The following is a 43,829-nucleotide window of genomic DNA, read 5'->3' on the forward strand; positions in this document are numbered from 1 at the left end:
CGTGCCGGAGTCGGCTCGGCCACCCTGCACCGCCACTTCCCCTCCCGGCAGGCACTCCTGGAGGCCGTCTTCAAGGAACGGGTCGAGGCCCTGTGTGCGAAGGCGGACGACCTCCTCGCCGAACCCGACCCGGGCCAGGCGCTGACCACCTGGCTCCACGCCGTCGGCGCGCACGCCGTGGCCAACCGAGGTCTGGGGTCTTCGCTGATGCGGGACGGAGACCCCGCGCTGGGTGAAACCTGCCACGACCTGATCACCGCTGCCGGAGACGCCCTCCTCGTGCGCGCCCAAGCGGCAGGAGCCGTGCGCGCCGGGATCACCATCGCCCCACTGCTCAAGCTCGTCGGCGCCATCGCGCTGGCCACCGAGCGGGAGACCGACGGCCCGGCCGAGGCCGACCTCCTGCTGTCGATCGCCATCGACGGCGTACGCGCGCACTGACCCCGGCTCTCACCCCCACCGACCGCGGCCCAGGCCGGCCCTTGGCGGCTAGGCACCGCGGCCCCGCTCGCCCTCGCGGCGGACACACGCATCGGTTACGCCAGGTGCTCGACGCACACCCGGGAACTCCAGTCGCAGGTCGATGCCCTCGCGGGGCACGGCATCGACTGCGACGAGGTGTTCTCCGAGAAGGTCAGCACCCGGGTCCGCGTGCGCCCCTGTTCGAGGCCGCGCTTACGCTCGCCTGGACTGATCAGGCTGGCTAGTCAGTCTCCGTGAGCTGACGGACGGACCTGGTCCTGGAGCGCTGCCGGAGCTGGTCGGCAAGGCCACCCGCGCTCGGCCGTCCGGCAGATCGCCGACAAGTCCGGCGTGCCGCGGTCGACGGTGTACGGGCGGCGTCGAACTGGCGGCGGACTAGACCTCGGCGTCCTCTTCTTCCTCTTCTTCCGCGGCGCCCCTGGTGTAGTCGTCCACCCACCGCCACTCATGTGTGCAGTTACCCGTGGCGTGGCCCCGGGGGTTGAGGCACTGCGAGCGCCAGTAGCCGCTCACGTCACCGGTGCGGGGCGGGCGGGACGGGGGACTGGAGAGGCTGGAGCTGTCGTCCTGTTCCGCAGCGGCTTGGTCGAGGATGCGGGCGACCTCGGCAAGGATCCCGCCGGACTCCTCGGCCTCGACCTCGGCCTCGACCTCGTCGTCGTTCGCGGCTGCGGTTGCGCGGGCGTGAGCGACGGCGAAGACGCCTCCGACCACGACAGCAGCCACGCTGCCGATCACCCCCACCTTGGCGGCAGGCCCGAGCCTGTTCCAGGCGTCAGTGACGCGCCGCCGCAGTGGCTTTCGCTCGACGTCGTCTTCCGGCGGTGGGCCGGACGGCGGTTCGGGCGATCGTGGCCCCTCGGTCATGTGTCCCCCCTCGGCGGCGAGTTGCTCCGGCCGTCCCTTCTGGCCGCCGGAAATTCCACCGGCACGCACCGGACTGTATCCGTCCCCCACCCGTGATCGACGACCTTCCGCGGAAGTCCAGCGCGGCAACGGATCACTGTGCTGACCTGAAGCCGGACGGCTCCGCCCGAGCGGGCCGAGAGACCGCCCGCGGGGCCAGCGACCAGAACGCCTGTCTCCGAGTCGAGGCCCACGGGCGGAATACGGGGGCGGAATACGGCCGGACGGCTCAGGCGGACGGTACCCAGCGCTCCGGCACCGTGTCGGCCTCCCGCACCGCCCACCGCCGTCGGGCGGCTGCCAGGCGGGCACCCTGCTCGGCGACCGGCAGCAGGTCGGTGGGAGTGAGGCCCGACTCCGGAGGCGTGGCACGCTGCCCCATCCGTTCCACCCGACGGGCCTCCTCCGCCGGGAAAACGTCGGCGGGCAGGAACCACGAGGCGGCGCCGGTGACGTCCACCTGGCGCAGCAAGCCCTCGGCGGCGAAGTGCAGCCGGTAGCCGAGGTACTGCAGGTCGGTGTCGAAGAGCAGGGTGCCGGTGACCCGACCACCGGCCTGTCGTGCCCAGCGCGCCAGCTTGTCCACGGCGCGCGGCAGCATGCGGGCCCGGCCGATCGACGCCGCGTATCCGTCGGCCTCCACCCCGCCCTCGGTGAAGCGGCCCGTGCCGGTGAGGGTGATCGGGCCGGGCTCGGCGCCCGTACGGAACTGCAGGCGTCCGTCACCACCGCCGTCCGCGGTATGGCGGCTCCGCAGGTCGGAGTACCGCGCCGTGTTGAGCGCCGCCGTTTCGATGGCGGCGGCGACCACGGTGACCCGGGCGGCCGGGTTCCCGGTGAGGAGGGCCTCGGCCGTGGCCAGTGCGTGGTCGCCACCGCCGGCCACGATCCAGCTGTCGGCGGTGGTCACCGCGAGCCGCCCGTACACCAGAGCGTCCCCGAAGCACAGCCGTCCGGCGGCGTGCTCGCCGGCCCGCAGGAAGGCGGCGAATGCTCGTATGGCCTCGATCGGCGCCGTGACCGGAGCCAGCACCGCCGGATCGGCGCGGTCCAGCAACGCCAGCACTTCCGCCGGGCCGCCCCTCTGGTTGAGCACGTCGACGAGCGCTGCCGCCGGCCCGCTCGCCGCCGGACCCATCCTGACCAGATCGGCCAGCAGCACACCGGCGGCCCAGTCGAAGGAGTACAGCGCCGGGCTGGTGCCGGGCACGAGCTGTGCGGGCAGGCCCGGGGCGAGCGTCGGTATGCCCTCGACGTCCACGATGATCCGGTCGGTGGCCCCCGCGGGGTGCATGACCGCGACCAGACGGCGGTCCCGGTCCACGGCCAGCTCAGCGGTGCCGTTGAGCACCGGGCCGGAGGCAGCCAGCCGGTCGAGCCACATCCGGACGGCAGTCGTCGGCACACGCTCCACGGACGCCGCGTACGAGGAGGGGTCGAAGCCACACCTGGTCAAGTTCCGGAGCTGATCGGGGGTGTGGCCGAGGCCGGCGAGTACGCCTCGGTGGAACACACCACCGCAATCGTCGACCAGCAAGGCCCCGGCCGGGCGGGCCAGGGCCGCGGGCCCGCCCCCGATCATGATCGGCACAGGCCGTTCTGTGCTTCCGGGCATGGCTGCGTCCTCCGCTTCGGTGATCACGTGGACCACGGTAACCCCGCGCATCGGTCGACGTTCGAGGTATGTCACCCCACCCTCCACCCCTGTTGGCCGCATCGGGAAGCAGCAGCGGGCCAGGGCCGGGGGGTGCGAGGAACGTCGAGCCGGCCTCAACACTGCCTCAGCGACCTCACCCGGAGCCCTACATGACACCCTCCCGGGCGGCTTCCTCGGCTGCCGGGCGGTCCGGACCCTCGGCCGGGGCGGCGGCACGCAGCGCCGCTTCGACCCGGCGATTGTTGGTCATGGTCGAGGTGACGGCGGTCATGGTGAGGAGGAGGCCGGCGGCGGCGTAGAGCGGGGTGCGTACGTCGTAGGCGGTGGCCAGCCAGCCGCCGAGGAAGGCACCGAACGGGGCGGCGCACATGGCGAGCATGCGGGAGGTGGAGGCGACCCGGCCCATGAGGTGGCCCGGGACGATCGACTGCCGGAGGGAGGGCCCGAGCACCATCGTGGCCCCCATGCCGGCCCCGCAGACGGCCAGCGCGAAGCCGGCGACGTACGGGTTCGGGGCGGCGGCCAGGCCCAGGATGGCGAGGCCTTCGACCGCTGCCGTGCAGGTCAGGGCGGTGCCGGTGCCGAGCCGTCGGCCGAGGAAGGAGGCGATGCCCGCGCCGAGCAGACCGCCGGTGGCCTCCGCCGTGAGGAGCAGGCCGAAGCCGAAGGTGTCGATGCCGAGGCGGTCGTGCGCGAAGAGGGCGAGGACGGTCTCCACGGCGAGGAAGGCGACGTTCCCGACCGCCGGGCGGAGCGCGAGCCCGAGCAGCAACCGGTCCCGGAAGACGTACGAGGCCCCGGCCCGCGCCTGCCGAAGCAGCGACTCGCGGACCTCCGGCACGGGCCGGGGCACGGCGGGAAGCGACCGTACGAGCAGTGCGGAGAGCGCGAACGACACCGCGTCGGCGAGCAGCGGAACCGCCCGCCCGAGCGCGAGCAGCGCACTGCCCGCCGGCGGTCCCGCGAAGCCGGACATGGCGGTCTGGGCTCCGCGCAGCCGGGAGTTGGCTCGCTCCAGGAGCGCGGGGTCGCGGCCGAGCAGATCCGGCAGATAGGCCGTGGCGGCCGTGTCGAAGAAGAGCCCGCCGAGGCCGAGCAGGAAGGCGACGGCCGCGAGCAGCGGAATGCTCAGCACGTCGAGCGCGGCCGCGGCCGCCGGTATCGCGAGCAGCACCGCACGCGCCGCGTCCGTGACCCACATCGTGCGCCGGCGGTCCCAACGGTCCACCAGCGCACCGCCGAGCACCCCGAAGAGCAGCCAGGGCAGCGTCCCGGCGGCCGTGACGACGGCGAGCGCCATCGGATCCCGCGTCAACGTCAACGCGAGCAGCGGCAGCGCGGCATGCAACACCCCGTCACCGAGCGAGGAGACCGTCTGCGCGGTCCACAGCCGTCCGAACCCGGTCGGCAGCTTCCGAACGTCTGAGGTCACTTGACGCCTCCCTCGGCCTGGTCGCGCGATCCCGGGTGGAACAGGGCGAAGACGAGTGACGCGTCCGGCAGCGACGGATCGGACAGCTCCCGGTACTCGTCCGCCAGTGCGTGCAGCCGCGCCCCCAGCTCCGCGAACTGCTCCTCGGTGAGCCGCAGGTGCGCCATCCGCACGTGCCGCTCGCCGCCCGCGGGCGACGCCTCCAGGTCCGCCACCGCATGCCGCATCAGCACGTCCGGCCCTCCCTCGCCCGGATCCGGCAGCACGATCGACCGCGCGGCCATCGCGTAGTACCGCTCGGTGACCCCCCGCACCTTCCGGGTCCGCACCACCTTCACCAGGCCGGCTCGCTCCAGCAGTCGCACGTGATAGCTGGAACTCCCCTTCGCCAGGCCGACCCGCTCGGCGATCTGCGTGATCGTCGCCGGCTCGAAGCGGAGCACGGCCATGATCCGGTGGCGCGTGAGATTGGAGACGGCGCGCAGCTGCTCGTCCGTGGTGACGTGAAACGCCTCGGGAAGATCATCAGTAGGCATGGGAGCAATGGTCAACGTTTCTTGACCATTGAGCAAGGGGTTTTCGGAATCGACCCGGCTCGCCGACGCGGTCAGGCCTGGCTTCTCGCCTCACACCGGCCCTCGAACAGGGCGCGCAAGGTTCAAGATCATCCCGTGGCCCTGCTGGCCTTACCCCGGCGAGGTCGAGGGTGCCCAGGGCGCGCCGACTACCTCCGGCTCCCGCCCGGAACTGACGGCGGATCGGTCCCCAGGCCATCCAGGCACAAGAAGGTGCTCGCACCCGGCGACAGCAGGCGCTGAAAGGGCGTGAGTCCTTCGCCGGCGAACCGGCAGGCAGCGCGCCACCGCCCCAATTGCCGCAAGGACCTGTGCAAGAGGCCACTTGGACAGGGAAAACGCAACTTCGACAGGGCGCTCAGAGGCAGCTACCTTCACCTCGTCTTCGGTCATCGCCCACGCCACCCGCGACGGGATGGGTTCGTCCACGCTCCACGAACCCTCGCCCCACGCGCAAACCACCGAACCGGGTCCACACCAGGCACCCCAACCAGGGAGAGACGCATGCCCCATCTTGCTCTGTACACATTCGGCGTCCTGAAGTCACCTCTCGCCGATCCCGGACCTCTCACGCGCGAGTTCTACGACACCGGTGCGGCCATCTACCGGAAGATCAGTCAGCACCCCGGCTACCTCGCTCACGCTGAAGCGGCAGACGCTGACCGGGGCGGGCTCTTCGATGCGGACTGGGGTGCGTGGGGGAAGTTCGCCGTGCCGACCTGGTACGGCAAGGGCCATACGCCGGAAACCACCGCCCTGGCCACGACCCTCTCACTCTGGACCGACCTGCGCCCCGCCTTCGACGCCATCTACACCGGTCTGCACCGCGAGGCGCTGAACAGGCGTTACGACTGGTTCGAGAGGACAGAACACCCGAATTACGCGTTCTGGTGGGTCTCCGACGGCGTGATACCCACCTGGCAGGACGGTGTTTCCAGGCTGGAGCACCTCCACGACCACGGCCCCGCGCCGCACGCCTTCACCTTCCACCACTCGTTCGCCCCGGACGGAACTCCGACCAGGACCACGGGCATCGGGCCGAAGAGCGACGAGGTTCGCTGACAAGGAAGCCCGAACGAGACGCGCTGGTAGGCGCTGAGCAGCGGCGCCAATGGGCTGGTCGTGCGGCTTCGGCGGGCGATGCTGCTGCTGGCCTCGGCCGGCGGTGGCACGGTCCCGGCGATCGCACGGCTGGTCCAGGCGGCCAGGACCCCGCCACACCGACGTCCTGGCCGCCCAACGACGCGAACGCGCCAGGATCCGCTGCGAGAAAGGCATCCGCTGGGGCGGCAGGCCACTGGAAACCGCAGCCTGACCACCCGTCATGGCATCAGATGTCGCCCTGGACGACGGCATGAAGGTGCTCGTCATGCCATCCGTCTTCATGCAGCAGGGCGCTGCGCATCGTGCCTTCGAGGGAGAACCCGGCCTTCGCCGCTACTCGACACGACGCCGTGTTGGCCACCGCGTGGCACAGCCGGAGACGGTGCAGCCCCAGTTCTTCGAACGCCCACGCGGTCACGCGCTTTGTGGCCTCGACCATGGTGCCGCGACCGCGTTCTGTGGACAGAATCCAGTAGAGGATCTCGGCGCTGCCGCCATCGAGGTCGATGTCACCCCAACCGATCAAGCCCACGGCCTGACCGCCGCCAGGCTGGGCGATGGCCCATATCGCACTCTGCTCGTTCTGCCAACGCTCGTGCATGCGCTCGATCCGCTTGCGTGCTTCGGCCTGCGACGTCACGACGAGTCGGTTCCACTGACGAATGGCCGGTTCCCGGGCGGCGGCTACCAGAGCGTCGGCGTCGTTGACGTGCCAGGGACGCAGCTCAAGACCGCTGGGGAGAGCCAACACGGGCTGCTCCATTTGGGCCAGGTGACCAGCGGGAACGACGGGCGGGATCGGCGAGGTGATCATCGCGGCATCGTGCCACAGTTGTGCTGGTTGGAAGCGGCGACCTCCAACCAGCAGGGACAGAAGCTCCAGCGCATCACCCGCGATGGCTTTGGTGCTCCTCGGAGGGCAACGAGTCCCATTCCGTCCACGCGCCGTCGCGCGGCACCATGAACAGCGGACGCGATCGGAGGACCTCTCCGACCAATTGCGCGCGCATGACGATCCCGGGATCATCCGGTGCTGCATAGCCCTCAATCGAATAGCGAAACCGCACGTCATTAGCCTCGGCGTACGCGATTGCGTCGCTCTCCAGTTCCGCCATGTCCCGCCCGACCAGCGGGAGTCCGTCGTACGCGACCTGCGGGCCCTGCACGGCGTCGGCGGCGATGCAGAACAACCCGACTGCTTCGCTCACATAGGCCGTGACGGCGGGCGGAGAAGGAGCGGCCCCACGACGGCGCATTTCGACCTTCCAGGTCGGCGAGAAGACCGCGTACTGCCGAGGACAGTCGCCGACCTGCGTCTGACCGAGCATCCCAGCCGCCTCGACCACCTCGTTGACGGTCATGCCGAACCGGAGCGGTCCGACGCCAACGGCTGGCGAATAGGCCCACTCGCCCCGTTCGGCGGCTCCGAAATCGGCTTGGGTACCGAACACCACCATCGCTCCTCCAGAGGCACCTGAGAACCTGCCGCCCCCCATCGTCGGCGACCTCCTCCCAGCCCTGGCAGCCCGATGCCGCCCGTCCACGACAGCGTCGCACCCTGCACTGACAGCGCCCGATCAGCCCTCTCCACCCCAGCCGTTCCCGCCGTCTGCCCAAGTCCACAGCCCCTGCCTCAGCGAAGCCGTCGCGTGGCGCAGGTAAAGCCATGCGGTCACAGCAGTAGGGAACACGGACGCCGACTTTTGTCCGCGGACAAAGTCGACCTCTCTCCTCAGCGACGCCCGCCGTGAACCTTCTTGATGCGGCGCGGCCTGAAGCCCGCGGAGCCCGCGCCGGGGAGCCTGTGCGTTCCACGCATCACCCGTGGGGAGTTTCGAAGTTCCACATGGCCCGCAGGCACCGGTCACCGGGCGGGCGACCGGCTCCACCACGGCCACTTCGGAGAACTCCCGCAGGAACGTCACGTGCCCGGTGCGGCCGGTGTGCTGGATGCTCAGGCCGGTGCACACGTCCGCGTTCCCAGTCGGGGCGGCCGCCCACTGGCAGTCGGGGTTCAGGCAGCGCGCGGTGGCCGGGGGCAGCCTGGACGGCTGCGGTGCCGTCAGCCACCCCGTGGCCCCGGACCGGGGGGCCGAGGTGCCGGAGGCGGTGTGGGCGCAGGTCGCCGCGCACGTGGTGCTGGAGCATCCGGGCGCTGCTGTGGCCGAGGTGGTGGTGATGGTGGCGGAGTGGTCGGCAGCTGAGTATGCGGGTGCGCCGCCGTTCGATCGGCTCATGGGGATTGCACCTGCGGCGTGGCCGGCTGAGCGGCGCCGTTGCGGGTCGCGCAGTGTGGTGCTGAGGGTGGTCGCAGGACGCGATGTCGGGGTGCGGCCCCCGTCGCGACCCTGATGGCCAGGACCGCACCCCGTACAGGCGAACGTACCCGCCGCTGCCCCGCCCACGCACCGACAGGTCAGCCGGTCATGCCGAACGCGTTCTCAGGGCTGCAGTACGCGCACGGCTCGACACCCTCGGCGAGCGTCCGGCCGGGCCGCCTCGGCGGCCGGCTCCGCCTCCAGCGTGCTGATCGCCTGCTCGGCCGGCTTCTGCTACCAGCCCAGCCGCGCCCGTACAGCCAGCCGGCTCCCCAGGCGAGCCTCCGGCTCGCTCTCGGCCGCGCGGACCACCTCGGTGCGCCCGCCGTGCTCCAGCCGTGCTGCGCCCAGTACGGGTGCGAGGTGATCAGACAGGAGATGCGGATCAGCTCCCGTCGCAGCCCAGCCGCTCCGGCGGCGGGGAAGCGGAAGGACGCCACCCACCTATTCAAGCGCGTGTTCGAATTTCAATCGAGGCGTTCGACATGGAACCCAGGCGTCCACGCCCTTGCGCCGCCCCAACCGGCTGGTACCACCGATGGCCGGTAACTCCAGCGAGGCGGGGTCGAGGACCAGGGGTAAGCCTCGAAGAGACGTTCCCTGTTTGAGAGGGGGTCTATCGCCCGGAGCGGTGGACCGTCCCCTCATCTATGGCAATCCGCACGGGTTGTTCTTAGGGCCTGTCCGGCGGATCTTTCCGGGCCCGGCGCGCCCGGCACGGCTACATTGTCGAATCACCCAAGTGCGCCCACGGCTGACCCCAGGCCCCGCCCCCCCGTGCTGGCCCGCGCCAAGGTTGGGGCGGACAGTCACGCGATCGGCGGCCCACTCCAGCCATCCCGACCACCCAGGAGGCGGACCTCCAACCTCATGTCCATCGAGTTCCGCGGCGTCGGACTCCTCGAACAGCGTGTGCCGTTCGGAAACTCATCGCTGCTGATCGGGGTGGGTGTGGTGCGCCACGACGGCCAGCTGGAACGCTGTCCAGGTGATCGTCTCGCTGGTGTACCAGGTGGCGCGGACGCCGCTCTCGGTCTCGGCGGTGTGACGTCACGGGCGAACAAGCGGGGGAAGTCCTCGGCAAGGAAGCGCACGATCGCCTTCTTGCCGATCATGTGGCTGGGGGCTTCCAGTGCGGCTGCAGTGGCGTTCCCCGGGGGCGCGAGCCACTCGGCATCCTCGGTGAGGGCCGCGGCGATCCGATCAGCGTCATGGCTGGCGAACGCCTTCCACAGGGGAATGCACTGGCGCTTTCCGCCGTCACCCCAGATCCCGGCGCTGACCCCGCTGGCTCGCGCAGTATGCACCGCTCAGCGCAGGTTCACGACTTGTCGTTCGCCTTCGAAGCTCAACCTGCGTTCCGCAACCGACTACCGTCCGTGAACCCGGAACTGGCCAGCTCGCGGACCAGGCCCCGCTCCGTCGCCCACGCTACTTGCGGGTAACCGATGTGCACAGCGCCAAGCGGCGAAGGCCACGCCCTGGGCGGCCCGGCTCGGCGCCACGAGGGTTCCCTCGCGCCCCGGCGCGCGCCCGGCCGATCGGAGCGTCGGCGGCTACCCGATCGGGTCGCGCCCCGGCCGGCACGGTCACGTCGGGCGCATCGGCCGCACGCCCGGGTGGACCCTGGGCAGGCCCGGACGCCCGTCCGAGCCGGACCGACTGAACGGAGCCCCCAATGGCCTCACCTGTCCTCACTGACCACCACGTACCCCATGTGTCGACCATCGCGGCGAACAAGGGCGAGATGATCAAACTCTTCGTCCGGGAGCGCAATGGCACGCCCGACGGGCAGCCGCGCAGACCCGTCCTGATGCTGCACGGCAGGAGCTGCCCGGCCCTGGCGGGTTTCGACCTGCAGTACAAGAAGTACAGCTGGGCCGAGGAACTGGCGAAGGCGAAGTTCGACGTCTTCGTGATGGACCTCCAGGGATCCGGCCGCTCCACTCGCCCGATGATGGCCGACCCGCGCAACGTCAACCCCACCCAGCAGGCCCTCCTCAAGCCCAATCCGAACGCGCAGGTGTACGAGGGCGGCCCGCTCTACGCCTCGCAGCTCAACAACTCCCAGAGTGACTGGGACGAGGTCGAGACGGTCGTCAACTTCATCCTCGACACCACCGGCGCCGCCGAGGTCGACCTGATTGGCTGGTCCGCTGCCTCCCAGCAGCTCGGGCCGTACGCCATCAAGAACCCTGGCAAGGTGCGCAGCCTCTTCCTGCTGGCGCCGATCTTCCCGCCCAACGGCAGGAAGAGCGCGCCCGGGACCGACTTCGACGCGCCGGTGCCGCTGCCGGTGTCCACTCCGGCGGCCGCGTTCGGTTTCCCGATGAGCGTGTCGACCAAGGCCGGCCTCGAGGCTGTGTGGGAGAAGGAACTGCGCTGCACGGACCAGCGCGAGGCTGGCATGGTCGACGTGGTGTGGAAGGCGATCATGGAGAACGACGAGGTCGGCGTCAACTGGGGCGGCAAGGTGGCCGGAGCTCCGGAAGGGCTGGCCCGCGTCCGGAACTCGTACTGGTGGGGCTGGAACTCCACCACCGTGCCGCTGCACGAGAGGCTCGGCAACGACGTACCCCTGTGCATCGTGTACGGAGCCCAGGACTCGACGGTGAACACCTCGCCGGACCTGGGCCTGCTGTACTTCTCGGTGCCGGAGCTCTACAAGGCCATCCCCGGGCCGGACAAGCTGATGTTCCGGCTCGCCTGCGCCGGGCACCAGGTGCCCTGGGAACGCGAGGCGAAGACGGTGCACCGCATGTCCGAGCATTGGCTCAGGTTCGGGAAGGTTGAGGGGGCGAGCAGCGGGAGCTACGACAGGGACGAGGATGGGGTCCTCACTCCGATGGAGTGAGGACCCCATCACGCGTACGCCGGCCGCCGGCTAGAAATCCAGTGAAGATGTTGGAACTGGGTCTTTCCATCGAAGGGCGGGGTGGCCTGTTCCGTCTGGTCAGGGGCTGATCGGTGCCAGGGTCCAGGTGCCGTTGCAGTGAGTGAGTCCGAGGTTGATCAGTCGGCGGAGGTTGAGGGCGGCGGCCCGGTGGTGGATCCAGCGTTCGCTGTTGATGGTGCCGCGGCAGGGCAGTCGGCGGTTGCCCCGGTTCACGAGCCAGGCGATGGTTCGTTCGACGGCGGGACGCCAGCGGCGGTAGTCGGCCTGCCAGGCAGGGTCGGCTGCTTGCCGGCGGGCGGCTTCTTGCAGGTGGTGGTGCGGGCGCCAGGTGACGACGCGGCCGCCTTTGGCGGTGGTGCACCGTGACCTGAGCGGGCAGATGGTGCACCGCTTCGCGGTGAACCATGCCTTGCGCTGGTGGTGTTTGCCGCCTGGCGGCAGCAGGACGGTGGTGTGGCCGGCCGGGCAGGTCACCGTGCCGGCTGCAGCATCGATGCGGAAGTCGTCGAGGGTGAACCCGCCGGTGACGGCCTTCTTCAACGCGGCCGGTTTGATCAGTAGCCGGTGCCCGGCTGCGGCCAGTGCCGCCCGCAGGGCGGCGGTGGAATAGGCGGAGTCGGCCAGAACATCCAAGGCTGCGTTCTCTTGCTCGAGCAGGTCCTGGGCGACGGAGGCTTCGTGGTGTTCGGCTCCGGCGGCGGGCCGCAGGGTGATCGCGGTGATCAGCCCGGTCTCCGGCTCGACGCCAAGGTGGGCCTTGAACCCGTCCTGATAGCGGGAGAGGGTCTTGTGGACGTGCCGGGCATCGGGGTCGACGGTGGAGACCATCCGGTCATAGGTCGTGCGGCGGGCGATGCGCCACCGTCCGTCGGTGCCGTCGGAATCATCCGCCGGTTCGACGTCCTGCCCGGCCACCAGCGCCAGGATGCCCACGGCATCGGCCGCCCGGGGCCCAGGTTCTGCTCGGGCAGGCGGCCCAGCAGGTTGAGGGCGTCGGTGACGAGCGCGTCCACGAGCTGGGTGCGGGCCTCCTCGTCGTTCCAGGCGATCCGGGGTTTGCCCGGATCGGTGTAGTCGTGAGCCCGGCAGTACCCGGCGGCCACCGCACCGGCGCCGGGGACCGAGCGGACGACCCGGCGGATCGCGGCGACGAGCTGGGTGACGGTGTCCTGGGTGGCCACCGCGTCCTCGAGCACCGCCGAGTCCAGGGCCCGCCGGTGTTTGCCTTTGATCACTCCGGTGGCGGCGACCACCTCGCGCACCGCCTCGAAGATCCGGTCCGGCTGCCGTGAGCGGGCCAGGCGGCGCCGGAAGTACGCCAGCAGGGAAGGATCGAAGGCGCGGTCCTTCAATCCGAGGCCGCACGCGGCTTTCCACCGCAGATCGCACCGCAGGTGCTGGACAGTGTCGACGTCCGACAGGCCGTGCAGGGTCTGCAGCACCACCGCGAAGGCCAGCTCACCGGGCGGCACCGACGGGCGGCCGTCCGACGAGGGATACATGTCCGTGAACATCGCCTCCGGGAACAGTGCGTCCCGGTGCTCGGCCAGGAACGCGAAAACGCTCGCAGCAGGGATCAACTCCCGGCACGTGACCCACACATCAGGCCCGACCGGACGACTTGGCGGCCGTCCCATCATGCCTACCACTCTGGACCCGAACCCCAGGATCCAGGGCCAGAACAGCCCAACATCTTCACTGGATTTCTAGTGTCCTGAGTCAGTGATCCGTCGGCAGTACGCGGCGAGGGATTCGAGGATCTGGTCAGCAGTCTTGGTCCACACATAGGGGCGGGGATTGGCATTCCAGCTGGCGATCCAGCCACGTATGTCGCGCTCGAGAGCCTGGACGGAACGGTGGACGCCGCGGCGGAGTTTCTTGTTGGTCAGCTCGGCGAACCACCGCTCGACGAGGTTCAGCCACGACGATCCCGTCGGGGTGAAGTGCAGCTGAAAACGTGGATGGGCCAGCAGCCAACGCCTGACTGACTCAGTCTTGTGAGTCACGTAGTTATCGCAGATCAGGTGCACGTCCAGGCCGGCTGGGATCTCGCGGTCGAGCTTGGCCAGGAACTTCCGGAACTCGGTTGCCCGGTGCCGGCGATGAAGCGAGCCGATGACCTGGCCCGTGGCCGCGTCGAGCGCCGCGAAGAGCGTGGTGGTGCCGGCCCGCAGGTAGTCGTGGCTGGTCCGCTCGGGCACTCCGGGCATCATGGGCAGGACGGGCTGGGACCGGTCCAGGGCCTGGATCTGTGACTTCTCATCGACACATAGGACCAGGGCCCGTTCGGGCGGGTCGAGGTAGAGCCCGACCACGTCGTGGACCTTGTCGATGAAGAACGGGTCGGTGGACAGCTTGAACGTCTCCGCCCGGTGAGGCCGCAGTCCGAAGGCCCGCCAGATCCGGGAGACCGTCGACTGCGACAGTCCCGTCTTCGCCGCCATCGACCGCGTCGACCAGTGCGTCGCATCCTTGGGCTTCGTCTCCAGCGTGGCTTTCACAACGGCGGCGACCTGCTCGTCGCTGACCGTGCGGGCCCGCCCCGGCCGGGGAGCGTCGCCCATCCCGTCGAGCCGGTGCCGCAGGAACCGGGCCCGCCACTTCGAGACCGTCTGCGTCGTGATCCCCAGCTCATGGGTGACCGCACTCGCCGAACGCGGCAGACCACCAACGTCAGCCTCCGCGCAGGCCAGCACGATCCGCGACCGCAGGGCCAGGGCCTGCGGCGTCGAAGATGCCCGCACCCACCCCTGCAGCACCTGCCGCTCGTGATCTGACAACACCAGCATGGCCAGCTTCGGTCCCGGACGCCCCATGCCAAACCAACGACGGATCACTGACTCAGGACACTAAATGATGTCCCGTAAGCCCTGGTCAGGCGTGTGATGATCTTGGTGTGAGTGTTGTGGTCACGGCGTCTGAGCCGGGGTGGATAGGTCTGTTCTCCGGGCTGAGCGAGCGGCAGTTCCGTAAGCTCGTGGGAGTTGTGCGGCGTCGTGGTGGCGGTGCGCCGACCGGCGGTCGACCGTGGTCCCTGCCGCTGGAGGACCGGATCCTGCTGGTGGCCGCGTACTGGCGCACGAACCTGACGATGCGGCAGCTCGGCCCGCTGTTCGGGATCTCGAAGTCGGCCGCGGACAGGGTCATCGATGACATCGCGCCGCTTCTCGCGCTTGCACCGGTACGGCGCCGGCACCCTGCCGGCACGGTACTCATCGTGGACGGCACCCTGGTCCCCACCCGCGACCGGAGTGTGGCCGCGTCGAGCAAGAACTACCGGTACTCCACCAACCATCAAGTCGTCATCGATGCCAACACCCGGCTGGTCGTCGCGGCCGGGCGGCCACTTCCCGGCAACCGGCATGACGCCCGTGCCTACCGGGAATCCGGAGTGGACCGTGCTGTGCGGAACGCGCCGGTCCTCGGTGACGGCGGATATCGAGGCACCCCTGCCCTCATCCCGCACTGGCCGCGGAAGGACCGGCCGCTCACACGGGAACAGGAAGCCGACAACACCGTTCACCGCCGGGCCAGAGCCCGTGTCGAACATGCCTTCTCCCGGATGAAAACCTTCAAGATTCTCCGCGACTGCCGCCTGCGCGGCGACGGTGTCCACCAGGCCATCCTCGGCATCGCCCGACTCCACAACCTCGCCCTCGCGGGATAGCCCGCGAGAGAACGAAAAGCCACCCAACCTGCCCCAACAACCCCTTACGGGACATCATTTAGGGCTTGCAGATGATTAACACGTTGTCTTGATCTTGCTGTCGGGATCTTTGATTTGGGTGAGGACCCGGGCCTGGAGGGGCGCGAGGGCAGCGGGTGGGGTCGTCGCTGGTGGGATGACGATGCCGTGGGCCTTGAACAGTTTCCTGATCTTCAGGAGGGTGCGGTGCATGGCGGTGCGGCTGCTGCCGAAGAGGATGGCGAGGGGTTCCGCGGCCAGGCTGACGCGCAGGTGAAGCACTGCGACCAGGACCTGGTCGGGGAACGCGAGGTGGGGCGGACGGCCTCGCTGGGTGTCTCCGTCGGGCGCCAGAGTCTGGATCAGGTCGTGCAACTGGTCCGGAGACATGCCGGTCAGCGCGGGGTCGGTCAGCAGGGCCTGGTTCCACTCCGGCGCTGGTGTCTGTGGGGCCCGGGCCGCTGGAATGGGTGGGGTCGGATGGGGGTGAAGGACGTAGTTCCAGTCGCCGTGGAAGGCATGCCGGGTCAGTGGCAGAGCCGCCATCTCCGCATCACCGATCGTGACTCCGGTTGGGTAGGTGCTGGTGTCGAGTTCGGCGTGGACGCGCAGTCCGGTGCGGGTGGTCGTCGCGGCGATGGATTGGACGACGACTTCGTGGCTGGTCAGCGGGCGGCCCCGCCAGTTCATGGTGATGTGGGAGAAGAGCCGGTGCTCGATCTTGTTCCACTTTGATGTGCCCGGCGGGAGGTGGCAGACGGTGATCGTCAGTCCTGTTTCAGCGGCGAACCGGGCGAGCTGAAGCTTCCAGGCCCGGGTGCGATAGCCGTTGGAGCCGCCCGCGTCGGTGATCAGCAGCCGTGTCGCCCGCGGGTAGGCGGCCTGGCCTTGGCCGTGCCACCAGCGGCGGATCGATTCCACGGCGAACGCGGCGGTGTCGTGATCGGTGCCGACGTTGACCCAGCCGGTGTTCGCCGCCAGGTCGTAGACCCCGTAAGGGATCGCCCTACCCAGCTTCGGGTCGGCGAAGTCGTGCATGTTCACCAGCACCGGGTGACCGACCGGTCGCCACTGGCGGCCGTTGTTCTTGAACTCGCCGACGAGTTCCTTCTTCTTGGTGTCCACGCTGATGACCGGCTGGCCGGCGCCCCGGTGGCCGCGGGCCTGCTCGTTGAGGTAGCGGAACTGTGCATCCCGGTCCACGTGCTGGCCGCCCTCGAGCGTCTTGGCGTTGGCCTGCAGGCTGAAGCCTTCCGCCCTCAGCAGATCCGCGACGGTGTCCGCGCTGACCCGGTGCCCGGCCTGGGTCAGTTCCCTCGCCAGCGCGCGGGTCGACTTCACCGTCCATCGCAGTGGCGACATCGGGTCACCTCGCACATCCGGCTCGACCAGCGCCAGCAGAGCCGGCCGCAGCCCCGGATCGAGTTCCGTGACCCGCTTGCGGCCCCCGCCCGGACGCCGCACCCGGCCCAGGGGCTCCTCGCCGGCCTCCAGCTCGAACACGCCCTTGCGGACCGTCGTCTCACTCACGGCAGCCGCCAGCGCGACAGCCCGAACCCCGCCGTGCCCCAGGACACGGGCCTCGGCCGCCATCAACAACCGACGCTGCCGCTCGTCCAGATGCGGGAACAACACCGCGAACTTCACTGAGAGCTGGTCACGAGTATCGTCCGGGATGCGCATACCACAACAACGAGCCTCAGAGCGGGAAGCAACACCTTGATTCCCTGCAAGCCCTTAGGAACTACGCAGGTCAGACAGCTCCACGCTCCAGACTCTGCGCAGATTCAGTGAGCCAGCCAGTCGGCAACCCACTCAGCCAAACTGCACAACCCCAGGTCAGAAGCATGACGACTACTCAGTTTCACTGACCGGCGACACTCGCTGTCGCGAATCAGTGAATCTGCGCAGTGCTCAACTGCTATTCGGCGCCTCGCTCACCCGGGCTTCAGCCCCGGCCCTTCAGTACAGAATCGTCACCAGGGCTTCAGCAACACACTCTCCGCGCTCACGAAGTCGCAGATCACAGAGCTCGACACGGGGGAGCGCCCGCCCGTCCGCTCGTACCGCCAGTGCAGGCGGCAGCCGGGCGAGCCGGGACATGGTGCGCTCATGTGAGGTCCGAGCAGGCACGGCCAGCGCTGACTTTAGGGCCGGCCCTGCGATCCGGGCGGGATCGCGCCTGAATGTGTCAGGGGCGGGACGCCGAGTGCAGGAGCGACCGGATGGTGTGGTGGATGAGGAGGTGGCCCCACAGCTCCTGCTCGACGCCCTCGGGCCAGCGCGAGCGCAGGACGTGCGGGGCGCCGCGCCGCAACGCGCCCAGAGTGTCCAGAGAAGCCTCGATCTCCCATCTCCGCCGGTAGAGGGCGGCCAGGCCGTGTGACGGGGCCGCTTCGTGGTCCAGGACGGTGGTGACGAGCCGGTCCGCCAGGCCAGTGGCGTCTCTGGCGGCTTCGATCACCCGGACCACGGGCGGATCCGTGCGGGGGCGGTGCGTGCCGTCCGTGACGAGGTCGCAGAGATAGGAGCCGTCCGGCAGAGCGGCGCGAACCGGCAGCGGCCAGGGGCCGATCCCCCACAGCAGGTCCGCCCCCGAGGCGCAGGCAGCGGGTATCAGCTCGATGCCGGTGAATCTGTGGTCGGCCAGGAGCAGGTCCCCCTGGGCGACGGCACCCAGCAGTTCGCGTGTGAGCGTGTGCCCGGGGTGTGAGGAGCGGCCCAGCGCCGCCCGGGTGATCGCGTGGGTGCCGCACTCGGCCAGCGCCACGACGTGGACCTGAGCAAATGCAGGCCGTCCCGCTGCTGTTGCGGGCGGGGGGCCGTACCGTGCCCGGTTCTCCACGCTGTCCGGGACGCCGACCGAGGTTCCGTCGATCGCCAGCAACCGCCACTGGCGGTAGCGCTCGCCCTCCGTACCTGTGGTCGTTGGTGTGGGGCGTGCACGGCGCGAGGGGCGTGCGGGGCTTGCGGGGCTTGCCACTTCGGCGAACAGGGCCGCCAGCGGTTCCGGACCCAGGCGGGCCCGCGCCCGGCAGATCGCAGCAGTCGTCGGCACCGGCCAAGGACGGCTGCCCTGCCCGGCCCAGGCCAGGCCCTCGGCGACCAACCGGGCCACCTGCGCGTAACTCTGCCGGGAGAACAGACACATCGCGAGGACGAAGTACACCACCGCTCGTGCGGGCAGCAGCCGGCTGCGGCGCTCGGCCCGGCCGCATTCCGCGACCACGTGGTCCACCAAATCCGGCGGGAACGCGTGCACGAGCAGTCCGATTGCAAGGCGATCGGACAATCCTTCGTCCGCTGCCTTGACTTGTCCGGGTCGAGGCAAATCCGCGTACCTCCTGAGAAGTCAACGGCGGGTTCCTTAAGTCACTGGTATCAATCCACTCTCTGTTGCCGACTTCCCGGCGGCGGCAAACCATGAGAGCGAGGGAATTCGGCCGGATCCTTCTTCGTCGATGGACGCGAATAGGGCACTCCTGGTTGCGCTGGCAGATTCCCCGAAGAGGCCGCCTGTCAGAAAAACGATTCCGCACAGCGGTAATCGCCGTGAGGCGGCTGAACAGAAAGGAAGGACGATGACACATCGTGCGCTGCTCGTCGGTATCGACGAGTATCCGGATCCGGCCAACCGCCTCAACAGCTGCATCAAGGACACCGAGGTGTTCAAGGAGATGCTGGGGGACCAGTTCGGCTTCCGGGACTCCGAGATCCTTGTCCTGCACGACGACGCCGCCACCCTGGCGGCCACCAGGGAAGGCCTGGACTGGCTGTTCGACGGCGCCGAGGAGGGCGACCGGCGCGTCTTCTTCCAGTCCTCGCACGGCTATCGCTACCCCGACGGCGACCTGATGACGGAGGTCCTCTGCTCCTACGACGGATTTCTGTCGGACAAGGAGCTCGTCGATCGCAGCAGCGCTCTCCCGCCCGGCGTGCTCACCGTGGTGCTCGACGCCTGCCACTCCGGAGGCATGGAAAAGGAGATCTTTGTCCAGGGGGCGCCGCGCACCGTTCGCAACAAGGTGTTCCTCGCACCCGCGGGGCAGCAGCGGGAGAAGGCAATGGCCCTGAACGAGGTGCGGGGTGTGAAGCTCTTCGGCCGCACCGCACTGTGCGACGAGGCCTCACTGGCCAGGAGCCTGACGAACCTCCCCCACCCGGCTCCACCGGCCAAGGGCCCCCTCACCGGGGGGCTGGAACTGAACGCCGTGCTGTTCACGGCCTGCCGAGCGGACCAGACCGCAGCGGCCGGCAGCGCCGTCACCCACGGGCTCTCGGCGTTCACCGACGCCCTGACCACTGAAATGGATCTGTCGATTTCGGTCGACGCCCTGCGCGACCGAACCGCAGATCGCATCGAGGCGCTCAATATGAGCCAGACGCCCTGCGTATTCGCCCCCTCGGATCACCAGTACCTCCTCTCGGAAACATTTCTTTCCGCGCAACCGGAAACGGACAAGGGGATGGATCTGAAGGTGGAGCAGCTGCTCCAGGGAATCCTTTCTGCGGGAGTCGGAGCGCCATCAAAGTCTTCCGGTGCCACGGGCGCCGGAGCCCAGAGCACAAAGCAGACGAAGGAGAAGGAGAAGGAAATGAGCACTACCTACACCGACGACCAGGTCAAGACCATTCTCGAAGACCTCCTCAAGCCGAGCACGGGGGCGAAGGACGTCGTCTACCCCCCGTTCGACGGAAACTGGTTCGGTGACGTACGCCTGTGCGCCGCGGCACTCGCCCCAGCCGTCGCGGCGGCGTACACCGCGGCAGGGCCGGGCAAGGCCCCATCGGTCGACCGCCCGCTGGCGAACGCCGCCCATGTCGACGACAAGAGCCTCTGGGACCTCGCCGCTGGCCTGGCCCAGGTCGTCGTGCATGAACTGACCAAGGCGGGCGGCCCCGTCAAGGCAGCTCAGCCGACCGCGTCCGAGGTGCGTCGCCAGATCGCCGACTGCGTGCCGGAAGAGATCATGGGGCACCCGAAGTTCTTCGGCCTCCTGGCCGCCCTGGTCGGCACCGTGGGACCGATGATCGTCAATGCGATCACCAAGGACTACAACCCTGCCGACCGCCCTGCCGGCGGCAGCGTCGGTGTGGAACTGCCCGCCGGACTCAGCAGGAACGAACAGAAGGCGTGGTACAATGCGCTGTTCGACGCCGCGCGAGTGACCCTGCCGTACATCGTGCGGGCCCTCGGCTGACGGACCGCGGACCCTGCGGACCCCGCGTACCCGATCAGTACCCGATCACTTCGGGGGGTGACCGCCACACGGTCACCCCCCGAAGCCGTTCCGAGCCGAGGACGACCCCATGACCAGTTCCTCCGACGAAGCGGTCTACCGAAAGGCCGCCGCCGACCTCGCACGGATGACGTTGCCCGACCTGTCGGTGTTCCCCACCCCGCAGACGGAGATCGCCATGGCCAAGGCCTTCCGGATGAACGGACCGAGGGAGGATTGGCTGGACGAATTCCGTTCCCGCATCAGGCACGACAGCGGGGAGCGGGTGGTGATGGAGGACGCCGACCGGGCGACCTTCCCACCGCCCCTGGACAAGAGCCCAGCCGCGTCCTACCAGCGCCTGGTCGATACCCGGACCTCCGCCGTGCAGCTGCTGGTGATGGGCCCGTTCAGCCCGCCCTTCCGCTTCGTCCCCGGCGCGCAGCCCGGGTCCCCCGGAACCCCGGACTGATCGGCGAGACCTGAGCGAGTTCGGCGGGCCGGCGGTGGGCAGCGGCGGCCTCGGGATCACCAGCGCGGGGGAAGGGTTCGAACTCGACCCGCTGCTCACGCTGGCGAGGACGACCGCTTCGTGTCGCTGAGGGGGAGGGCAGTTGCGGTATCGGGGGCTCGGTGAGCTGGGGTTCTGGAGGTCGTGTGAGAACGGCTTTTGCGGCGTCAGTCGCGGCTTGACCTGGGGTTGTTGCAGGTTGGTTGAGAATTGCCTGGGTGTTGCAGGTAGCGCTTCGGTCTAAAGGACCGAGGCGCTTTTTCGTGTTGTGGGATGCGTTTTTGCTGGTCAGCGCGCTGATCGACGGAGGTGGGGGGGTGCCTGGTTTCGGCGTGGTGGTCGAGGCGGATGGCATCCAGGCTGGTTTTGGTGATGCGTTCGGTGCCGTTCTGGATGGCGGTGATGGCGGCTTGCCGGATGAGTCTGGTGAGGCTTCCGACACGGCCGGCGGTGCGTTGGTGGAGGTAGGTCGCGTGGCGGGGGAGCGTTCCGGGTTGGTGTCGTTCGAGGTCGAGGGCGTTTTCGAGGTCGGTGATGAGGTCGGTGAAGGGGTGCCGGTTGCCGTAGCGGGCGGGGAGCGGCCCGCATTCGATGAGGGTGGCGCGTCCGGCGAGTTGCGCGCCGCGGACCCCGGTGAAGAGGGGTATCTGGGTGACGTCGATGCCGGCGTACACGAAGGTGGCGTGGACGCGTTCGGTGAGCTCTTTGATGAGGTCGGCGGTTTCGGCTCCGGTGGTGGTGCGGGGGTTGACGTGGTGGATTTCGTCGATGAGGACGAGGCGGACCCCGACTTTGTTAGGTGTGGCAGACGCTTTCGGTGATCTGGGTCTGGGTCATGCGGGCAGTCGTGGGGATGCCGAGGTAGCGGGCGAATTCGGCGGCGAGCGTTTTCGCGGTTGCTCCGGGCGGGACGAGGACGTACGCGACGGGGACCTGGGCATCCGCTGACCTGCGTAGTGGGGGCGTGGTACGGGTGTGGGCGAGGTGGCAAGTGCGTCCGACGTGGAGGAGGGCTGTGGTTTTTCCCGCGGCGGCGGGCCCGGTGACGATGAGCGAGGGCCGGGCGGTGGTGTGCTGGTGGCGGCCGACGGCCATGAGGGTGCGGACGCTGGTGGCGAGGGTGTCGATGGCGGGGGTGCGGACGGTGACGAACGCGGAGTGGTAGGCCAGACGCTCCTCAACGCTACGGGGCGGGTCGTCGAGTGCCGGCGGTACCGGGGGTGGGGTGTGGACTCGAACCACGCGCCACCGCCGGACATTCCCTCGGGATGAACCTGGTCAACACCCTCCACCACGCCAGCAAAGCGGTCCACGCCCTCGGCGAGACGGACCGGGCCGACGTCGCGGTGAACGCGTTCGCCGCCCTCGTCTGCACCGGAGACACCCCCTCGGCCGCCCTGGACGCCGCCGCATCCGCCGCCCGGCAGGCCCCGCACCTGGAAATCCACGCCATTGCCTGGGCCCGCGTCCCCGGCCCGCGCGAGGGGACAACGGAGTACCAACTCACGCTGACCGTCACCGCACTCGACCCCGAGACCGGCGAACACAGCGGCGCAACGCACCACGCCACCCCACAGCGATAGACAGCGACCGGGGCGGGACCGCAGCCGGCAGGATCAGGTCCGGCAACGCCAGACGCGATAGATCCCGCCGGGTCGGCCGCCGCGAAATCCGTGCACGAAGCGAACCCGGCCCCGCCGGACCGCCTCCACACGCCGCACACGGTGCCCAACGGGCTCGCAGCGCCCTATCGGCCGGCCGACGCCGCCCGGGTACCGGGGCGGACACAGCCGCGCACTGACCAGCCGTCACCAGCCGGGCCAACCGGTCGATGCCCCGAAGGCTGGGCAGACCCTCGGCGGGACAGGCCCCCGCGCCGGTCTGGGGCTCACCGGCCGGCCGGTCGTCGCCCTGCCCAAAACGCTCTGGGCGCCGCTGACCCGAGGCGTCTACTGGACCAACCAGCCCCACCTCCAAGCCCTACAGGCGTGGACGGACCGATGGGGGCCCGGGCCCGCCGCCGGGCGCTGCGCAGCACCGCCCGAGGCCCTCGAAGAACGCGCCCGGCACGCGGTCCACATCGCCACGACCGGCGACGTCGTACGCGCCGCCCTCCACCGGGTGGTTGGGGAGTAGGCGGCCCGGTGGTACTGCCCCCAAGCATGCTGGGCACCGGGCCTCACCCGGGCACGCCATATCGGCACGGGCTACCCGCACCCTAACCGGGCCGATTCCGCGGCCCGGACGGACGACCGGGGACTAGGGCCCGTGTGAGGTTGTGATCAGTCGGCGACCTTCAGGAGGTCGTCGATCCAGATCATTGCGGCGCGGAGGTGAAGGCCGGCGAGGTAGCTCTCGGGCGACTTGTCGTATCGGGTAGCGATCCCTCGCCAGGCCTTCAGCTTGTTGATCAGGCGCTCGACGGTGTTCCGTTCCATACCTTGGTTCTGGGCTGATCCCGGTCATTCGTAAGATCGGGACACCCAGGGTTTCGGGTGTGGCTTGTGTTCCTTCGCCGCTGGTGTGGCTTACAAGGATTGGCCGCCCGGGACCCCGCGACGACTCGACTGCTGATTGGGATGCGCGAACCGAATCGCTCGTATGGACGTGACAGCGAGGTCGTCTGCTGGGACAGCACAAGGACACGATGAAGGAGGTCCGGGTGCCCGAACTGTGGGCTGGGACGGATGCGGGCAAGGCCGAACACCACTGCACTGTGATCGACGAAGACGGCGCTAAGGTGATCTCGCGCCGGGTGGCGAACGACGAGGCCGAGCTGCTGCAACTCCTGGCCGACGTAATGGATTTCGCCGACGGCAGTCCGGTGACCTGGGCGGTGGACCTGAACGCCGGCGGCGCCGCCCTCTGGATCGCCCTGCTGGTCAACCACGGGCAGAAACTGCTCTACATCCCCGGCCGGAACGTGCACCACGCCTCTGGTTCCTACCGGGGCGAGGGGAAGACCGACGCGAAAGACGCGTACGTCATCGCCGACCAGGCCCGAATGCGCCGCGACCTGCAAACCCTCCAGGAGCCCGGCGAGATCGCGGTCGATCTGAAGATCCTCACCGCCCGCCGCCTGGACCTCTCCGCGGACCGCACCCGTGCGATCAACCGGCTTCGTGCCCAGATGCTTGAGTACTTCCCCGCGCTTGAGCGGGCCTTCGACTACAGCACTTCCAAGGCCGCTCTGGTGCTGCTGACGGGCTACCAGGCTCCGGCCGCTTCCTCCGCCGGATCGGCCGGGCCCGCCTCACAGCTTGGCTGAAGAACCGCAAAGTCTATACCCCCTCGAAGGTCGCGGACCTCGCGGTGGCCGCGGCCGAGGCCCAGCTCACCACCGTCCCTGGGGAGAAGACCGCAGCCAGGATGGTCAACACCCTGGCCAGGGAGGTGATGGCCTTGGACGAGGAGATCGCGCAGATCAGCGCCCTCATCGAGGAACGGTTTCGCGCGCATCCCGCCACCGAGGTGATCACCAGCATGCCCGGCATCGGTGACATGCTCGGGGCCGAGTTCATCGCGGCGACGGGCGGCGACATGACGGCCTTCGGCAGCGCCGACCGGCTTGCCGGCGTCGCCGGACTCGCGCCCGTTCCGCGCGACTCCGGGAAGGTCAGCGGCAACCTGCGCAGGCCCCGCCGATACAGCCGAAGACTCCTGCGGATGTGCTACATGTCCGCCCAGGTCGCCGCCCGCTTCTGCCCGGAGTCCAAGGCGTTCTACTTGCGCAAACGCGCCGAGGGGAAGTCCCACAAGCAAGCCGTCCTGGCCTTGGCCAGGCGCCGCCTCAACGTGCTCTGGGCTCTCATACGGGACAACCGAACCTTCGAGCTCAGCACGTCCCGCCCCATTTTCGCAGCGGCATGATCCCGTCACAAGGCGTCACCATCCTGGCTTGACATCATGATTGGGAATCCTTGTAGAGGTCGGCGTCGTGGCTGACGGGCCGGCCGCCTCGGGAGCCCTTCTTCTTTCGGTTGGCGGCCTGGTCCTTCTTCTCCGGGATGACCGCTTTGATGTTGCGTTTGCGCAGGTAGGCGCGGTTGCCGCGGGATGAGTAGGCCTTGTCCGCGGCGACCGCGCCGGGACGGGTGCGGGGGCGGCCGACGGGCAGACGAACCCGTACCTTGCCGAGTACGGGGATGAATTGCGGACTGTCCGCGGCCTGCCCGACGGTCAGGACCAATGCCAGCGGGCGGCATCTGCGATCCGAGGCGAGATGGATTTTACTGGTGAGTCCGCCGCGGGACCTGCCGAGGAGGGCTTGCTTCAGTCGGAGCTTGCGCCGGCGTCGGACGCGTCGACGCTCGGCTTGTCCGTTCTGTTCCTCCGACCCGCCCCCTTTTGGCGGGCCTCCTCCTGTTCGCGCGCGGCTTCCTCCAGGGCGTCCATGAGGTCCTTGCCGATCCGCATCCCAGCGGCGTCGTGATGGGCGCGAGCAGTGGTGGAATCCACGCTGACCAGCGATAAGTCCGTTATCCCCGCGCCAGCGGCCTCGGCGATCATGCCTTCCAGCAGAGCGGAGAAGACACCGGCGTCCCGCCAGATGCGGAAGCGCCCGTAGACGGTGGCCCAGGGGCCGAACTCGGCAGGCATCTCCCGCCACTGAGCACTGGACCGGAACCGCCAGACCACCCCCTCGAACTGCTCCCGCAGCCGTTCGGGGTACGGGCCGTAGTGGCCGATCGGCAGGTACGGCTCGATGAACTTCCACTGGCTGTCGGTGAGTTGTCTACGCGTCACGACCAATTCCTACCGGGTTCCGCCTCACGAAGGAGGCAGAACCCAGCAACTGATCACAACCTCACACAGGCCCTAGTGGGCGGGTGCGAGGCTCTGCGGGTCTGGAGCCTGGGCGCTGTGGGCTGCGGCTTGAGGTGCTGGTGGGGTGAGGGATGTGTTGTGGGTGGGGCGGTGTGTGTTTGGGCCGGAGCCAGCTCCGCAGAGTAGCGAAGTCGGGCCGCGTCAGACGCCACCAACCCACCCGGCGATGCCCTGAGACCTGCGATGATCCACTGCATGGAGGACTGGAAGCAGCAGGAGCAGGCGACCGCTGAGCGGATCCTAGGGCAGACAGCGGCGCTGCTGAGGCAGCGTGAGGACAGTGACGCGGTGGAACTGTTGGTCTTGGTACGCCGCCTTGGGTTCGAGCAGACCAGCGACGGCTTCGTCGACGAGACGAATTGGCACGACTACTACTGGGCGGCGGTCTTCTTCGTCGAGGAACGCGACCGGGAACGTTTTACTGACGCTGCACTGCTGAACCTCCAGCCGCTGCTTACCGAGGTAGCCAGCCAGAACGGCAGACACGATGTGGACCGCATCTACGTCAAGCCGTTCTTGCCGGAAGTCGACAGCGACTGGCGCCACAGCTTCGCAGACACGGCCATAGGCACCGACCGGACGCTTGCGGCAGAGGGTGAGGAGAACCAGGGGCCGAACAGGGTAGCGCCCGAGGCCGTGCAGGCTCGGACGCAGGGGTACCGGACAGCTCACGAAGGCACCGCGGAACCCGACCGCGTCACCGCGGTTACCCGCCAGCGGCTATTCAGCGCGCTTGCCGACTCCGGGGTCGCGTGGTCCGGCAGTCTGGACGAGGTGGCCTTCCTGTCCCGGCTATACGATTTGGACCGAATGGAGAGCAGCGACTCGCGTTTTGCCACGGCCAAGGGCGACATCATCCAGCACCGGTACAACAACCCGGACGACTGGGACGATGACTGGATCTTCAGAGACAGCCGCTTCCAGCTCGACCAGGGGCCGGACGACGTCCTACTCCGTTTCCTCGAGCAGATGGTCCACCCTGAGGTGCGTACCGACGACAACGAAACCGAGCAACTGCTGGACGTGCTCAACTCCGCACTCGCCCCGGACGGGTTCCGGTTCAGCCCGGCCAACACGATCAGCGGCTTTCCGGTCATAAGGCTTGGCGCATACCCCGCCTACAGCGGGGTCTGTCCGCTCGCCCTCGCGAGACTTCTGTTGCGACGGCCGCATCCTTCGTGGGTCAGGACGGATACGACGTGGTGCGAAGTCAGGCGTCCGGCGATCCCAAGGCATACCACCGCAGCACCTACGCCCTGCCCGGAAGCACCCAGGCAGACGTCTTCAAAGCCACCCACAGGAAAACTGGCGTCACGGTGGCGATAAAGCAGCTGCACGTCAAGAGCCCTATAGGCATGAGAGCTGCTCGCATGAAGCGGGAGATCGAAGCCGGGACCGCTCTCGCAGGACATCCGCATGCCATGCCGATCCTGGACCATGCCACCAATCACATCTGGTTCGTCATGCCTTGGGCCGATAGCACAGCCGAGGACCACTGGGAAGCACTCAGGGATCCCGAGCAGCTGCGACCCTTGGTCAACGCCCTCACCTCAGTCCTGGCCAAGGCGCACGGACTTGGCTGGATCCACCGTGACATCAAGCCGCCGAACATACTCTGGCTGAACGGCCAATGGGTTCTTGCCGACTGGGGCACAGTGCGACGTCCTGCTGGCCAGACCACCAAAGTCGGCCGGACCGCGACGGGCATCGGGACCGTGGGCTTCTCTGCCCCCGAACTGTTCACCAACCCTGACGAGCGCCCCCAGCCCTCCGGCGATATCTACAGCGTGGGCAGGGTGATCGCCTGGGCGCTGACCGGCACCGTGCCCATGCCAACAAGGAGCTGCTCCCGGCCCCCGGCCCTTGGCGCAACATCGTCAGAGCGGCCACGCAGGAGGATCCCTCCCGCCGGCCCCAGAACATCAAAGATCTGACGGCGCTCATCGAGCGTGAGCACGCCGAGATCCCTCTGGATCCTCTGGACCGTGCGACAACACTGCTTGCCCAGGCCAACAGCGGCGACACCAATGCCGCGGATGCGTTCCTCACGCTACTTACTGACCACACCGACGACTACGACCTCTATGTCGACACGCTCACTACCTTCACCACACGCCACGCCGCCTCAGCCCTCGCCAGAGACTTCGTCCAGGCCCGCAGCGTTATGCGGGGGCTGACCGCACACGTCGATGGGGACGGCAAACGGCGGGTGCAGTTCGGGGAGGCATCCCGCGTGGCAATCTGGCTGCAAGGCATCGCCGCCCGCGCGGCCAGCCAGCGGCACTGGGAGCTCCTCGAAGAGGCTATGCAGGCGATCTGCACCTGGGATGGCACGTGGAACCAGTGGAGCGCACAAGACAAGATCGGCCCCTGGCTCGCATCACTCACCGGCGATGCCGCAGCCGTCGCGGCAAGCATCCTTCGTGAATACCCCGACTCTGCACGTCACTTCAGCCATCTCGCCGACGACTCCACCAGCGACCCACGCATCCGCCAGGCAGTGCGCCAGCGCTGACCCGACCGATTCCTCCCCAACGTCGCGCCTTCTGTCCCGGGCGTCAGAGGGCACGGGGAAGGCCCCGGGCATCACGCCCGAGGCCCTCGGTTGCCGGTCCGGCTCAGGGAGCGGTCAGGCCCAGTCGATGCCGAGCTCTCGCAGTGCGTTCAGTTGTTCGGTGGTGAGTTTGTGGCGTCGGGTTTTGGTGTTGGTGACCCACACGCCCAGCTTGACGATCACCGGCTCTGCCTCGCCGTCGACCGCGATCTCCTCGCCGTGGGCGCGCGGCACCGGCCGGTGGGCGCCTTCCCGCTCGACCCACTGCGCAAGGGCCGTCAGACCCCGCTGGAATGCCTGCTGTGCCTTGCTCGGTCCCTTCGCCGTGCGCCCGGCTGCCGGGGCTGGAGGCGGCGCCTGGGCGGGCTTGACGCCCAGGGCGGTCAGCCGCTTCTGCTGCTCGGCAGCAGCCGCGCCCAGGTGGCCGGCTGTTTCTGCTGCTGGAGCCACCGTCCGATGTCGTCGCCGTCCATGAGGACGCCGGGGGCGATGTCGGGCAGCTGGCCGTCGGCGTCGACCAGGTCTGCCAGGACGCGGTGGTGGCGTTGCCAGTCGAGTGGCCAGGGGCAGTTCCAGTCCTTGTCGATCGCGGCGAGCTGCGCGCCCCGGGTCGCCGCGGTGTCCTCGTCCTTCCCGAGTCCGTTCTTGGCGCCCTTGCGCCGGAGGTTGGCCATGTACTGCCCGATGGGCACCATCTCGTCGTCTTCGCCCCACCTCTGATGACGCTCTTGAATCTGGCTGTGGCGGATATTTCGTGACGGTCAGTTCTAAACATCCATCATGACCGGCAATGTCCCTTCATCAGCATGGTGTTCGTGGGGGACGAACGGTTCTGGGATCTGGTGTGGCCTGACGTCGAGGGCCTGGTCATCGACGCGGTGGACGTCGTTGGGAACGCAGTGTGGATCGACCTGCATGCTCGGCAGCAGACGGTGACGTGCCCCTCGTGCGGCGTGACCGCTTCACGCGTGCACAGCACGTACATGCGGCGCTTGGCGGACCGCCCGCTGGGCGGGCGGCGGGTGCTGCTGCGGCTGCGGGTCCGCCGGTTCTTCTGCGACAACCGCCTGTGCTCCCGCCGGACGATGGCGGAGCAGGTACCGAGCTTGACCACGCGGCACCGGCGCCGAACCACGGCCCTCGCCCGGATGGTGCAGGCGATCGGGCTGGCCGTCGGCGGCCGGGCTGGTGCCCGGCTCTCCGGCTACCTGCCGGTGCGGACGAGCCGGGACGTGATCCTTGGGGAACTCCGAAAGCTCCCGGACCCAGCGTCCGCCCAGGTCAGGGTGCTGGGGATCGACGAGTTCGCGTTCCGCAGGGGCGCGACCTATGGCACCGTCCTCATCGACGTCGAAACGCGACGGCCCATCGACCTGTTGCCCGACCGCACCGCGGACACCGTGGCCTCCTGGCTCGCCGACCACCCCGAGATCGAGGTCATCTGCCGGGATCGGTGCAGCACCTTCAGCCAGGCCGCCGCCCGGGCGGCACCCGACGCGATCCAGGTCGCAGACAGGTGGCACTTGCTCCGCTCGCTCGCCCGTGCCGTCGAACGAACCGCCCATCAGCACCGCGTCTGCCTGCGCAAGGACGCCGAGACCGGCGAGACGGACCAGCCCCAGGAGCCCTCGGACCCCGCGTCCCTGGCGGCGTTGATCGGGCCGCCGGAGCCGAGCGACCCACCGGACGGGCAGCTCCTGGCCCGCGTCCGCCAGTGGCACACCGACATCCACCAACTACGCGAACGCGGCTGGACGATCAGCCGAATCGCCGACCGCCTGGGCCGGGACCGCAAGACCGTCCGCCACTACCTCACCACCGACCTCGACCAGATCCTCGCCTCCGCCCGCGAACGCCGCCCCAACGGCCACATCAACCGCTTCAAGCCCTACCTGCAACAACGCTTCCGCGGCGGCGCCACCAACGCCGCAGCTCTCTTCCGCTTGCGGCTTTGCCGCCTCTCGCCGGTAGAGCCGGGTCGTGGCCGGTTGGAGCAGTCCACCCTGCCAGGTGATGCCGCCTGTGGTGGCATCACGCCATGAAAGACCCCTTCGCCTCCGCGGAAGCATCTTCTCTGCTGGCCCCCGGGGGGTTCGTAGACCGGCACACCGCGCGCCGCGCCGTCGCCGGCCGTGCCCTCGATCGCGCCGACCTGGTGAACCTGCTCGACCTCCTCGGCCTGTGGCCGGGTGACGATGCGCCTTCATCAGGCACGCGGGCGGATTCCAGGCAGCGAGGGGAGCGGCCTGGCTGACACACCCCTGCCCCCCCCGGTGACGGAACACCTGCCGTCGGCGGACATGTCATAGCGAGCAGGCAGAATCGAACCGCAATGAACTCATCAACATCTCCAACTTCCTTGGCAGACCGCGACGTCGAGGGAGACCGTAGGCCACCGATCCGGTCGCGCGTCAGGCACGGCAGCCCCAGCTGCGCCGACTACGGCTGCACACGTGCGGAGTGCAAGGCCGCCGCCCGGCGGGCCCGCGCCCGGCGCGACCACGACCTCAAGGCCGGCCGCCCCGCCCGCGTCCCCTCCGCTGCCACTGCCGCCCGTGCCCGCCGGCTCCAGGAGACCGGCCTGTCGGCAGCGGACATCGCCGAGATCTCCGGAGTCGCCGTCACGCTGATCCGGCGCCTCCTGCGCCCCGACGGAACACCTGCCAACATCCACCGCACTACCGCGGACGCCATCCTCGGCATCCCTCTGAACACCACGCTCCGACGCGGCCGACTGATCCCCGGGCTGGTTGCGGCAGAGCGAGCCGCCGCTGGATCCGGGGGAGCGGGGGGCTAGAGCAGGTTGAGGTCGAGGTAGTCGAGAACCCAGGAGATGGGAGTGGCGTAGGACACCTGGGTGAAGGGGTTTCCTCCGACCAGCAGACCCACCGGGTTGACGGTCGAGTCGTAGGCCCAGACGACCGCACCCGAATCGCCGTGCGTGGAGAATGTGTAGCCGGGGTTCCTGATGGCGATCTGCCCGTCGAAGGGCAGTCCGCCGATCAGGCCGCCCCAGTAGGGGTCCTCGACCTTTCCGTAGGTGGTCTGTGTGATGCAGCCGGTCTTGCCGACCCACATGTTCATCGTGGCCCCCTGGGCCACACTCCCTATGCCGTAGAACTGGGGGCCGATCCCGGACACCATGTGTACCTGGAGCTGGCTCTGCACCACCTGATCGGGGTAGCACCAGGCCCGGGCGCAGTCGGCGTAGTTGTTGACTGTAAACGTCAGGTCGAGGCGGTAGAACTTGTCCAATATCGCGATCCGGTCGTCAGGGCAGCGGCCCCCGTCGGCGCCGGAGGGCTGCACGATGCAGGAACCGCTGGCGGCGGAGTTCACGTTGGCGATGACGTGGTTGTTGCTGACCAGGAAGATCTTGCCGGCATCCGCCGGGTCGCGGCCCCGGCCGAAGAACCCCAGAGTGCCCTGCACCCCGGAGTGATGGCTGATGGAGACTCCGCCCCCGGCCGGCCGCTGCCGGTGTGTGAGGTTTTGCAGGCTGATGATCCCGCTGTGGACGACGTGCAGGGGCAGGTCTCCGGCCGCGCGGACCCCGAGGCCGTCGACGACGAGTGCCCGTGCCGTATCGGCCGACACCGGCTCCGCCACGTACACGCGCAGCACCTCCGTGCCCGGCACGACCTCGTCCTCCGGCTCGCTCAACCCCCAGCCGAGCCCCTGGACGTTCCCCACGCCGACTAGATGGTCGGCGGGACGTGTCTGCCCCGGTCGCTGTCGGCTTCTCGCCCAGGCGAACAGCGCTTCCACGGCTTCGTCCCGCACGCTGCGGATTCTGAAGTCGCTCAGACCGCTCGCCCGTTCCACCGCCGCCCTGCTCGCCTCCGACGGCGGGTACGGGGCCACCCGGAAGCTCTCCGGTTCCTGGCCCGGGCTGCCCTCCGGAGGCAGATCCGGCGGGACCTCGAAGGGCCGGTCACCCGAGCCCAAGCCCTGCTCACTCATGACACTCGTTCCTCACCGGGCCGGCCCGCCGGTCGGTCCTAGTCATCGATGTACCGGAACTCCGGTCCGTAGGTCTTGCCGCCGCCGCCCGGGACTTCGCGGAGCATCAGGGCCCGAGCCGGTCCCTTGAGACCGACCATCTTGAAGACGGCTTCGTCGAGGAGGCCAGTCGCCGTGTCCGGGTCGTTCGCCTGCCAGGCGTCCTCCAGCAGGTCCAGCATCCGGCTGTACGCCTGGTTGCCCTGGTCCAGCAGGTCTTGTGTCTCGGCGTCGGGGGTCGGCTGCCCCGGCGCTCCCCAGCCGTCGTCGGGCACCGTGCCCATCGGGCGGGTGCCGGGCATCGCGATGACGTCCCCGGTGAACTCCCACCGGTCCGGGTTCTCGGCGACCTTGACCAGCTTGCGGCCGTGGAAGAGCTCCCGGAAGACGTAGAAGTGGGCGAGCTCGTCGGTCACTCCGGGGTGCGGGTTCTCCGGCGAGGCGGAGGTGCCCTCGCCCTGCTCCTTGATCACCTCGATGGCCGCCTCGACGTCGGCGAGCGAGTTGAGTGCCACGAGGCTGTTTCCCGCGCCATGGTGCTGCATGTCCCGTTCGAGCTGGTGAGCCCCGGTGATCAGTTCCGCGTGGTCCTGGAACGCCTCCAGGATCGCGGTGTAGAACGCGCCGATGGAGGTGTGCGACCGGGCCTCCGCGATCGGGTCGTCGGGCTCCTCGATCTGCGCGAACAGATCCAGGGACTCCTTCGACAGCCCGCTCAGGAAGACGGTCAGCGACGGACGTACGCCGCCGGGCAGCGGACCGGGGTACTTCGGCACCGTGTGCACGTCGCCGAGGCGGGGGACTCCGCCGATGGTGGTGAGCATGTTCCCGGCGAGGCCGAGGTGGGACATCTCGTCGAAGACGATCCGCTTGAACGCCTTCAACACGGTCCCGCTCTGGGGCTCGATGGACCACATCGCGGACAAGTACGGGGGAAGGGTAGCGAGTTCCAGCATCAGCGCCTGCTGAAGCGACTCCTTCAGCCAGTCGGCGTCGCGGCGCTCGGCGGGCTTCTCCATCAGTTCGACGATCCGGTTGCTCCGGTATTTGAGAAGCGACGTCATGGATAGCCCCTTCCGTGCCGCTTTTGCGCCCTTTTGTTCATGGAAAAGGGTAGGCGGGTGCCGTCAGCGCCTTGTCATTGCGCCGTCATCGGTAGGCCGCCGGAATCATCCGGGCGAGCTGAGCGGACGGCTCCAGGCCCAGCTCGTCCCGGAGCAGCAGCCGGTACGCGCGGTAGTGCCGTACGGCCTCGATCACATTGCCCTCCGACAGGTGCGCCGCTACGACCGCCCGGTGCGCGCTCTCCCGGAGCGGCTCGATCCGTACACTCGCAAGCGCCGCCTCCAGGGCCAGAGCCGGGCTGCCCTGCCGGGTCAGCCTGTCCGCCAGGGCGTCCAGCGCGTGCAGCCGCAGCTGGCGCAGCCGCTCACGATCGAGGAGCACCCACTCCTCGTCCCAGCCGGGCAGCAGCTCACCGCCGCCCAGCAGGACCGGTGGCGCGGGGTCGTGCGGGGGCGGAGCCTCCGCACGCACGACGCTGAGCGCCGTCTCGGCCAGGGCGTGGGCGTCCACCCGCAGGGCGTCGGTGAGCGCCACGGACTCCCCGCTGCACCGCACGAGCGGCCGGTCGCCGTGCGGCAGCTTCCACAAGGTGGTGCGCAGACTGCCCCGAGCATGCTCCTCGGTGACATCGGGCCACAGCGTCCCGGCGAGGACGCTGCGACTGACGCGCCCGCGCAGCCCGACGAAGGCGAGGAGCCGCTGCGCGTTGCCGCACAGATCTACTGGCCCGGCGGTGGACTCCAGACGGAACTGGCCGAGCAGCCGCAGCTGAGGAGGAGTGACGGTCGACATCTGCCCTTCTCCCAGGGTGCGTTGGCGGGAACGACCGAGCCGAGCAGGCGTCTTCCACCGTACGTCGGGAGACCGGTGGCGGCGCGCCGAGCCGGGCCTTCCGGGCCACCAGAGCCAGCAGACCCCGCAAAGTAGTCCCGCATCCGCCACCGCAGATCCGCCCGCCCGAACCGGAGCGGGCGGGGATCGAGGGGCCCTCGCCCTTCTACTACGGCCTCAAGGCTGTCGAGCTCGAATCCGCAGTTAACTCCGAGTGCGGCCGTCCGGGAACAGGCGACTCCTAAACATGCGAGTGCACCAGTCTCCTGCCTCGAATACCGATCGCTTCGAATAGCGCCTCCCGCCAGCTGGTGCGCGTTGTCAGCTGCCGGTGACGGGCCTCGCGTACTGTCACGCGCTTCCTGGCTGGCTTGGCTGTCAGGCGGACAAGGGATGGTCAGTGGCGGGCGACGGTAGAGGATGCCGTTCAAACAGGCTTGGGGGTGCTGGCGCACAACTTGGCTGTGGCTTCTATGCCTCTGCGGACTCCGGACCGCCAGATAGTGCCTGTGGTCGTGACCTTGGCGGCCAGATGGCCATAGATCTCGAGGGCGTCGTCCAAGCCTGTGGGGGAGCAGCGTCGCTTGGACAATATCAGCCGATGTCGCTCGTGCCAGTCGTACAGTTCGCGGATCGCTGGCGCTGATGTGTGCCAGCACGCTGCGCGTACCTGGTTCTCCAGGCAGGCCGGCAGGCGGAAGGTCAGCTTCTCCGGGTAGCCGCCTTGCTTCGCACCCGGCCAGCGCCCTGTGTTGCGGGCTTTCGGCGGGTAGAGCGGCCAGGGGTGGTCCCAGCCCCGCTCCTTCAACTCCTGCCGTACACCGAAGGCTACCAAGGCATCCAGAGTGTCTAGCAGTTCGCCCTCGTTCCGTATGACGGACAGCCTCTTGCGCCAGGCAGCGCGTACCTCGGCGGCGAAACGGCGGCTGAGCCGCTGGGTGCTCCATTGGGAATCGGCCGCAATAGCTGCCCGCCGCTTCCGTTCCCGCTTCAACAATTCATTCAGCTCGCCCCGTGTTCCGTAAGCCACTCGAGCGGTAACTGGAACCGTGCCTTCATCTTTCATGGCGCTCATCATGCACTACTTAGCTTGCAAGTTTCGGGGCGTCAAACAAGCCGATTAATCGGTGAACTCTCGAGTTGCAGGCGTAACTGGACATGTGCAAGCTGGTGTTCAATCGGGAAATCCGACCACGTGCTCCTGATGTGGAACACGAAAGGAAGAGGGAAATGACCACCACTCCGTCAGTGATCCAATCCTCGTTCGAGGTGCACAGTCCTGAGGCAGCGTCAGACCAATGGCGTCGCCTCGCCGGAATCGATTCCGGCCTCGAGGCAGTCATGAGTGCTCTGCCGAGCCGGATGCGCCTGGCCAAGGACGAGCCGCTACGCGAAGGGAAGGCCATCGGCTTCGCTTCCACTACCACCCTGGACGGCCCCCTCCCCGTGCCCGCCGGCGTCTCCGTGCGGGAAGAGGTGACCAAGTTGAACCACCTCATGGTCGCCAGAACCTTCGAAGGTCCGAACGGCGCGCAAGTGGCCGCTTGCGCGACCCTCATCGAGGTGCCGGGAACGGACCTCAAGACGGTGGACGTGTTCGTCCTCGAATCCCAGGACGGCGACCTCCTCAACGCGAAGGAACTTGTGGTCGCTTCGGGCGTTCTCGAGGAGCGGGACGGCTGGTGGGACGCGCTGACCGGATGCCTCGGCCGCGACTGCGGCGGCGTCTGTCTGAGCGCCGCGCTCACCTGCCCGAAGGTGAACTGGGCTGCTTTCCTCATCTGTCTCGCCGGCCGGTGCGGGGTGTGCGTGCTGAAGTGCGCCGCCTGCGCCACGTGCGACTGCTCCTGGTGGTGCAAGTGGGCGGCCGGATGCTGTGACCAGTGATCGAAAAGGGGAACACGTGAACGCAGTACGCTGGATGGAGATTCCCGTCCAACCAGCCTCAGGAAAAAACGAATCGCCTACCGTGAAATACGGGATCGGTAACTCGGTAGTGGTGTACGGAATCGATTCGGCGTACGTAGGATGCGCCGACGAAGTCACTATCGCCGAACTGCTCCGGCATCCCGACGTGCGCCCGCTGAATGCGGACGACCTGCGGCGAATCGATCCTCTTCCGGGCCTGCCGCTGACATGGGAGAGCCTGGAAGCTCAAATCCCTGGCCAAAGCAGCCAACATCACCTCCGGGGCGGTGTAATCGGCCTGGGCGACCTCATTTCATCGATCACCCGGCGAGCCCGCATCCCTGAATGCGGTGCCTGCACGCGTCGCCGCAAAGGGCTGAACCGCATCACCGTCTGGGGATGGTGGCGAGCCCGCCCAGCAGAAGCCTGAAGCAGAGCGCCCTTGCTCCACGCTGCGTGGGGCACAGCTAGCTGTGCCCCACGCCTTCGTGGCCAGAGCCGTTGCGCAACGAAGTGAACGGCTTTGACCACCCGCAGACAGCCCCAGAAGTGCACTGATCCGGTCCCCCCCCCGCACACAACGGATTCAGCACCCTGCTCAGGGTGTTCATCGGACAACCATCAGTCCAGGAGGTTCGGCATGGCCAATCAAGGTGACAACAAGATCGCTGCCGATCGCGTCTTCTCCGTCGAGGAGGGCATCCAGCTGAAGAAAGAGGTAACTCTGCGCAACGAAGCCAAGAGGTGGCGTTGGATGGGCAACTATGGAAGCCCTGAGGATGCTGCCGCTGTTGCGAATGCGGCACCGCCGAGTCTGGCCGGAGAAGTGATGTTCACGATCAACGGCGGCTTGGTGCCGGCGTGGATGTTCTATTAGCCTCGCCGTTTCACTTGGGACGGCTGGCTGTGGGGCGGAAACGCGAAAGTGCCTTCCTGACCTGGAAAGATGAACCTTGCTGAGGGGTTCTGTCGGTCCAGGCGGAGGGCACTTTCTACGTGCAGGCTATCGGGTTGCGTCCCAGGGTCCAGGTCAGTGCCGATGGTTCGGGGGTGGTCGGTCATGCCGGGGCACGGTTGCTGGCTGATCTCGCTGATGCCACCGGGCTCACCGCCGCGTACTCCACCGCGCTCAGGCCGCTCCGGCCGCGCGGGACCGGGCATGATCCGGGCCGGATCGCCACCGATCTGGCGGTGATGCTCGCCGACGGCGGCGAGGCCCTTGCGGATCTGGCCGTACTGCGCGACCAAGCAGAGGTGTTCGGTTCGGTCGCCTCGGCCCCGACTGCCTGGCGGCTGCTCGCCGACACCGATGGGAGGGCACTGTCTTCTCTGCGCTCGGCCCGTGCTCAGGCCCGGGAAGTGGCCTGGCTGCAGGCCGCCGAGCAAGGCGAGGGCATTCCCGCAGCCCGTGCCGCGGGACGCATTCTGCCCGGGCTGGTCCTGGACCTCGACGCCACGCTGGTCACCTGCCACTCTGAGAAAGAGCAGGCCGCACCCACGTATAAGGGCGGCTTCGGCTTCCACCCGCTGTTGTGCTTCCTGGCCAACACGGGCGAGGCACTGTCCGGCCGGCTGCGGCCCGGGAACGCTGGCGCCAACACCGCCGCCGACCACATCACGGTGCTCGACCAGGCACTCGCGCAGATCCCCGACGCCCACCGGCACGGCACCGACATCCTGATCCGCACCGACAGTGCCGGATCCGCGAAAGCCTTCCTCGCCCACGTCCGCGACGTGCGGAAGCGAGGAATCCGTACCTTCTTCTCGGTCGGATACTCCATCACCGAGCCGGTCCGCCGCGCTGTCCGGGCCATGCCCGACCGTCTCTGGCATCCCGCCCTGGACCAGGACGGGACTCTGCGTGGTGGCGCCGAGGTCACCGAGCTGACCGGCATGGTCGACCTGACCGGCTACCCGGCCGGCACCCGCATCATCGTGCGCCGAGAGCGGCCGCACCCCGGCCCCCAGCTGTCCCTGTTCGACCAGGACGAGGGCTTGCGGCATCAGGTGTTCCTCACCGACACCCCGTCCTGCGGTGGTGGTTCCGCCCAGTTCCTGGAGGTTCGCCACCGCGGGCATGCCACCGTCGAGGACCACATCCGGTGCGGCAAGACCACCGGCTTCGGCCGCTTCCCCTCCCGCGACTTCGACATCAACACTGCCTGGCTCGAACTCAGCCTCGCGGCAATCGATCTGCTGGCCTGGACCCGTGTCCTGCTGCTGGACGGCGAACTCGCCACAGCCCTGTCACGAAGCCCGGCGACATCAGCGCCCGTGCCGCGGCATCCTTCGGGGTCGCACGGGAAACCCTTCAGGTCACGACGGGTACCCGCCCCACGACCGCAGCCAGCGGCTCTGGTGCCGGCATGACGATGCGGACTGCTGGCGACGAGGCAGTGGTGACCGTGGCGTCATCAGCCGCTAACCACGGCCTGGAGCAGCGCGGGTTGACGTTCCATGGCTTCCGGGCCACCTATTCGGCCACCAGCGGCCAGCTCGTGGACGCCTGCTGGGGGCAGCTGTGCCGTCGCTGACACCAGCTGCCCAGCCTCTAGTCAAGGAGTCCTCCGTGCCGGACGCCAGCCTGGCCATACCCGGCCGCCCACGCCGACGTCGTACCGCGGTGGTAGCCCTGTCATCTGTACTGACCCTCGTCGCTGGCCTCGGCTCAGCCGCTGCCGCCCACGCACAACCGGCTGCGCCGTACGGCCCACGAGCCACGGCGGCTGTGGCACAGCAGGAAGACCTGCGGACCGAGTGCGCCAAACAGCCGGAGGCGAAATCACGGAAGGGCTGGGTCAAAAGCCGCTTCGAAACATGCGTCTTCCAGCCCGTCTATCTCAAGCTCATGGACGACAAGGGGCGGATGCGCGGAGAGCTCTGGTTCGACCTGTGGATCCTTGGGTTCTCCTACGATGGGTCCCGGCGTGTCGATTACACGAGCAGCATCGAGAACATCCACACCAAGGCTGTAGCCGGCGAGAACCCCGCGAACTGGAAAATCAGGCAGAGCTTCAGCCGCACCATCAACGCCTCCCAGAGCGACCCGAACCCGAAGATGACCGAACCCTCGGTCACCAGTCGCGATGAGAACATCGCGCAGTGGACAGCCAAGCCCTTCTGGCAGCTCGACTACACCTCGCCCGACACGGGAAAGCTCGACCCTGTCAACAAGCAGGTCGTATCCGGGATGGTCAGCCTGGAGATGCAAGTCACCTCGCCCACAGCGGTGCCCTGGACCGACCCCGTCATGGCCTACTCCAGCGTCCGCTTCGACTACGCCGGGCCGACAGCCGGCAAGTACAAGGGCACTGTGTTCAGCGAAGCGCGGGTCGAGCTCGTGATGAGCCTGAAAGACCCGGCGGTAGACCAGAGCGCCCGCCACATCCTTGACGCCCAGCAGCTTCCCGAGCGCACCTTCCCGTCCTGGGCCGGCAAGACCGTGCCCGGTGCCACCGAACCCCTGCACCGCCTTGTCAACAGCGACCAGCAGGCCGAAAACCGCAAGAAGGCGATCGCCACCTGCAACGACGTCTGGGGCGACTACAGCGGGACAAAACTCCAGTGTGACGAGTACCCCTTCGCTTCTGTGAGCGTTCACGTTTTTCCCAATCTCGGGTGGTTTGAGCGTCATGTAATTCCTCATCCCGACTTCTCCTAATTGGCCATGGGTACGACGGAGTTCGGGATCGAGGGACCTGGTCATCGCGGAGGCGCGTGGGCGGCCCTGGGCCTGTGGTTCGGAAGGCCGATGGTCAGCCCGGATGGCAAGGAGAACGTTCGTCGTGGTCGACATCACCGAGATCTACGTCCACTGGTACGCGGGCCGCTCGAAGAGCGAGCTGGCCGCGTCGCTGGGGGTGGACCGCAAGACGATCAGGAAGTACCTGGAGCCGGCGGAGGCGTCCGGGATCACGCCGGGCGGGCCGCCGATGCGGGAGGCCGATTGGGCCAAGCTGATCAAGAGCTGGTTTCCCGAACTCGCTGACCGGCGGCTGCGGCAGATCACCTGGCCTGACATCGACCAGCACCGCGACTACATCAAGAACCTGCTGGGGACGGTGACCGTCTCCACGATCCACCAGCGGCTGCGGGACGAGCACAAGCTGGACGTGTCGATCTCCTCGTTCCGCCGTTGGGTGCACGCCACGCTGCCCGATGAGACGACAAGGTCGCAGGTCACGGTCTTGCGCGATGATGTCGAGCCTGGCTCGGAGGCTCAGATCGACTACGGGCACCTGGGCCAGTGGACCAATCCGAAGACGGGCAAGCGGCACCGGATCCGGGCCTTCGTGATGGTGCTGCCTTGCTCGCGGCACAAGTTCGTCCGCCCGGTCCTCTACCTGCACCAGCATGCCTGGACCGAGGCCCACGTCGCCGCCTTCCGCTACTTCGGGGGCGTCCCTCGCCGGCTGGTGCCGGATAACCTGCGGACCGGCGTCGACAAGCCTGATCTCTACGATCCGAAGATCAACAAGGCGTATGCCGAGCTCGCCACCCACTACGGGGCCTTGGTCGATCCGGCCCGCGCGGCCCGGCCCAAGGACAAGCCGCGGGTCGAGCGGCCGATGCCCTACATCCGTGACTCGTTCTGGCGGGGTCGGGAGTTCACCTCGATCGAGCACATGCAGGCCGAGGCTGTGACCTGGAGCCAGAAGGTGGCGGGCCGCCGGCAGTGCCGGCCGTTGCAGGAGCCGCCCCGATGGCGGTGTTCGAGGCCGTCGAAGCCGAGACCCTGCTGCCGCTGCCGCCCACCCCGTTCGTGCTGGCCCGCTGGTCGACGGCGCTGGTCGGGCCGGACATCCACATCAAGGTCGGCCGCACCCTCTACTCGGTTCCCTGGAAACTGATCGGCCGCAGGGTCGACGTCCGCTCGACCGCCACGATGGTGCAGATCTTCCTCGACGGCGACCTGGTCAAGACCCACGTGGCACTTGAGCAGGGCAAACGCACCGACAGGACCGACTATCCGCCGGAGAAGATCGCCTTCCAGATGCGCACGCCGATCTGGTGCCGGACCCAGGCATCCGAGGTCGGAGACGCCTGCCGGACCGTCGTCGACCAACTGCTGGAGGTCAACGCCCTCTACCGGCTCCGCGCCGCCCAGGGGATCCTCGGTCTGAAGAAGAAGTACGGCGACGCGAGGCTCGAGGCCGCCTGCGCGAGGGCCATCACCGTCGGAGATCCGTCCTACCGCACCATCAAGGGCATCCTGATCGCCGGCACCGAGACCGATCCGGAGCCCGAATCCAGCGGCGACGCGGGAGCCGCAGCCTTCCTCCACGGGCCCAAGCGGCTGTTCGCCTCCGTCGCCCCGTCCGAGACGGCGGACGAGATCCACGACGACCAGGTCCACGGCGAAGCTGAGGGAAGCATCTGATGAGCGTGATGGATTCTGCCCTGCGTGAGTCGCTGAAGTCGCTGCGGCTCTCGGGGATGCTGGAGACCCTCGATGCCGCCTGGCTCAGGCCCACGGCGGCGAACTCGGGCATCTGGACTTCCTCCAGGTCCTCTGCCAGGACGAGATCACCCGCCGTGAGACGGTCGCTTTCCAGCGGCGTCTGGCGCGGGCGAAGTTCGAGCAGCAGGTCACCCTGGAGGAGTTCGACTTCACCGCCTCCTCGAAGCTCCCGGCCGCCCAGATCCGCGACCTCGGGGCCCTGCGCTGGCTCCATTCGGGCGAGTCGGTCATCCTCTTCGGCCCGGTCGGGGTCGAAAAGACACACGTCGCCCAGGTCCTCGGCCATCTTGCGGTTCGCCAGGGCGCCCACGTCCGGTTCGACAAGACCAGCCGGATTCTCGCGGACCTCGCCGGCGGCCATGCGGACCGCACCTGGGACAAGCGGATCCGTGAACTGGTACGGCCCGACGTGCTCATCCTCGACGACTTCGCCATGCGCCAGCTCGGAGCGTCCCAGGCCGATGACCTCTATGAGCTGGTCAGCGAACGGCAGGGACGGTCTTTGATCATCACCAGCAACCGGGCGCCCAGCGACTGGTATCCCCTCTTCCCGAACCCGGTCGTCGCCGAGTCGCTGCTGGACCGGCTGATCAACACCAGTCACCAGGTCATCATGAACGGCCCCAGCTACCGCCCGAACAAGCGGCCCAGGAACCCCACTGACAAGAACGGAAAGACGACCTCATAGGGAGATCTGCCCACCGCATCACTGGGGTCGGTGCCTGCCCTGCTGAAGGCCAGGCACCGATCCCTCACGGCACCGCGCTGCCGGTTCCGCTAGTCGATATTGATGTTGAAGGTGGACGTGCTGCCATCCGCAGCGGTCAACGTGACCGGCCCGAACGTGATGATCGCGACGGAGTTGCCGCCCGGGCCCCTATAGAAGCCGGCTGCCCTGGTGATCCGGACGGCCAGAGCCGCGAGGGTTGCCGCCGTCTGCTCGTCGGCGTCGACCTTCGGTTGGGCCAGAGCGTGATGGCCATGTGCTTCTGCCCAGTCCCGAACGCTTCGGGCGTCGCGGCTCATCTCCGGGAGGATGCTCTCGTTCGCCCAGGCCCACAGCCACGAGCCCGACGAAGGGCTGAAGCTCGCCAGGATCTGCGCGGGCGCCGTCGCGGTCTTCTCGGGGAAGGTCCACGTGATGAGGCCCGTCCTCTGATCCAGGCCCCAGCGGTCCGCCGAGCCCAGCCCCCAGGACACGTGCGCCCGAGCCAGCTGGTCGATCGCGTCTTCGCCCTGCAGCAGCAGCGTGCTCAGGTCAGCCGGATCCACTCCCTGAGCAGGGCTCTCCGACTTCCTGGCCCGCTTGAACAATCCCATGCCGCGAAGTCTGCCAGAGGCCGCAGACCACCCGACGACCCCCTCATGCCCAGGCCCCACGCCAGCCGACCAGGTGGGGAATTACGTGAACTTACCCCTGGGGAATAACGCGAACGTTCACAGCTTCGACCAAGGAAGGCGCTAACGCCCCGGGCAACCGGTGCTCCGCCCGGCTCATCGAGGGCAGCGACAATGAAACGGGCGGCCGCCGCCTCAACGAGATGTTCACCCTCAACCGCATCATCGACGGAGACCCGTTCTACGTGAAGATCACTCCTTGACCTCCTAGGGAGACCGCAGATGCCTCTCATTGCCGACTGCAGCATCACCGCACGACCAGACCGCGGAATCATCGAGGTCTACGACTCGGACGCCTACATCGGCGACGACGAAGCACTGACGGAGTCAAGGAGCCAGGTGGTCGCCGGAAACGGCTATCACCTGTACCTGCACAGCCTTCAGCCGGACATCCCGGTACAGATCAACATCAGGATCTGGGATGCTCCGCAACCACCACCCGCAGACGCCGAAGGCGCGACCACGGTGACTCTCGAAGCGGAAACCGGCCTGCTCGTCGTCAACCAGCTCACCTACGGACCGGCTGGCGATATGACCCTGCCGCGCTCCGGAGTCTACGGCGGATACGCGACATGGACCGGACGGCAGGACACCGCCGCATATCACGAAGCGATGATCCGGCGTGCCGTTCAAGAACAGTGGGGCCCCGACCAGATCGGGGCATCGTGGGAACAGTGTTCGTCCACAGAGCAGTACACCCTCGACCTCTGGTTCGTCCGCGAATCCGAACTCGACGACGAGGATGACTGACAGCCGCATCGGACCCTCGGGAGCACGAGCGTGTCGAGCAGTCGCCTCACTGGGCGGCTGCTCGACAGGCCGGACGGTATGTACCCGACTCGCCGTCTTGCCTCTCGAGTCTCCTGAGGCGCCAGCCGGGTTCAGATCCCGGCGAGGCTGAGGCAGCGAGGCCCGACGGCCGCACGTCGGGTCTCGGGCCTCGCGACGGGGGCTCGTCGCAGACGGACCCCGCTGCGACACCTTCACGCCGGCGCGG

General features: G+C 68.3%; 31 protein-coding genes and 10 pseudogenes. 22 read left to right on the top strand and 19 right to left on the bottom strand.

The genetic code is table 11. The features are described 5' to 3' along the window. Together AB0F18_RS21185 and AB0F18_RS21190 are read left to right on the top strand one after the other, a co-directional pair. On the top strand, positions 1-441 hold a 441-nt coding region (locus AB0F18_RS21185), incomplete at its 5' end, for a TetR/AcrR family transcriptional regulator (protein ID WP_362062907.1). Then, positions 438-660 (top strand): annotated as a pseudogene (locus AB0F18_RS21190) (recombinase family protein); the annotation flags it as partial. The gene AB0F18_RS21185 and the pseudogene AB0F18_RS21190, both read left to right, overlap by 4 nt. A gap of 198 nt (positions 661-858) precedes the next feature. Here the strand turns inward: AB0F18_RS21190 and AB0F18_RS21195 are convergent. The 4 genes from AB0F18_RS21195 to AB0F18_RS21210 all read right to left on the bottom strand — a co-directional run bounded on the left by AB0F18_RS21195 (position 859) and on the right by AB0F18_RS21210 (position 5,014). Beyond that, positions 859-1,209, bottom strand: a complete 351-nt coding sequence (locus AB0F18_RS21195; protein ID WP_362062909.1) for a hypothetical protein — start codon at positions 1,207-1,209, stop codon at positions 859-861. A gap of 409 nt (positions 1,210-1,618) precedes the next feature. Then, positions 1,619-2,845, bottom strand: a complete 1,227-nt coding sequence (locus AB0F18_RS21200; RefSeq protein WP_362062911.1) for a hypothetical protein — start codon at positions 2,843-2,845, stop codon at positions 1,619-1,621. A gap of 346 nt (positions 2,846-3,191) precedes the next feature. After that, positions 3,192-4,478, bottom strand: a complete 1,287-nt coding sequence (locus AB0F18_RS21205; protein WP_362062913.1) for an MFS transporter — start codon at positions 4,476-4,478, stop codon at positions 3,192-3,194. Further along, a complete protein-coding gene (locus AB0F18_RS21210; RefSeq protein ID WP_362062915.1) occupies positions 4,475-5,014 on the bottom strand; it encodes a winged helix-turn-helix domain-containing protein in 540 nt (179 codons plus the stop codon). Before AB0F18_RS21210 ends, AB0F18_RS21205 begins: the two co-directional genes overlap by 4 nt. Before the next feature lie 543 nt (positions 5,015-5,557). Here AB0F18_RS21210 and AB0F18_RS21215 point away from each other — a divergent pair. Together AB0F18_RS21215 and AB0F18_RS21220 are read left to right on the top strand one after the other, a co-directional pair. After that, on the top strand, positions 5,558-6,115 hold the full coding sequence (locus AB0F18_RS21215) for a DUF3291 domain-containing protein (RefSeq protein WP_362062917.1): 558 nt from the start codon (positions 5,558-5,560) through the stop codon (positions 6,113-6,115). A gap of 151 nt (positions 6,116-6,266) precedes the next feature. Next, a pseudogene (locus AB0F18_RS21220) lies at positions 6,267-6,368 on the top strand (IS630 family transposase); the annotation flags it as partial. Between the two features lie 15 nt (positions 6,369-6,383). On the opposite strand, the gene AB0F18_RS21225 reads toward AB0F18_RS21220, so the two are convergent. After that, positions 6,384-6,971 carry a GNAT family N-acetyltransferase gene (locus tag AB0F18_RS21225; protein ID WP_362062919.1) on the bottom strand — a complete coding sequence of 196 codons (588 nt, stop codon included), beginning with the start codon at positions 6,969-6,971 and terminating at the stop codon, positions 6,384-6,386. Between the two features lie 73 nt (positions 6,972-7,044). Then, on the bottom strand, positions 7,045-7,614 hold the full coding sequence (locus tag AB0F18_RS21230; protein WP_362062921.1) for a hypothetical protein: 570 nt from the start codon (positions 7,612-7,614) through the stop codon (positions 7,045-7,047). Positions 7,615-10,153: 2,539 nt separating this feature from the next. On the opposite strand from AB0F18_RS21230, the gene AB0F18_RS21235 reads away from it, so the two are divergent. Continuing rightward, positions 10,154-11,329 (top strand): alpha/beta fold hydrolase, encoded by a 1,176-nt coding sequence (locus AB0F18_RS21235; protein ID WP_362062923.1) that lies wholly within the window; start codon positions 10,154-10,156, stop codon positions 11,327-11,329. 99 nt (positions 11,330-11,428) lie between these two features. On the opposite strand, the pseudogene AB0F18_RS21240 reads toward AB0F18_RS21235, so the two are convergent. Both AB0F18_RS21240 and AB0F18_RS21245 read right to left on the bottom strand, forming a co-directional pair. After that, positions 11,429-13,011, bottom strand: a pseudogene (locus AB0F18_RS21240) (IS1182 family transposase). A 66-nt stretch (positions 13,012-13,077) separates the two neighbouring features. Beyond that, complete coding sequence (locus AB0F18_RS21245) at positions 13,078-14,187, bottom strand: IS630 family transposase (protein WP_362062963.1); 1,110 nt, start codon at positions 14,185-14,187, stop codon at positions 13,078-13,080. Between the two features lie 80 nt (positions 14,188-14,267). On the opposite strand from AB0F18_RS21245, the gene AB0F18_RS21250 reads away from it, so the two are divergent. Continuing rightward, the gene (locus tag AB0F18_RS21250) at positions 14,268-15,038 is read left to right on the top strand and encodes a transposase (RefSeq protein WP_362062925.1); all 771 of its coding nucleotides are present in this window, start codon (positions 14,268-14,270) and stop codon (positions 15,036-15,038) included. A 75-nt stretch (positions 15,039-15,113) separates the two neighbouring features. Here the strand turns inward: AB0F18_RS21250 and AB0F18_RS21255 are convergent, their stop codons facing one another. Further along, positions 15,114-16,739, bottom strand: a complete 1,626-nt coding sequence (locus AB0F18_RS21255; protein WP_362062927.1) for an ISAzo13 family transposase — start codon at positions 16,737-16,739, stop codon at positions 15,114-15,116. A gap of 508 nt (positions 16,740-17,247) precedes the next feature. Next, complete coding sequence (locus AB0F18_RS21260; protein WP_362062929.1) at positions 17,248-18,387, bottom strand: IS4 family transposase; 1,140 nt, start codon at positions 18,385-18,387, stop codon at positions 17,248-17,250. A gap of 250 nt (positions 18,388-18,637) precedes the next feature. Here AB0F18_RS21260 and AB0F18_RS21265 point away from each other — a divergent pair, with 250 nt between their 5' ends. Together AB0F18_RS21265 and AB0F18_RS21270 are read left to right on the top strand one after the other, a co-directional pair. Next, positions 18,638-20,257, top strand: a complete 1,620-nt coding sequence (locus tag AB0F18_RS21265; protein WP_362062931.1) for a caspase family protein — start codon at positions 18,638-18,640, stop codon at positions 20,255-20,257. Between the two features lie 109 nt (positions 20,258-20,366). After that, positions 20,367-20,747 (top strand): hypothetical protein, encoded by a 381-nt coding sequence (locus tag AB0F18_RS21270; protein WP_360895307.1) that lies wholly within the window; start codon positions 20,367-20,369, stop codon positions 20,745-20,747. 365 nt (positions 20,748-21,112) lie between these two features. On the opposite strand, the pseudogene AB0F18_RS21275 reads toward AB0F18_RS21270, so the two are convergent. Continuing rightward, positions 21,113-22,028, bottom strand: a pseudogene (locus AB0F18_RS21275) (TniB family NTP-binding protein); the annotation flags it as partial. 26 nt (positions 22,029-22,054) lie between these two features. Here AB0F18_RS21275 and AB0F18_RS21280 point away from each other — a divergent pair. Further along, positions 22,055-22,369 carry a hypothetical protein gene (locus AB0F18_RS21280; RefSeq protein ID WP_362062933.1) on the top strand — a complete coding sequence of 105 codons (315 nt, stop codon included), beginning with the start codon at positions 22,055-22,057 and terminating at the stop codon, positions 22,367-22,369. 699 nt (positions 22,370-23,068) lie between these two features. On the opposite strand, the pseudogene AB0F18_RS21285 reads toward AB0F18_RS21280, so the two are convergent. Beyond that, positions 23,069-23,221, bottom strand: a pseudogene (locus tag AB0F18_RS21285) (IS5/IS1182 family transposase); the annotation flags it as partial. Between the two features lie 212 nt (positions 23,222-23,433). Here AB0F18_RS21285 and AB0F18_RS21290 point away from each other — a divergent pair. Next, a pseudogene (locus tag AB0F18_RS21290) lies at positions 23,434-24,656 on the top strand (IS110 family transposase). A gap of 46 nt (positions 24,657-24,702) precedes the next feature. Here AB0F18_RS21290 and AB0F18_RS21295 read toward each other — a convergent pair. After that, positions 24,703-25,532, bottom strand: a pseudogene (locus tag AB0F18_RS21295) (transposase); the annotation flags it as partial. Between the two features lie 276 nt (positions 25,533-25,808). Here AB0F18_RS21295 and AB0F18_RS21300 point away from each other — a divergent pair. From AB0F18_RS21300 to AB0F18_RS21310, 3 genes are all read left to right on the top strand, one after another. After that, entirely contained in the window at positions 25,809-26,939 is a 1,131-nt protein-coding gene (locus tag AB0F18_RS21300; RefSeq protein WP_362062935.1) for a hypothetical protein, read from the top strand. Next, complete coding sequence (locus AB0F18_RS21305; protein ID WP_362062937.1) at positions 26,930-27,547, top strand: hypothetical protein; 618 nt, start codon at positions 26,930-26,932, stop codon at positions 27,545-27,547. The genes AB0F18_RS21300 and AB0F18_RS21305 overlap by 10 nt, the downstream gene beginning before the upstream one ends. 299 nt (positions 27,548-27,846) lie before the next feature. Next, a complete protein-coding gene (locus AB0F18_RS21310; RefSeq protein WP_362062939.1) occupies positions 27,847-28,128 on the top strand; it encodes a hypothetical protein in 282 nt (93 codons plus the stop codon). 114 nt (positions 28,129-28,242) lie between these two features. Here AB0F18_RS21310 and AB0F18_RS21315 read toward each other — a convergent pair. Beyond that, positions 28,243-28,880: pseudogene (locus AB0F18_RS21315) on the bottom strand (helicase associated domain-containing protein); the annotation flags it as partial. A 93-nt stretch (positions 28,881-28,973) separates the two neighbouring features. On the opposite strand from AB0F18_RS21315, the gene AB0F18_RS21320 reads away from it, so the two are divergent. After that, positions 28,974-30,209: an ISL3 family transposase gene (locus AB0F18_RS21320; RefSeq protein WP_362062941.1), complete on the top strand. Its 1,236-nt coding sequence runs from the start codon at positions 28,974-28,976 to the stop codon at positions 30,207-30,209. 751 nt (positions 30,210-30,960) lie between these two features. On the opposite strand, the gene AB0F18_RS21325 is transcribed toward AB0F18_RS21320, so the two are convergent. The 4 genes from AB0F18_RS21325 to AB0F18_RS21340 form a co-directional block, all read right to left on the bottom strand. Then, the gene (locus AB0F18_RS21325; protein WP_362062943.1) at positions 30,961-32,130 is read right to left on the bottom strand and encodes a hypothetical protein; all 1,170 of its coding nucleotides are present in this window, start codon (positions 32,128-32,130) and stop codon (positions 30,961-30,963) included. A 38-nt stretch (positions 32,131-32,168) separates the two neighbouring features. Then, positions 32,169-33,233 carry a ferritin-like protein gene (locus AB0F18_RS21330; protein ID WP_362062945.1) on the bottom strand — a complete coding sequence of 355 codons (1,065 nt, stop codon included), beginning with the start codon at positions 33,231-33,233 and terminating at the stop codon, positions 32,169-32,171. 85 nt (positions 33,234-33,318) lie between these two features. After that, on the bottom strand, positions 33,319-34,026 hold the full coding sequence (locus AB0F18_RS21335) for a BTAD domain-containing putative transcriptional regulator (protein ID WP_362062947.1): 708 nt from the start codon (positions 34,024-34,026) through the stop codon (positions 33,319-33,321). Between the two features lie 466 nt (positions 34,027-34,492). Next, the gene (locus AB0F18_RS21340) at positions 34,493-35,131 is read right to left on the bottom strand and encodes a hypothetical protein (protein WP_362062949.1); all 639 of its coding nucleotides are present in this window, start codon (positions 35,129-35,131) and stop codon (positions 34,493-34,495) included. Between the two features lie 164 nt (positions 35,132-35,295). Here AB0F18_RS21340 and AB0F18_RS21345 point away from each other — a divergent pair, with 164 nt between their 5' ends. The 7 genes and pseudogenes from AB0F18_RS21345 to istB all read left to right on the top strand — a co-directional run bounded on the left by AB0F18_RS21345 (position 35,296) and on the right by istB (position 42,122). Continuing rightward, on the top strand, positions 35,296-35,952 hold the full coding sequence (locus AB0F18_RS21345; protein ID WP_362062951.1) for a hypothetical protein: 657 nt from the start codon (positions 35,296-35,298) through the stop codon (positions 35,950-35,952). 16 nt (positions 35,953-35,968) lie between these two features. Then, entirely contained in the window at positions 35,969-36,403 is a 435-nt protein-coding gene (locus AB0F18_RS21350; protein WP_362062953.1) for a hypothetical protein, read from the top strand. Positions 36,404-36,613: 210 nt separating this feature from the next. After that, positions 36,614-36,850, top strand: a complete 237-nt coding sequence (locus tag AB0F18_RS21355) for a hypothetical protein (RefSeq protein ID WP_362062955.1) — start codon at positions 36,614-36,616, stop codon at positions 36,848-36,850. 89 nt (positions 36,851-36,939) lie between these two features. Continuing rightward, positions 36,940-38,217: pseudogene (locus AB0F18_RS21360) on the top strand (IS1380 family transposase); the annotation flags it as partial. 325 nt (positions 38,218-38,542) lie between these two features. Continuing rightward, complete coding sequence (locus AB0F18_RS21365; protein ID WP_362062957.1) at positions 38,543-39,634, top strand: hypothetical protein; 1,092 nt, start codon at positions 38,543-38,545, stop codon at positions 39,632-39,634. Positions 39,635-39,758: 124 nt separating this feature from the next. Next, a pseudogene (istA, locus tag AB0F18_RS21370) lies at positions 39,759-41,353 on the top strand (IS21 family transposase). A gap of 112 nt (positions 41,354-41,465) precedes the next feature. Next, positions 41,466-42,122, top strand: coding sequence for an IS21-like element helper ATPase IstB (istB, locus tag AB0F18_RS21375; RefSeq protein WP_362062965.1), 657 nt, complete (start codon positions 41,466-41,468; stop codon positions 42,120-42,122). 89 nt (positions 42,123-42,211) lie between these two features. Here istB and AB0F18_RS21380 read toward each other — a convergent pair whose 3' ends face one another. After that, entirely contained in the window at positions 42,212-42,754 is a 543-nt protein-coding gene (locus AB0F18_RS21380) for a DUF6882 domain-containing protein (RefSeq protein WP_362062959.1), read from the bottom strand. Between the two features lie 300 nt (positions 42,755-43,054). Between AB0F18_RS21380 and AB0F18_RS21385 the strand changes: the two genes are divergently transcribed. Beyond that, positions 43,055-43,582 carry a hypothetical protein gene (locus AB0F18_RS21385; RefSeq protein WP_362062961.1) on the top strand — a complete coding sequence of 176 codons (528 nt, stop codon included), beginning with the start codon at positions 43,055-43,057 and terminating at the stop codon, positions 43,580-43,582. The last annotated feature ends 247 nt before the right edge of the window (positions 43,583-43,829 follow it).

Source organism: Streptomyces sp. NPDC029216, assembly GCF_040648015.1.
GTDB lineage: Bacteria > Actinomycetota > Actinomycetes > Streptomycetales > Streptomycetaceae > Streptomyces.

Coding starts and splice junctions, on each gene's coding strand:
- AB0F18_RS21345 (WP_362062951.1), top strand. CDS start 35,296: ATGACCACCACTCCGTCAGTGATCCAATCCTCGTTCGAGGTGCACAGT.
- AB0F18_RS21235 (WP_362062923.1), top strand. CDS start 10,154: ATGGCCTCACCTGTCCTCACTGACCACCACGTACCCCATGTGTCGACC.
- AB0F18_RS21380 (WP_362062959.1), bottom strand. CDS start 42,754: ATGGGATTGTTCAAGCGGGCCAGGAAGTCGGAGAGCCCTGCTCAGGGA.
- AB0F18_RS21330 (WP_362062945.1), bottom strand. CDS start 33,233: ATGACGTCGCTTCTCAAATACCGGAGCAACCGGATCGTCGAACTGATG.
- AB0F18_RS21230 (WP_362062921.1), bottom strand. CDS start 7,614: ATGGTGGTGTTCGGTACCCAAGCCGATTTCGGAGCCGCCGAACGGGGC.
- AB0F18_RS21215 (WP_362062917.1), top strand. CDS start 5,558: ATGCCCCATCTTGCTCTGTACACATTCGGCGTCCTGAAGTCACCTCTC.
- AB0F18_RS21270 (WP_360895307.1), top strand. CDS start 20,367: ATGACCAGTTCCTCCGACGAAGCGGTCTACCGAAAGGCCGCCGCCGAC.
- AB0F18_RS21265 (WP_362062931.1), top strand. CDS start 18,638: ATGACACATCGTGCGCTGCTCGTCGGTATCGACGAGTATCCGGATCCG.
- AB0F18_RS21225 (WP_362062919.1), bottom strand. CDS start 6,971: ATGATCACCTCGCCGATCCCGCCCGTCGTTCCCGCTGGTCACCTGGCC.
- AB0F18_RS21325 (WP_362062943.1), bottom strand. CDS start 32,130: ATGAGTGAGCAGGGCTTGGGCTCGGGTGACCGGCCCTTCGAGGTCCCG.
- AB0F18_RS21340 (WP_362062949.1), bottom strand. CDS start 35,131: ATGAAAGATGAAGGCACGGTTCCAGTTACCGCTCGAGTGGCTTACGGA.
- AB0F18_RS21280 (WP_362062933.1), top strand. CDS start 22,055: ATGAACCTGGTCAACACCCTCCACCACGCCAGCAAAGCGGTCCACGCC.
- AB0F18_RS21300 (WP_362062935.1), top strand. CDS start 25,809: ATGGAGGACTGGAAGCAGCAGGAGCAGGCGACCGCTGAGCGGATCCTA.
- AB0F18_RS21255 (WP_362062927.1), bottom strand. CDS start 16,739: ATGCGCATCCCGGACGATACTCGTGACCAGCTCTCAGTGAAGTTCGCG.
- AB0F18_RS21210 (WP_362062915.1), bottom strand. CDS start 5,014: ATGCCTACTGATGATCTTCCCGAGGCGTTTCACGTCACCACGGACGAG.
- AB0F18_RS21355 (WP_362062955.1), top strand. CDS start 36,614: ATGGCCAATCAAGGTGACAACAAGATCGCTGCCGATCGCGTCTTCTCC.
- AB0F18_RS21245 (WP_362062963.1), bottom strand. CDS start 14,187: ATGGGGCGTCCGGGACCGAAGCTGGCCATGCTGGTGTTGTCAGATCAC.
- AB0F18_RS21335 (WP_362062947.1), bottom strand. CDS start 34,026: ATGTCGACCGTCACTCCTCCTCAGCTGCGGCTGCTCGGCCAGTTCCGT.
- AB0F18_RS21385 (WP_362062961.1), top strand. CDS start 43,055: ATGCCTCTCATTGCCGACTGCAGCATCACCGCACGACCAGACCGCGGA.
- AB0F18_RS21320 (WP_362062941.1), top strand. CDS start 28,974: ATGGTGTTCGTGGGGGACGAACGGTTCTGGGATCTGGTGTGGCCTGAC.